This window comes from Ruegeria sp. ABV4_181 (assembly GCF_056158465.1).
Map to the genome: position 1 here is coordinate 1 of NZ_JBSWTI010000004.1, position 57,671 is coordinate 57,671.

The 57,671-nt window shown below is 58.6% G+C and carries 51 protein-coding genes (1 of these 51 running past the window's edge); 28 read left to right on the forward strand and 23 right to left on the reverse strand.

The features are described from left to right. From ACXAC3_RS18535 to ACXAC3_RS18550, 4 genes are all read right to left on the reverse strand, one after another. The coding region (locus ACXAC3_RS18535; RefSeq protein ID WP_475163532.1) for a hypothetical protein at window positions 1–1,539 on the reverse strand (1,539 nt) is incomplete at its 3' end. A 9-nt stretch (window positions 1,540–1,548) separates the two neighbouring features. After that, window positions 1,549–2,259: a polysaccharide biosynthesis/export family protein gene (locus tag ACXAC3_RS18540; RefSeq protein WP_475163534.1), complete on the reverse strand. Its 711-nt coding sequence runs from the start codon at window positions 2,257–2,259 to the stop codon at window positions 1,549–1,551. Between the two features lie 2 nt (window positions 2,260–2,261). Further along, window positions 2,262–4,712, reverse strand: a complete 2,451-nt coding sequence (locus tag ACXAC3_RS18545) for a tetratricopeptide repeat protein (protein WP_475163535.1) — start codon at window positions 4,710–4,712, stop codon at window positions 2,262–2,264. Between the two features lie 54 nt (window positions 4,713–4,766). Further along, window positions 4,767–5,450 (reverse strand): sugar transferase, encoded by a 684-nt coding sequence (locus ACXAC3_RS18550; protein WP_475163537.1) that lies wholly within the window; start codon window positions 5,448–5,450, stop codon window positions 4,767–4,769. Window positions 5,451–6,049: 599 nt separating this feature from the next. Here ACXAC3_RS18550 and ACXAC3_RS18555 point away from each other — a divergent pair. From ACXAC3_RS18555 to ACXAC3_RS18570, 4 genes are read left to right on the forward strand one after another with little or no spacing between them, the layout of a single operon-like run. Continuing rightward, the gene (locus ACXAC3_RS18555; RefSeq protein ID WP_475163538.1) at window positions 6,050–6,973 is read left to right on the forward strand and encodes an ExeA family protein; all 924 of its coding nucleotides are present in this window, start codon (window positions 6,050–6,052) and stop codon (window positions 6,971–6,973) included. A gap of 1 nt (window position 6,974) precedes the next feature. After that, window positions 6,975–8,516 (forward strand): GumC family protein, encoded by a 1,542-nt coding sequence (locus ACXAC3_RS18560; protein WP_475163540.1) that lies wholly within the window; start codon window positions 6,975–6,977, stop codon window positions 8,514–8,516. Between the two features lie 31 nt (window positions 8,517–8,547). Continuing rightward, a complete protein-coding gene (locus tag ACXAC3_RS18565) occupies window positions 8,548–9,387 on the forward strand; it encodes a CpsD/CapB family tyrosine-protein kinase (RefSeq protein ID WP_475163542.1) in 840 nt (279 codons plus the stop codon). Beyond that, complete coding sequence (locus ACXAC3_RS18570) at window positions 9,374–10,252, forward strand: glycosyltransferase family 2 protein (protein WP_475163544.1); 879 nt, start codon at window positions 9,374–9,376, stop codon at window positions 10,250–10,252. The genes ACXAC3_RS18565 and ACXAC3_RS18570 overlap by 14 nt, the downstream gene beginning before the upstream one ends. Before the next feature lie 111 nt (window positions 10,253–10,363). Here the strand turns inward: ACXAC3_RS18570 and ACXAC3_RS18575 are convergent, their stop codons facing one another. After that, window positions 10,364–10,900, reverse strand: coding sequence for a VPLPA-CTERM sorting domain-containing protein (locus ACXAC3_RS18575; RefSeq protein WP_475163546.1), 537 nt, complete (start codon window positions 10,898–10,900; stop codon window positions 10,364–10,366). Window positions 10,901–11,463: 563 nt separating this feature from the next. On the opposite strand from ACXAC3_RS18575, the gene ACXAC3_RS18580 reads away from it, so the two are divergent. The 5 genes from ACXAC3_RS18580 (at window position 11,464) to ACXAC3_RS18600 (ending at window position 18,455) form a co-directional block, all read left to right on the forward strand. Continuing rightward, window positions 11,464–12,471, forward strand: coding sequence for a UDP-glucuronic acid decarboxylase family protein (locus ACXAC3_RS18580; protein ID WP_475163548.1), 1,008 nt, complete (start codon window positions 11,464–11,466; stop codon window positions 12,469–12,471). Continuing rightward, complete coding sequence (locus ACXAC3_RS18585) at window positions 12,468–13,973, forward strand: hypothetical protein (protein ID WP_475163549.1); 1,506 nt, start codon at window positions 12,468–12,470, stop codon at window positions 13,971–13,973. Before ACXAC3_RS18580 ends, ACXAC3_RS18585 begins: the two co-directional genes overlap by 4 nt. Next, entirely contained in the window at window positions 13,973–14,992 is a 1,020-nt protein-coding gene (locus ACXAC3_RS18590) for a glycosyltransferase family 2 protein (protein WP_475163551.1), read from the forward strand. Before ACXAC3_RS18585 ends, ACXAC3_RS18590 begins: the two co-directional genes overlap by 1 nt. Next, window positions 14,976–15,917, forward strand: a complete 942-nt coding sequence (locus tag ACXAC3_RS18595) for a sulfotransferase family protein (RefSeq protein ID WP_475163553.1) — start codon at window positions 14,976–14,978, stop codon at window positions 15,915–15,917. The genes ACXAC3_RS18590 and ACXAC3_RS18595 overlap by 17 nt, the downstream gene beginning before the upstream one ends. Before the next feature lie 534 nt (window positions 15,918–16,451). Continuing rightward, window positions 16,452–18,455, forward strand: a complete 2,004-nt coding sequence (locus tag ACXAC3_RS18600; protein ID WP_475163555.1) for a glycosyltransferase family 39 protein — start codon at window positions 16,452–16,454, stop codon at window positions 18,453–18,455. Between the two features lie 60 nt (window positions 18,456–18,515). Here ACXAC3_RS18600 and ACXAC3_RS18605 read toward each other — a convergent pair whose 3' ends face one another. The 12 genes from ACXAC3_RS18605 to ACXAC3_RS18660 form a co-directional block, all read right to left on the reverse strand. Continuing rightward, the gene (locus tag ACXAC3_RS18605; protein WP_475163558.1) at window positions 18,516–19,790 is read right to left on the reverse strand and encodes a glycosyltransferase family 87 protein; all 1,275 of its coding nucleotides are present in this window, start codon (window positions 19,788–19,790) and stop codon (window positions 18,516–18,518) included. Between the two features lie 4 nt (window positions 19,791–19,794). Continuing rightward, window positions 19,795–20,790, reverse strand: a complete 996-nt coding sequence (locus tag ACXAC3_RS18610; protein ID WP_475163559.1) for an NAD-dependent epimerase/dehydratase family protein — start codon at window positions 20,788–20,790, stop codon at window positions 19,795–19,797. A gap of 25 nt (window positions 20,791–20,815) precedes the next feature. Beyond that, complete coding sequence (locus ACXAC3_RS18615) at window positions 20,816–21,184, reverse strand: EamA family transporter (protein WP_475163563.1); 369 nt, start codon at window positions 21,182–21,184, stop codon at window positions 20,816–20,818. A gap of 27 nt (window positions 21,185–21,211) precedes the next feature. After that, entirely contained in the window at window positions 21,212–22,174 is a 963-nt protein-coding gene (locus ACXAC3_RS18620) for a UbiA family prenyltransferase (protein ID WP_475163565.1), read from the reverse strand. Window positions 22,175–22,395: 221 nt separating this feature from the next. Next, on the reverse strand, window positions 22,396–23,910 hold the full coding sequence (locus ACXAC3_RS18625; RefSeq protein WP_475163568.1) for an NAD(P)/FAD-dependent oxidoreductase: 1,515 nt from the start codon (window positions 23,908–23,910) through the stop codon (window positions 22,396–22,398). Window positions 23,911–24,522: 612 nt separating this feature from the next. After that, complete coding sequence (locus ACXAC3_RS18630; protein ID WP_475163570.1) at window positions 24,523–26,085, reverse strand: carbamoyltransferase C-terminal domain-containing protein; 1,563 nt, start codon at window positions 26,083–26,085, stop codon at window positions 24,523–24,525. Between the two features lie 9 nt (window positions 26,086–26,094). Next, entirely contained in the window at window positions 26,095–26,424 is a 330-nt protein-coding gene (locus tag ACXAC3_RS18635; RefSeq protein ID WP_475163572.1) for an alginate O-acetyltransferase AlgX-related protein, read from the reverse strand. 11 nt (window positions 26,425–26,435) lie between these two features. Beyond that, window positions 26,436–27,620, reverse strand: a complete 1,185-nt coding sequence (locus ACXAC3_RS18640) for a hypothetical protein (protein ID WP_475163573.1) — start codon at window positions 27,618–27,620, stop codon at window positions 26,436–26,438. 87 nt (window positions 27,621–27,707) lie between these two features. Continuing rightward, window positions 27,708–29,549 (reverse strand): carbamoyltransferase family protein, encoded by a 1,842-nt coding sequence (locus ACXAC3_RS18645; protein WP_475163575.1) that lies wholly within the window; start codon window positions 29,547–29,549, stop codon window positions 27,708–27,710. A gap of 9 nt (window positions 29,550–29,558) precedes the next feature. Further along, complete coding sequence (locus tag ACXAC3_RS18650) at window positions 29,559–29,708, reverse strand: DUF5989 family protein (protein ID WP_475163577.1); 150 nt, start codon at window positions 29,706–29,708, stop codon at window positions 29,559–29,561. Between the two features lie 9 nt (window positions 29,709–29,717). Further along, complete coding sequence (locus ACXAC3_RS18655) at window positions 29,718–30,122, reverse strand: SxtJ family membrane protein (RefSeq protein WP_475163579.1); 405 nt, start codon at window positions 30,120–30,122, stop codon at window positions 29,718–29,720. 55 nt (window positions 30,123–30,177) lie between these two features. Continuing rightward, window positions 30,178–30,465 (reverse strand): hypothetical protein, encoded by a 288-nt coding sequence (locus tag ACXAC3_RS18660; RefSeq protein WP_475163581.1) that lies wholly within the window; start codon window positions 30,463–30,465, stop codon window positions 30,178–30,180. Between the two features lie 21 nt (window positions 30,466–30,486). Between ACXAC3_RS18660 and ACXAC3_RS18665 the strand changes: the two genes are divergently transcribed. The 6 genes from ACXAC3_RS18665 to ACXAC3_RS18690 all read left to right on the forward strand — a co-directional run bounded on the left by ACXAC3_RS18665 (window position 30,487) and on the right by ACXAC3_RS18690 (window position 37,402). After that, window positions 30,487–31,914 carry a PepSY-associated TM helix domain-containing protein gene (locus ACXAC3_RS18665; protein ID WP_475163582.1) on the forward strand — a complete coding sequence of 476 codons (1,428 nt, stop codon included), beginning with the start codon at window positions 30,487–30,489 and terminating at the stop codon, window positions 31,912–31,914. 407 nt (window positions 31,915–32,321) lie between these two features. Continuing rightward, entirely contained in the window at window positions 32,322–33,239 is a 918-nt protein-coding gene (locus ACXAC3_RS18670; RefSeq protein ID WP_475163584.1) for a glycosyltransferase family 2 protein, read from the forward strand. Window positions 33,240–33,252: 13 nt separating this feature from the next. Next, the gene (locus ACXAC3_RS18675) at window positions 33,253–34,215 is read left to right on the forward strand and encodes a lysylphosphatidylglycerol synthase transmembrane domain-containing protein (RefSeq protein ID WP_475163586.1); all 963 of its coding nucleotides are present in this window, start codon (window positions 33,253–33,255) and stop codon (window positions 34,213–34,215) included. Then, window positions 34,212–35,651 (forward strand): protoporphyrinogen/coproporphyrinogen oxidase, encoded by a 1,440-nt coding sequence (locus tag ACXAC3_RS18680; RefSeq protein WP_475163588.1) that lies wholly within the window; start codon window positions 34,212–34,214, stop codon window positions 35,649–35,651. The genes ACXAC3_RS18675 and ACXAC3_RS18680 overlap by 4 nt, the downstream gene beginning before the upstream one ends. Window positions 35,652–35,653: 2 nt before the next feature. Further along, on the forward strand, window positions 35,654–36,397 hold the full coding sequence (locus ACXAC3_RS18685) for a polysaccharide deacetylase family protein (RefSeq protein WP_475163589.1): 744 nt from the start codon (window positions 35,654–35,656) through the stop codon (window positions 36,395–36,397). Between the two features lie 33 nt (window positions 36,398–36,430). Next, window positions 36,431–37,402 carry an NAD-dependent epimerase/dehydratase family protein gene (locus tag ACXAC3_RS18690; protein WP_475163592.1) on the forward strand — a complete coding sequence of 324 codons (972 nt, stop codon included), beginning with the start codon at window positions 36,431–36,433 and terminating at the stop codon, window positions 37,400–37,402. Between the two features lie 39 nt (window positions 37,403–37,441). On the opposite strand, the gene ACXAC3_RS18695 is transcribed toward ACXAC3_RS18690, so the two are convergent. After that, window positions 37,442–38,701 carry a glycosyltransferase family 4 protein gene (locus ACXAC3_RS18695; protein WP_475163597.1) on the reverse strand — a complete coding sequence of 420 codons (1,260 nt, stop codon included), beginning with the start codon at window positions 38,699–38,701 and terminating at the stop codon, window positions 37,442–37,444. 282 nt (window positions 38,702–38,983) lie between these two features. Here ACXAC3_RS18695 and ACXAC3_RS18700 point away from each other — a divergent pair, with 282 nt between their 5' ends. Continuing rightward, window positions 38,984–40,084 (forward strand): glycosyltransferase family 4 protein, encoded by a 1,101-nt coding sequence (locus ACXAC3_RS18700; protein WP_475163601.1) that lies wholly within the window; start codon window positions 38,984–38,986, stop codon window positions 40,082–40,084. A 7-nt stretch (window positions 40,085–40,091) separates the two neighbouring features. Here the strand turns inward: ACXAC3_RS18700 and ACXAC3_RS18705 are convergent, their stop codons facing one another. Beyond that, on the reverse strand, window positions 40,092–41,012 hold the full coding sequence (locus tag ACXAC3_RS18705) for a glycosyltransferase family 2 protein (protein ID WP_475163602.1): 921 nt from the start codon (window positions 41,010–41,012) through the stop codon (window positions 40,092–40,094). Continuing rightward, a complete protein-coding gene (locus ACXAC3_RS18710) occupies window positions 41,012–42,064 on the reverse strand; it encodes a Gfo/Idh/MocA family protein (RefSeq protein ID WP_475163605.1) in 1,053 nt (350 codons plus the stop codon). The genes ACXAC3_RS18705 and ACXAC3_RS18710 overlap by 1 nt, the downstream gene beginning before the upstream one ends. A gap of 123 nt (window positions 42,065–42,187) precedes the next feature. On the opposite strand from ACXAC3_RS18710, the gene ACXAC3_RS18715 reads away from it, so the two are divergent. The 6 genes from ACXAC3_RS18715 to ACXAC3_RS18740 all read left to right on the forward strand — a co-directional run bounded on the left by ACXAC3_RS18715 (window position 42,188) and on the right by ACXAC3_RS18740 (window position 47,674). After that, window positions 42,188–42,376, forward strand: coding sequence for a hypothetical protein (locus ACXAC3_RS18715; RefSeq protein WP_475163606.1), 189 nt, complete (start codon window positions 42,188–42,190; stop codon window positions 42,374–42,376). A 46-nt stretch (window positions 42,377–42,422) separates the two neighbouring features. Beyond that, window positions 42,423–43,598, forward strand: a complete 1,176-nt coding sequence (locus ACXAC3_RS18720; RefSeq protein ID WP_475163608.1) for a glycosyltransferase family 4 protein — start codon at window positions 42,423–42,425, stop codon at window positions 43,596–43,598. A 220-nt stretch (window positions 43,599–43,818) separates the two neighbouring features. Continuing rightward, window positions 43,819–45,189, forward strand: a complete 1,371-nt coding sequence (locus tag ACXAC3_RS18725) for a nucleotide sugar dehydrogenase (RefSeq protein WP_475163612.1) — start codon at window positions 43,819–43,821, stop codon at window positions 45,187–45,189. Window positions 45,190–45,301: 112 nt separating this feature from the next. Then, window positions 45,302–46,738 (forward strand): UbiA family prenyltransferase, encoded by a 1,437-nt coding sequence (locus ACXAC3_RS18730; protein WP_475163617.1) that lies wholly within the window; start codon window positions 45,302–45,304, stop codon window positions 46,736–46,738. A gap of 71 nt (window positions 46,739–46,809) precedes the next feature. Then, on the forward strand, window positions 46,810–47,166 hold the full coding sequence (locus tag ACXAC3_RS18735) for a DMT family transporter (protein ID WP_475163620.1): 357 nt from the start codon (window positions 46,810–46,812) through the stop codon (window positions 47,164–47,166). Window positions 47,167–47,470: 304 nt separating this feature from the next. Further along, a complete protein-coding gene (locus ACXAC3_RS18740) occupies window positions 47,471–47,674 on the forward strand; it encodes a hypothetical protein (protein WP_475163623.1) in 204 nt (67 codons plus the stop codon). Window positions 47,675–47,783: 109 nt separating this feature from the next. On the opposite strand, the gene ACXAC3_RS18745 is transcribed toward ACXAC3_RS18740, so the two are convergent. Beyond that, window positions 47,784–48,791 carry a replication initiator protein A gene (locus ACXAC3_RS18745; protein ID WP_475163625.1) on the reverse strand — a complete coding sequence of 336 codons (1,008 nt, stop codon included), beginning with the start codon at window positions 48,789–48,791 and terminating at the stop codon, window positions 47,784–47,786. A 401-nt stretch (window positions 48,792–49,192) separates the two neighbouring features. Here ACXAC3_RS18745 and ACXAC3_RS18750 point away from each other — a divergent pair, with 401 nt between their 5' ends. The 5 genes from ACXAC3_RS18750 to ACXAC3_RS18770 all read left to right on the forward strand — a co-directional run bounded on the left by ACXAC3_RS18750 (window position 49,193) and on the right by ACXAC3_RS18770 (window position 55,127). Then, window positions 49,193–50,605 carry an AAA family ATPase gene (locus tag ACXAC3_RS18750; RefSeq protein ID WP_475163627.1) on the forward strand — a complete coding sequence of 471 codons (1,413 nt, stop codon included), beginning with the start codon at window positions 49,193–49,195 and terminating at the stop codon, window positions 50,603–50,605. 77 nt (window positions 50,606–50,682) lie between these two features. Continuing rightward, window positions 50,683–51,705, forward strand: coding sequence for a ParB/RepB/Spo0J family partition protein (locus ACXAC3_RS18755; protein ID WP_475163630.1), 1,023 nt, complete (start codon window positions 50,683–50,685; stop codon window positions 51,703–51,705). Between the two features lie 253 nt (window positions 51,706–51,958). Beyond that, complete coding sequence (locus ACXAC3_RS18760) at window positions 51,959–52,180, forward strand: hypothetical protein (RefSeq protein ID WP_475163631.1); 222 nt, start codon at window positions 51,959–51,961, stop codon at window positions 52,178–52,180. Beyond that, complete coding sequence (locus tag ACXAC3_RS18765) at window positions 52,177–53,652, forward strand: hypothetical protein (protein ID WP_475163633.1); 1,476 nt, start codon at window positions 52,177–52,179, stop codon at window positions 53,650–53,652. Before ACXAC3_RS18760 ends, ACXAC3_RS18765 begins: the two co-directional genes overlap by 4 nt. An 80-nt stretch (window positions 53,653–53,732) precedes the next feature. Then, a complete protein-coding gene (locus ACXAC3_RS18770; protein ID WP_475163636.1) occupies window positions 53,733–55,127 on the forward strand; it encodes an arylsulfotransferase family protein in 1,395 nt (464 codons plus the stop codon). A gap of 84 nt (window positions 55,128–55,211) precedes the next feature. Here the strand turns inward: ACXAC3_RS18770 and ACXAC3_RS18775 are convergent, their stop codons facing one another. Continuing rightward, window positions 55,212–56,675: a glycosyltransferase family 39 protein gene (locus tag ACXAC3_RS18775; RefSeq protein WP_475163638.1), complete on the reverse strand. Its 1,464-nt coding sequence runs from the start codon at window positions 56,673–56,675 to the stop codon at window positions 55,212–55,214. 523 nt (window positions 56,676–57,198) lie between these two features. Further along, window positions 57,199–57,624, reverse strand: coding sequence for a hypothetical protein (locus ACXAC3_RS18780; RefSeq protein WP_475163697.1), 426 nt, complete (start codon window positions 57,622–57,624; stop codon window positions 57,199–57,201). On the opposite strand from ACXAC3_RS18780, the gene ACXAC3_RS18785 reads away from it, so the two are divergent. Further along, window positions 57,535–57,671, forward strand: the 5' portion of a protein-coding gene (locus tag ACXAC3_RS18785; RefSeq protein WP_475163696.1) for an arylsulfotransferase family protein. 853 nt of this gene lie beyond the right edge of the window; only the first 137 of its 990 coding nucleotides appear in the window; it begins with the start codon at window positions 57,535–57,537; its stop codon lies beyond the right edge, outside the window. The two genes, ACXAC3_RS18780 and ACXAC3_RS18785, sit on opposite strands and share 90 nt — an antisense overlap.

Consider the following 57,671-nt stretch of genomic DNA (forward strand, 5'->3'; position numbering starts at 1 on the left):
GGGCTTCAGGAAGAACTGCCGCCCCAGCGTGATGAAAAGCGAATTCGAGCTGGCCTTGAAGCCGCTCTGCTCATCCATCTCGTACTGATAGCCCATGGTCATGGCCCAGTCGTTGGTAATCGCACGGGTATAAGACGCATTGATCGTTCCGCGCTGACGGGGATTGGCGGCGTTGGACCCTTCGTTTTCCTGGTCGATGAAGTTGACGGCGAATGAGAGGGCAGAAACCGGATTGACGAAGTAGTCATAGGTAATGAACCCCAGCGTCTGGCGGGTTTCCTGACTTTGGGTGCTGGTGCCGACCCGCCGCTGGATCGTTGCGCCGATCCGGGAGTTGACCCACTGCTGCGTATAGTTCAGCTGGCCGATCGGTGTTATTTCGTCAAATGGGCCGCGGGTTACGCCCACATTGAAATTCAGCGACGCGTTCGCCCGCTGGAAACGTCGCCCGGCCGTGGCATTCACCCGGCTGCCGTTTACCCCGAAGGACTGATTGATGCGAAAATTCGCAGCGCCGTCAGGAAGGTTTCTGGTCCAGTCGAAGCTCCAGACAAAGCTTTCGGTCACATCGTTCGTGTTGTTGATCCGCTGTGTTTCATCGACCTGAGAATAACCGACATTGGCGTTGACCGTGGTGATGGCGGATATGTCATAGGTCGCGCCGACGGATGCCGTGGTTGTCTGCCTGTCGGTCTGTACGTTGTCGTCGGCCACGAAATCCCGGTACTGAATACGTAGATTGCCCTGCAGGACAGGCGAAACCCTCACCAGGCCGACCGCCGTATAATCGCTGTATCTGTTGTCGAACAGAGACGGGTCGATCGTGTTCTGATATGTCCGCTCGCGGTAGGTATAATTGAAACGAAAACCCAGGGGATCGTTGATGCCTGTCTGAAAGTTCAGATTGGCGCGCTGGTTGACCTGATCGCCGGTGGTGCCGATGACATCCGCCGAGTCAATGATACCATCCAGATTGACATCGGTCAGGGACCGGTTGAAGGCCAGGTCACGCTCACGATATTCCAGCAACGCTCCGAGCTGGCTGTTGGTGCCGGCGCGTTGATACCGCAGCCGTGCAAGCGGATTGTCAAACTGGGTGTCCGTGCCGATGATCGGCTCATTGGCGATCCGGTACAGGCCGGAAAGATCAAGCGCCAGAGTCGAAAGCTGTGTCTGGTTCACGATTCCAAGGGCAAGGGTGTTTTCCCACCAGGTCGTGGACCCGAACGAAGGGTCGGTCAGGCGGAGGTTGTCGTCATGTCTGAGCGACGAGAAATAATCGAGCGTAACGTTCAGCCCCGGGCTGACCCCGCTTTGCTGAGCCCCCAGCCCCAGCCGTCTTGCCGGATTTCGCTGGGCCTGCTGCTGGATCAGCTGCTGGCTGGACGTGATCGTCTGAACCGACGTTGACTGTATTGTCGTTTGTTGCGTGGTTGTCTGAGGTGTGTCGACCTGCTGCCCCACGGCCGGGGCGTTCAGTGCTGTGCAAGCTACCCCGCTCGCCAGGGCGAAGGATAACGTGTTCCGGATTTTCCCCACCAATATCCCCTACTCGAACAAGCGGCGAGATGGTACGACGATAACGTCTCCCGGAAGAAGCACTGTGTTGCCCTGAATGCCACCGCCCGAGGTTTTGTAATTGTAGAGAAATCTCTTCATCACGCCTGTGTTTTTGTCTACCCGACGCAATTCGATGCGTTTCTGGGCTGCGAATCTGTTCAGACCGCCGGCCTGTGCCAGTGCCTGAAGAATGGTTGTCCCCTCTGAAGCGAGCAGTTTGCCAGGAGCGCCAACTTCGCCCATTACGAAGACGTCAATTGTGGGCCCGACCGTTGCCGCTCCTGGTGCGACGGGGCCCGCAAGCGATGCGATGGAAACGAACACGGTCGGCGTCGTGTTGAAATTGCCGGACAATGCCGTCGCCAAAGAGGATTGCAGCCCGTTGATGGATTGGCCAGACGCTCTGATCGAACCCGCAAGAGGGAAGTTGATGGATCCATCCGGCAGCACCAGAACGGTCCTGTTGAGGCCCGGATCTTCCAGAACTTCGACACGCAGGGCATCGCCCGGCTGTATCTGATAGGAACTTTGCGCGAAAGCACCCGTTGTCAGCATCAAGGCTGTGACCAGGGCGACCAATGAACCAATAACTGTCCGCATATCCAAATCTTTCTTTTCTCTATTTATGCCTTCATTCAAAAAACGAGACAATCCACAGGATACCAAGTAGTTGCACCATGCGGCAGAAATGCAGCGCATTTCTACTGCCCCGTGTTCAGTTGCGCGTTGAGTCGCTCTATTTCCGCCTCCAGGGACGGCGTGACATCCAGATGCGGCATCAATGTCCCGGCGATCCGATAGGTACGCAAAGCGTCTTCCGGTCGCTCGGCTGCCGCATAGGCCCGCCCCAGATGATACAGAACCAAAGGATGGTCGGGCATGGCTTCGGCGGCTGATTCAAGATAGATCAGCGCCTCCCGATAGTTGCCCAGCCGATAAGCGACCCACCCATAGGTATCCTGAAACATGGGAATACGCGTGCCGCGCAGCCGCCGCGCCAGATGTTGAGCGCGCCGCAGGCTTTCGTCGTCATTGCGGTGGGTCGTCAGCAGGCTTGCGAGATTGTTGGCCACAACCAGAGACCGGTCGCTGAGTGGGAACAGCATTTCATAGACGCTGATTGCCGCGTCCAGTTCCCCGGCCCGTTCGTATTCTTCAGCCTGAACCATCAACAGATCCGGGTCTTCGGGCAGGGTTGCCAGAGCCTCGGTCAGAACGGCCCGGGCCGCTGCCGGGCCATTCCGTTCGGCCTCCAGCGCAAAAAGCGCGAGCCATACCCGGGGCGCATCCGGACGTTCCGTGAGGATTGTCCGATAGATGCGCTCGGCCGTGTCATATTCCTCTGCGCCGGTCAGGATACGCGCCTTTACAAAACGCAGGACCACCGAATTGGGGTCGTCCTGCAGCAGTTCGTCCAGACGTCTGGTCGCGCCCGCCACGTCGTCCTGCGCCAGCATCAGGCGGATCAGGGCGATATCGGCCGGCAATCCAAACTCCGGATCATTCGCCAGCTCACCCAGAAAAGAGATCAGCTCATCGGTCTGCTGCCGGGCTGCCAGCATTTGCGCCCGAAGCTCCTTTGACTGGCGCACCGCGCCGGCGTCATCCTGCGCGTCAATGGTGTGCAGAACGGCCTCAAGGCGGGCCCAGTCCTGCAGGTTCAGATACACGTGCCCCAGTGCCGTCAGCAATTCCGCATTGTCAGGGTCCTGACGCAGGGCATCGACCAGGACGCGTTCGGCGATCTGCGCATCATCGCCTTCCAGCAGGAAGCGGGAATAATTCAGCGCTTCTTCCGGCGCGTTTTGGGACACCTCGGTCGCAAGCGCCAGCATTTCACCGACAAGTTCCCGGTCGCCGTTGCGCTCATGCGCCCTGGCCATCAACGTCATCAAATGCGAGTCGCGGGGTGTTTCATGAAGCGCCTCGCGCAGCAGGATGATCGCGTCCCCGGTCCGGTCGTCGTCGATCAGCCACGAAGCCTTCAGCTTCACGGCCTCCACCTGTGCGGGATCCTCGTTCAGCACTTGCTCGACCAGGACCCGTGCCGGCGCGGGCTGGCCGACCATGAACAGCATCCGCGCATATTCCACCTCGCTGGCCCGGATCTGGGTGGTCCGCTCGGCCCCGTCCAGCAATTCCCGCATCTCGGAAAGTGCCACATCCGTGTCGCCGGACTGGAATTTCAGCGCCGCGCGCATCGTCCTGAACCGGGGGGTGTTCACCCCGCCCGCAGCGATGATCGCATCCATTTCCGCAATCGCCGCCTCTGCACCGCGATTTTCGTTGATGAACGCAATAAGCCTTTGCACCGAAGGGGAATCCTGCTCCAGCAGTTCCGCCTTATCGCGCAGGATGGCCTCGGCCGCGTCCAGATTGCCATGGTCGACATGATGCTCGACAAGCATCTGCTCGACGCTCGGGTCGCCGGGGAAAATCTGCATCATTTGCGTAAGCTGCGCAGCGATGGCCTCGGGGTTTTGCAACTCCTGCAGCGCACGGAGCCGGATGGCATACAGCTCACCCAGTTTCGCATTCAGGGCCAGGGCTGCGTCGGTTTCGTCCAGAACGGCCGCCCAGTCCTGCGCGCGGATCAAGTCATCGATGATGATCTGTCGGGCAGTCATCAGGCTGGGATCGGCGTCCAGCAATTCATGGGCGGAGTGGATGGCGAAATCCACCTGGCCCGCATCCCCGGTCCGGATGGCCTCGGTATAGGCCAGCGTGTTGTTGAGGGACTGGATGCCGATATCGTCGGGGGCAAGTTCGATGGCCGCCTGGGCATAGCGTTCCAGATCTTCCCAGTTTCCAAGCTGCAGCGCCATCTCGGCCATCGCGCGATGGCCTTCCAAATTGTCCGGATATTGTTCGATCAGCATCAGATACTGGTTGTAGGCGATCTGAACATTGCCGCGGTCGCGTTCCAGCCGGGCAAAGGTCAGGCGGGCCTCTTTGTGCTGGTCGTTCAGCTTGAAGACATTCCTGAATTCAATCAGGGCCCGCTCGACATCGCCCTTTTCCAGATGGGCCATCCCCGCCCGGAAATGCGCCTCGGCCCGTTCTTCGGCCGAGTCACATGCGCTCAGCAACAGGATCGCGGAAAAAAGCGCGACGGCCAGCCGTTTGCCGAGAGAGGGGCCTGTTCCGCTCAATGCCGCACCCCCGGAAGAATGACGAACAGCGCGCGACGTCCGGACATCCCGGTCTCAGCAGCCTGTGCCGCGCAGAACGACGAAAATGGTCCGGATCAGAATTGAGGCATCCAGTCTGAACGACATGCTTTTCCAGTACTCAGTATCGTGAAACGCGCGTTCGGCGAATGAAGACTGGTTGCGTTTGGACACCTGCCACGGCCCCGAAATACCGGGACGCATGGAATTGTAGAATTCGCCGGGATAAAGCTTTTTCTGGTTCACCATCATCGGGCGGGGGCCGACCATGGACATCTCGCCCACAAACACGTTCCAGAACTGCGGCAGCTCATCCATGGAGGATTTGCGCAGAAACGACCCGAACTTGATGATGCGCGGATCATTGCGGAGCTTCTGATTGCGGTTCCATTCTTCCCGCGCCTCGGGATTGGCCGCCAGATGTTCTTTAAGGACCGTCTCTGCATCATGCACCATGGTGCGCAGCTTGAGCATCCTGAAGGTTTTGCCGCTCTTGCCGACCCGATCCTGCCGGTAGAACGGGGTCACGCCCTGACAGGCCAGAAACACGGCCAGACAGAAAACCATCGGCACGACAAACGGCGCTGCAAGCAGAACAAAGGTGATATCAAAAACGCGTTTCCCGACGCCCCTGTAAAATCCCGGGTAGTTCACCGAGGCGGGCACAACAGGAATATTAGAGTAGCCGGTGTCGGCCACGTCCTTCGAATGAATTGTCACTATTTAAACCCCCAACACGCACAAAAACCCAAGAACCACCTACCAAACTTAGAAACTGACTACGCTCAACCTCAGTCTATATGTAATAAATTCTATATTTTTATGTCTTTTGCAGCCTTGCAATTTCACACACGCTGGCAGGCTGCTCTGCCTGCAATTCTTAACAAATTCCGGTCGGCTTGCAAAACATTAATCCTGACGGGCCTGTCCGCCTCGGTTGAAAAGGAAGGGCATACCGTGCTGTCAGGGCCTGGAATGCACGTTGATCCGGTGGGGGATCCGAAGATTTTGTTGCGAAATTCGATACAGTGGTAAGCTTTGGGCTGATTTGGTTCTTGAAAGGGGTTTGTTGGAAGGCGTCAGGATTTTTCTCTGGGGTGTCGGTTTTTAACCTGCCTGCTGCTTTTCCGGGCAGTTCTCTCAGGCATTTAACGGAAACAATCACTGATAATCACCCCAATTGAAAGGACAGCAAAGTCAAATCATTACGTGTGAAGTTTAATGCTGATCGCTACATTGGATTTGTGGCAATGTAGCACCCAAGTACTTTTAGATTATGTGATATGTACGTAGGTTAGGGATTTCTGGTGGTTCAGAGTATGAGTTTGGGTAATCTCCGGGGGGCCAGTACGAGGTTCGACAAGGCGGAAGGCAACCGTGGTGCAATGGCGTCCAGTGACGGGTTTTATCTAGAATTCTTCGGTCTTGACCGGCGGCCTTTCACGCTGCTTCCGGACCCCGGCTTCATCTATTGGTCCCCGCTGCACAGGCGCGGCTATTCCGTCCTGCAATTCGGCATCATGAGCTGCGCGCCGATCACGGTGCTGACGGGCGAGATCGGTGCCGGAAAGACAACCCTGGTTCAACAGCTTCTGAGCGAAATGGAGCAATCGATCACGGTTGGATTGATCTCGAATGCGCAGGGCGGGCGGGGCGAGCTGTTGCAGTGGGTTCTGCACGCCCTGGGCCTGACGATCGAAAAGGATGCAACCTATGTGCAGATGTTCCAGGCGCTGCAGGATTTCCTGATCTCGGAATATGCTGCGGGGCGGCGCGTGGTTCTGATTTTTGACGAAGCGCAGAATCTGACGGTCGAAGGACTGGAAGAAATCCGCATGCTGACCAACATCAACGCAAACACGGACGAGCTGCTTCAGCTTGTTCTGGTCGGACAGCCCGAGTTGCGGGATATGGTTCTGGATCCCAAGATGCGGCAACTGACGCAAAGGGTGGCAACAAGTTTTCATCTGGAACGGATGGATGAGGCCTCGGTTGAACATTATATTAATCACAGAATGAAGATCGCCGGCGGCTCGGGCGAGGAATTCACGGAAGACGCCTGCAAGCTGATCTTTCGGCAGACCCGCGGCGTTCCGCGGCTGGTGAACCAGTTCTGCGATTTTGCCCTGCTCTATGCATGGACAAATGAATCGGACAAAGTCAGCGAAGATATCGTCAGCCAGGTGATCAAAGACGGTGTATTCTTTGGTGGCAATTCCCTTGAGAAGGAGCTGACAGTCTGAGATGGGTCCGGTTCGTTTCTATATCTCCATTTTTCTGCGGCGGTTCCCGTATTTCCTTGTCGTCGCCCTGATCGTGTCGGCCACGTCGATAATCATCGCCCGGGCTCTGCCGCCGACATATGTTTCGCTCATGCGGCTGATTGTTGAATTGCCTCAGATCCCGGGCAGCCTGGCGGCCAGTACGGTCAACACATCGGCGGCGGAACAGCTGCGGATTGTCGAACAGCGCTTGCTGACACGGCCGGTCTTGCTGGATATCGCCAAGAATTTTGATGTCCTGCCTGACCAGGAAAATGCCAGCCCTGACAAAATAGTCGACACCCTGCGCCGAAATACGCAGATCCGGACCAATACGGGCCGGAACCAGCCCAGCCTCATGACAATCACCTTCGAGGCGCAGTCCGGTCAGGTCGCGGCCGGCGTATTGAACGAATATCTGACGGAGATTCAAAAGCTCGACGTGTCCTACCGCAAGGAACGGGCCTCGGACACGCTGGAGTTCTTCGAACAGGAAGTAGACCGTCTGAGCGGAGAGCTCGACAAACGCAGCGCAAGGATACTTGAGTTCCAGAACAGCAACTCGGATGCGCTGCCTGCCAGCCTGCAGTTCCGCATGGCGCAGCAGGGATCGTTGCAAAGCAATCTGCAACAAACCGACCAGCAGATTTTTTCCCTTAAGAGCCAGCGGGAAAAGCTTTTGGAGGTTTACAGCACCACGGGGCAGATTGTCGGTACCGGACAGCAGCCGCAGACACAGTCGCAGCAACAACTGAGCCAATTGCGCAATCAGTTGGACAATCAGCTGGTGATCTATTCTGAAAGCAATCCGCAAATCAAATTGCTCCGAGCCCGAATTGCACGGCTCGAAGATGTTGTGGCGGCAGAGCAGGCGACCAGTGCGGCGACAACCAATCCGCAAACGGGAAATTTGTCGCTTGATCTCCAGCTGGCTCAGCTGGATTCACAAATCGCCGCCCTGGAAGATCAACGCCGTGTGACCGAAGAACGTCTTGAGAAAGTGACGCTGACAATCGATCAGACACCGGCCAACGCCATCATGCTCGCGGAACTGCAGCGCGACTACAACAACATCCAGGGTCAGTACAACAATGCGGTTGGCCGCCTTGCAAGGGCATCGACCGGGGAACGGATCGAGGTGACGTCTCAGGGGCAGCGTATTTCGGTGATCGAATATCCCGTGGTGCCAAGCGCGCCGTCAAAGCCCAACCGTATGATGATCGCCGGAGGCGGAACGTTCTTTGGCATTGCACTGGGGATCGGTCTTGTCGTGCTCCTTGAGCTTTTGAACCGATCTGTGCGCCGCCCCGAGGATCTGGTCAAAAAGCTTGAGGTCTGGCCGATCTCGACCATACCTTATGTGCGCTCCCGAAAAGAGGTGATCATGCAGCGCGTGGCTTGGATTTCGGTCATCCTGGCTATTCTGATCGGTGTTCCCGTCGCGGTTTGGGCGGTGCATACTTATTATCTGCCTCTCGATCTGATTGCCGAGCGCGTGGCCAATAAATTGGAGACTTTCTGGTGATTTCTGTTCTACAAATCTCAGGGTGGTTTTAATGGATCGTCTTCAACAGGCGATTCAGAAAGCCCGTGCAGAACGGGAAAGCCGCCGTCGCCCTCCGCACCCCGCACCCGCTTCGCCGCAACCCCAAATGCGCCTGGCTTCGGCAGAGGCGCCGGAGGTCGATATTTGGCGCAGCCTGCCTGAGATCGAGATCGATCCGCGTCTTATCTCCAAGAACCGCCTGATATCGTATGAGGGCGGTTCCGCAGCCTCCCCTTATGACATGTTGCGTACCAAGATGTTGCAGCAGACATTGTCCAATGGCTGGCGGCGCGTGGCGCTGAGCTCACCCTATAGCGGATGCGGCAAGAGCACGGCCGCGGCCAATCTGGCATTTAGCCTTGGCAGACAGGCGGATCTTCGCACCATCGTTATCGATCTGGATATGCGGCGCAGAGGGCTGGCCGATATCCTGCAGCAGACCGGCAGTACCAGCATGTCGGACGTCCTGCAGGGAGAACTGCCGTTTCATCAGCACGCTTTGCGCTATGGCAACAACGTTATTTTCGGGCTCAATTTTTCGCAGACGCGGAAGCCGGCCGAGATTTTGCAAAGCCGGCAATCCATAGAAGTGCTGGAGCAAATCGAGGATGAGTTCAAACCGGACATCATTCTGTTTGATACGCCGCCTTTGTTGGTGAGTGACGACAGTCACGGGTTTCTCAAGAACGTTGATTGTGCGCTGCTATTGGCTGCGGCCGAGGAAACCAGCCTCGATCATATTGATGTGGCTGAGCGGCAATTGGCGGACCTCACGCAGGTTATGGGCATTGTGTTGAATAAGTGCCGCTATATCAGCGGAGCCTTTGGTAATGAGCATGGCTATTACTGAACAGCCTCCGGCCGATGCAGTTATCATTCCACATTACAATGACATCCCCAGGCTAGAGCGCTGTTTGAGCGCGCTCAGTGAAAATGACATCGCCAATACGGAAGTCGTTGTGGTGGACAACGCTTCGCCGGTCTCGCTGGACGGGGTGAGCCGCGCGTTCCCCGGTTTCCGCTTTGTCGTCGAAACCCAAAAGGGCGCGGCGCATGCCCGCAACAGGGGCGTGGCTGAAACCACGGCGCAACGGTTGTTCTTCATTGATGCCGATTGTGTGCCAGACCCGGACTGGCTGACGGTGGGTCGCGAAATCGCCGACCGGGCCGATCTGATTGGCGGGCGTGTGGACGTCTTTGACGAAACTCCGCCGCCGCGCAGTGGTGCCGAGGCGTTCGAGGCCGTCTTTGCGTTCAATTTCCGCAGATATATCGAAGTTCAGGGGTTTTCCGGGGCGGGCAATCTTCTGACCCGGCGCGATATATTTGATGCGATCGGCGGGTTTGTGAACGGCGTTTCGGAAGACCGGGAATGGACCATGCGCGCGGTGGCCCGGGGCTATAGCCTGATCTACGAGGACCGGCTCCGGGTCAGCCATCCATCCCGGCAGGACTGGCCCGCGCTCAAGGCGAAATGGCGCCGGACGACCCAGGAAGCCTATCAACTGAACGGCACGGACCCGGCCGCGCGCCTGCGTTGGGCCGTGCGGGGGCTGGCGATGCCCGCGAGCGCCGTGGTGCACACACCCAAAGTGCTGGCCAGCAAAAAGCTGGCGTCACCGGGCGAGACCTTGCGGGCGACGGCAACTCTGATCCGCCTCAGATGCATGCGCATGATATGGATGCTGCGCCAGGCGATCGGAAAACCCATCTGATCCAAACGCAAAACAAAAGGACCGGAAAACGGCCCTTTTACCATAACAACTCTTACTGGTTTTATTTATCCGCCCCGGCCGGGGCCGAAAGACAAATCCGGAATTGCGCTTTTACGCGGGTCTGAATTTGCGGCGGCGCACCATGAACAGACCGCCAAGGGCTGTCAGAAGCAGCACACCGCCCGCGGGCAGCGGAACCGCGGCCACGTCAAAGTCAAACGAGACGTTTGATGCGGAGGCCGACCAGGAAAACACAAGGTTCTGGCTCAGAATATTGGGATTCACGCTTCCGAAAATTGTTTTGAGTGTTGTCGTCACGCCGCCCAGAACAGATGTCGAGGCCAGAACATTGGAGGGGTTATTCGCATCAACCCATTTCACGGTCAGGCCAAGCGGGAAAGCGTTGGTCAGCAGGCGGATGCCAATGGTTGCCTCTGCGGATGCCGCCAGCGGATCAACAGGCGACGTGAAATTGACCGAGTAGAACCCTGCGCCACCTGCGCCCGTGTTCACGGCGCCGTAAAAGAGATTATCGGAAGTGATGTCGTAGCTGCCTCCGGCGGAAACATGTGTCAGAGCACTGGCCGAGCCGGCCATAAACACAGCGGCAACAAGCCCCGCGAACATCATTTTCAAAGATCTAAACACCAGAGGACCCACCTTACATCTTTACACATGGAGTCCATGCACACCCCGAGCACGGCACCTACTGAATAGATTAATAACCTATTTCCATTTGTTTGCTAAGGCTTTTTGGGAATTGTGTCATTTTTAAGGCAGTTAAGCGTGATCCGTGACACAATGCGGGTCTAGACTTTGGTTTGCTTCCTGAATGTGAACAAAGAGAAACCCGGCAGGGTTACCACCCCAACGAGATTTCGGCACCCCCCTGAGTGGTCATGCGCATTCCGGCCCCATGCAAACAGGAAACAATCCCGTCAAACGGGCTTTACTGCTTACGTTCAAATTCCCGCCGGTGGCTTGCGAACCTCGTTTGTCGGGAAAAAGGCGCGAAACCCGCAGCGCGCCATATTTCTCCTTAGACGAACCCGAAGTTTCGTGTAGCTTTGGGCTGTTGTTGTACCAAGTACAGGCACTTATTTTCGATCGGAATTTGCATTTTGGCCGTTTGTTAGAGTGCCTGCCTATGAGCAGGGAGATTATGCGAATGGGTGTTGTGCCAGAGATGGCGTTTATTGCCGAGACCGCCGATGAACGCGTCTGATTTTGATCCCAATGATATGAGCCTCAACGCCAAGCGGGTCCTGGTTACAGGGGGGGCCGGATTCCTGGGCTCGCACCTGTGCGCGGCGCTGTTGGAGCAGGGGCACGAGGTTCTGTGCGTCGATAATTTCTTTACCGGGCGGCGCGGCAACCTGCGCCACTTTCTGAACAATCCCCGGTTCGAGGTCATGCGCCATGACGTGACCTTTCCGCTCTATGTCGAGGTGGACGAGATCTACAATCTGGCCTGCCCGGCCTCGCCCTTCCACTATCAGCACGATCCGGTGCAGACGACCAAGACAGCGGTGCACGGGGCGATCAATATGCTGGGGCTGGCCAAACGCCTTGGCGCGCGGATTCTGCAGGCCTCGACCTCCGAGATCTACGGCGATCCGCAAATCCATCCGCAGACCGAAGAGTATGTGGGCCATGTCAATCCGATCGGACCGCGCTCGTGCTATGATGAGGGCAAGCGCTGTGCCGAGACGCTGTTCTTCGACTACTACCGTCAGCATAACCTGCCGATCAAAGTGGCGCGGATTTTCAACACCTACGGGCCGAACATGCATCCCGATGACGGGCGCGTGGTGTCCAACTTCATCATGCAGGCGCTGGCCGATGAACCGATTACGATCTACGGCGATGGCAGCCAGACCCGGTCCTTCTGTTTCGTGTCCGATCTGATCGACGGGCTGATCAAGCTGATGGAATCCCCCGAGGATGTGACCGGACCCATCAATCTGGGCAACCCGGTGGAACTGAGCATCCGGGAACTGGCCGAGGCCGTGATCCGCCTGACCGGCTCGAAATCCGAACTGGTGTTTCATCCGCTTCCGCAGGACGATCCGATCCAGCGCCAACCGGATATCACCAGCGCCCGTGAACAGCTGAATTGGGCGCCGCAGGTGGCGCTGGAAGACGGGCTGAAGGCAACGATCGGCTACTTTCAAAGGATTTCACCGATTTCGGCGCAATATGCGGCCGCACCGAAATGAGTCACGAGGACACAACAAAAGCACCGCGTTGGCTGGCCTCGCTTTTGTTACTGGGTGCAACCGTGGCCGCGTGTCTGCTTGTGCTGACGATCAATCGCGGCCCGCTCGTCTATTTCGACACGGGCAGCTATTTCCGGCAGGGCAATGTGGCCTTGTCGCTGATACTGCCTGAACCCGCACGGTCGGACGAGGGGGGTGCGCAAACCTCTGGCGCGGCCGAAAAAGCGGATGACGATCAGACCGCGGGCGGGTCGCGCTCGATTGTCTATGCATTGCTGGTCGCTGCGTTTTGGCGGGCTGATGCCCTTGGGGGCGTTGCCTTTGTGCAAACGGCGCTGCTGCTGCTGGCGGTCTGGCTTGCCATGCGAATACTTCAGCGCAGCGCACCGTCAGGGCGTCCGGTTCTGCAACTGGTCACTATTCCTCTGCTTGTGGCGGCCACGACCTCGCTGCCGTTCTATGTCGCTTACATGATGCCGGATATCTTCACATCGGTAATGCTGATCCTGATTGCCGCGGTGGTTGCATCCGGTCGCAACATGCAGATGGCCGAGACGCTGGCCATATTGGCGCTTGGTGCCTTCTCGGTTGTGCTGCATCCGTCACATCTGGGCATCGCCGTTCTGATGGTTCCTCTGGTCGTGCTGGCCGCATTGCTGCGTGTCGGGCTGGGCCGCTGGATCGCAGCGGGATTTGCGGTGTTTCTGGTGATCATTGCGCTTGCCGAACGCAAGGCATTCGAGGTTGCCGTCGAAACCGTCACTGAAAAAGAAGTGGTCTATACACCGCATATCACGGCACGGTTGATCGTGGACGGCCCCGGAATGGCGTATCTGGATGATGTTTGTCCAACACCCGACCTGGCCACATGCGCCCTGCACGAAGCCCTGTCCTGGTCCGACGATCCCTACCGCTTTACCGCCTCGCATATCATTTTCGAGCGGTCCGAGAACCTTGGATCGTTCCGGTTGATGACACCCGAAGACCAGCGCGCCGTGGCCTTTGAGCAGCGCCAGTTCTTCCTGCGGGTTCTGGCCGCCCGGCCTTTTGGTACGGTTTTCGCGCTGGCGCAGAATGCGGCGGAACAGCTTGCCTCGAACAGCGTGGTAATGACGATCCCCTTTGACGCCAGCCTTCAGAACACAAAATCCCTGTCCGGATTGCCCGATGAGCGGCTTGCGTTTCTGGACAGAACCTTGCTGACCCGCGAGCAGCCCTGGCTTCCGGCGGCAAATATCATTCATCCGGCGATCTACGCGATATCCGCCCTGGTGGTGATCTGGCTGCTTGTCCGCCCGAAACAGGTTGCCCCGCCTTTCAAGGTGTTTGCGCTGTTTCTGCTGCTTGGGGTTGCCGTCAATGCCCTGGTTTGCGGAGGCGTGTCACAGCCGGCCCCACGATATGGCGCGCGGGTGATGTGGCTCTTGCCTTTTGCGGCCACCCTTCTTCTTCTTGTCAGGCGCTCCGGGGCGCTGCAATCCGCCAGCACAGAGGACCGATGATGCCGAACGACCCTTCCATCAGTGTGGTGATGCCGGCCTACAAGGCCGAGCACCTGCTGCCACGCGTCTTGCCGCCGCTGATCGAAATGCTGAAAACCGGTCAGGTGCAGGAGGTTCTGGTGGTGGACGACCAGTCCCCCGACGGCACGGCTGCGCTTGCGCGCGAGATGGGGGCGACGGTTCTGACCACGCCGGTCAATGGCGGACCCGGTGCGGCGCGCAACCTGGCCGCAGAACATGCCGCGGGCGATATCCTGTGGTTTGTGGATTCCGACGTCATCGCCTGGCCCGATGGCCCGGACCATATCCGCCGCGCCATGGCCGAAGACAATGTCGGGGCGGTGTTCGGATCCTATGACGACGCGCCGGACGGGCAATCGTGGTTTTCACGCTACAAGAACCTTCTGCACCGTTATCACCATCAGCGCGCCCGGCGCGAGGCGCGCACCTTCTGGGCCGGCTGCGGCGCAATCCGGCGCGATGTGTTTCTTGAGGTCGGCGGGTTCGACGTGAAAACCTATGAGGTTCCGTCGATCGAGGATATCGAACTGGGCTACCGGATCGCCAATACCGGCCGCCGCATCCTTGTGGAACCACAGTTGCAGGGCAAACATCTGAAGGTCTGGACCATACGCAACAGCCTGAGCACGGACATCTATTGCCGCGCCCTGCCCTGGGCCCGGCTGATGATTTCGCGCGAGGGGCTGACGGACGATCTAAATACCTCGACGGCCGAACGTGCGCGGGCCGCAATCGCCGGGCTGCTGCTGTTGTCAATTCTGGCCCTGCCGTTCTGGCCGGGGGCATGGCCCCTGCCCTTGCTGCTGCTGGCTGCCGCCTTTGTCGCCAATTTCGACCTGGTGCGCACGATGGCGGGGCATGGCGGGGCGTGGTTTGCCTTCAAATGCCTGCTCTATCATCAGGTCTACTATGTCTATTCGGCCACCATCTATGTCTGGTGCCTGTTCGAATACCATGTGCTGGGGCAGAAGCAGAAACTCCATGTCAGCCGGAACTGAAACTGCGGACCAGACTGCCGGCGCGGCAAGGATGCCGGATTTCCTGATCCTCGGGGCCGCGCGGGCCGGTACGACCGCGCTTTACACTTATCTGCGGCAAAACCCGAGTATCTTCATGCCCTCGTCCAAAGAGCCTAATTTCTTTGCCTTCGAGGGTGAGGCCATGAATTTTTCAGGCCCGGGCGCAGATTACGTGAACAACTCGGTCACGCAGATCGACGACTATCACACCCTGTTTGCCGATGCGCCGGCGGGCTCTGTCTGCGGTGAGGCGTCGCCGCTTTATCTCTACGCCCCCAATGCGCCGGAGCGTATTCACCGCCGTATCCCGCAGGTGCGAATGGTGGTCATTCTGCGCAATCCGATTGATCAGGCGCTGTCTCACTACCTCTATGCGGTGAAACAACGGATCGAGCCGCTGGAAGATTTCTCAGCGGCACTGGATGCCGAGGACGAACGGCTTGCCGCAGGCTGGCAGCCCCTGTTCGGATATTCGCGCTTTCCGCTTTATGCGCAGCAATTGTCGCGCTATTTCAACCTGTTCGACCGCAACCAGTTCCTGATCCGCACCTACGAGGAATTTCAGAACGACCCGGAAGACGTCATCGACAGCATCACCGCATTCATCGGCGCCGACACAAGTTTCCAGCCCGATCTGTCCTCGCGTGTGAACGCAGGCGGTGTGCCGCGCAGCCGTCTGTTTCAGGACTTTCTGATGAAACCCAACCCGATCACCGGCATGATCGCGCGTGTCATGTCGCAGGAACTGCGCTGGAAGATCAGGGACCGCCTGTCCCAGTTCAACCTCAAACGCGAGGTCGAGATGCCGGACCGCGCACGCGCGATCCTGCGCGAAAGGCTCCTGCCTGAAATCGGGGATCTGGAACACCTTCTGGATCGCGACCTGAGCGCCTGGCGGGGCTGATCTATGGTTTACGGTCCCAATTTGCCGCCGGATACCGTGCTACAGGCGCAAAACCGAATATTCATCGGCAACAGTTCTGCGAAAAGCCGGGGAATGTCTTTGCATAATTCAGGAGTCATTTTCCATCTCGCAGGCCCGGGCCGACAATACTTTGAAATTGAGCGATATGCTTTAGGATAGGGCCGAGTGTTTAGTGTTGCTTCCGTGGCAGGTGTTGATTTCTGCCGGAAGTGGTTTTGGGTGGTGATTTTTTATGAACAATTTTGACAGAGCAACTGTGTCGCCCGAACCGGTCCCGCGGCCCCATTCACCGGCATGGTGGGCCCCTGCCGTCGTGATGTGCGGGTTGCCGGCCAGAGATGGCATTGTTCTGCATCTGAACCGCCGAAACGCCGGTTCACCAATTTCCTGGTGACACATATGAATGTCTTCACAGCTTCAGGAACCGGACCTTTTCGGCGATGGCGGATCGCAATAGCCTTCTTTGCCGTTCTGTTGGCGATTTTATTGTTTGCCCTCTCCCTGCAGGACACCATGACCAGCCTCCGTGATCTGGCGCGCTGGTGGGTGCTGATCGTGGCATCGGCGCTGATGGTTTTTGTCGTCTTTGCGCTATTTGACCTGATGCTGAGCGGGTTTTTGGTGGTGGTGCTGTTTGTGGGGGGCGCATCGCAGCTTTATGTGACCCAGCCCCTTTGGTATCCCGAACTTTATTTGCCGCCGAGATCCACGATCGAAGCAGCAATGTTCGGCATGATATCCCTTCAGGCCGCGATCTCGGTTTTTGTGCTTATCCGGCAAGTGGGGCGAGCGTCACTCCGCCGGGTTCTGGATGCCCTGGACGTCAAAAGAGCGGTGCTGCTTCTTGTGTTGAGCGGCGCGTTTACAGTGCCGATCCTCAACTATCTTCGCCTGAATGAAATCGACGCATATTTCGTGCAGCTCGCGGCCGGAACTGGCCTTGTGCTCACTAATTTCATGACAATGGCCGCAATATTGGCCACCTTGCCCAGGGGTCTGAAACTGCCCTCGGGCTGGCGATGGACATGCGGTCTGGCCATCGGATTTCTGATTGCGACACTCGTGCTGGAATGGTTCGCATTTGAGCGCGTCTTGCATGTTCAGGACGAGCTTGCCTACGTATTCCAGGCGCGGACCTATGCCGGCGGCGCCCTGTATGTTCCCCCCCTTCCGGAAGCCGCTCAGGGCGCTTTTGGCCACTATCTGCTCGACATACATGACGAGCGGTGGATATCCATCTTCACCCCCGGCTGGCCTGCGATACTGGCATTGGGCGTTCTGGCCGGAACCCCGTGGCTGGTGAATCCGATCCTGGGTGCCGCATCCATATTTCTTGTCCATGGTGTTGTCCGAAGACTGGCGAATGTCGGGCTGGCAGATATCAGCGCCCTGCTGTTGGCAACGTCGCCCTGGTTTATTGCGATGTCCGCATCGCTGATGGCGCACACGCTCACGCTGTTTCTGCTTTTGCTCGCCTGGTTTTTGGTCCTGAAAGCCGAAGAGGCGGCGCTGAAAAAGGCTGCCTTGCTTGTATTTGGCGCAGGGCTGGCCATGGGCTGGATGTTTCTGTCAAGAAACCTCGATGGCCTGCTGCTGGGGATCATGACGGGTCTGTTTCTTTTGTGGCGCGGCGGCGTTTTACGCCACCCCGTTACAGTCATCAGCTTTTGCGCAGGATGTGTGGCCACCGGCGGCCTGATCTTCGTTTACAACTACTACTTCACCGGAGATCCGCTTCTGACAACATTGTCGGATTATTATCAGCGCACCTGGGGAGAAGGTGTAAACGCCTTCGGCTTTGGGCAGAACATTGGCCCCCCCGAGGGATGGGGCCATATGGAACTATATTCGAACGAACACTCTGTGTTCGAAGGTCTGGTGAATACGCTCACCAACATAAGTGCCCTGCATACGGACTTCATGGGATGGGGCGTCGGCTCGCTCATATTCTTTTGGGCGCTGCTGGTCTATGGCCGCACCGATGCAACGGACCGCATGATGCTGGCGGTCATTTTTGTGATTGCCGGTGTCCATGCGTTTTACTGGTTCGCGTCCAGTTTCTACATAGGTCCCAGATATTGGTACATGACAATAATTCCCCTGGTGTTTCTAAGTTCCAAGGGGTTTCTGGAAATCGGCAATCGGCTGGAGGCCGCAGGTCTTTCAGCTGCGAAAGACAGGTTAAATGTCGTGCTCCTGGTGCTTTGCCTGTTCTCGACTTTGGTTTTCCTGAGCTATCGCGGCGTCACAAGATATCACGACCACAGGGCCTATAACGACCATTACCGCGCGTTCAAATTGCCTGTAGCAGAGAGTTCCGCACAGCCGATAGTGCTGATCAAACCCGCAAAACAGATCGCTTCGGCCTATTTCTTCAATGACCCCTGGTTCCCGTCCGGCAAACCAATCTACGCTGCGGATCTTGGGGTCCAAAGCAATCAGGCGGTGATGGATGCGTTTCCGGATCGGCCCGTACTTTATTACAATGAAAGTGAACGCGAGTTCCTTCAGAAATAACCGCTGCGTTGGTCCCGAACCTGCGCCGAGCCGTTCCTGCAGGAGATGTGCGTGACGGTCTTACCAGGCTTCGTCGCGACAGGACGCGACCCAGGCCTGCGTGAACAGGATTATCGCGGCCACCAGGAACAGCATCGGCAAGCTGCGGGTACCGGCGATGAGCAAGGGAAACCAGGTCTCATCTGAAACCGGCAGTTTCAGTAACTGCCGCAGGATCAAAAAGTTCTGAATGGGCGCAACAAGCACGGCTGCGACGATCATGGCCCATGAAATCGGCGGAAACGCGCGTCGGAATGCGATGATGTGTGCGATCGGAATGAAAAGCATCATCAGATAATGCCCCCAGACCACCGGCGAATAGACAAGCGAAGCGATCATGCACACCACGAAGATATGATTGCGCACCGCCCGGGTGTCTCCTTCGGCCCTTCGAAGGCGGATGGCCCCCAGTGCCAGAACGGCGATGACGGCAAGCCGCAGCGCAATACCCAAAAGCCGCAGGGATGGCGGCAGCGGGTCATCGGATGCGTAATAGCTCGGTGGCAGCAACAGCGGCTCAACCCAGGCGAACATGTTACTGTTGAAAACCGGCTGCGGCACCTTGGTGCTTTCTTCGCGCATCAGGTCCAGAAACGCCTGATGTGGTGACCAGCCCAGAAGCAGCAGCGACATTGCAAAAACGGTTGCCCCCAAAACCAGGGCACTGATCCGAAACCGCGACGGGGCAAAAAGAAACAGCAGCACCGCGCCCGGCCCGAAGGCCGGTTTGATGCAGACGATCAACCCCATCAATACAGCCGTGGTAATGTAGTATTCCCGCTCAAAGGCAAGCAATCCCAGCACAAAAAGCAGGAACAGGAACGGTGTCGTCTGACCGCCAATCTGGAAAACTGTCCAAAATGGCTGAAAGAACATCGCAAATACCCAAAACAGCGCGAAATACAGGGCTTGAGCCCGGTCATCCTGCCCGGCAAATGCCCGGTAATGCCGGTACAGAAGCCCCAGCCCGGCAAAAATTGATCCGGCCGAGAAGACCTTGAAGGCAATCGCGGCATTGACGGGGCCCATCTGCGCCAGCGGCCAGTAGAAATAACTGGTGAACGGCAGGCTGAAAAACGTCATGTTGCCGAAAGGCGGTTCGCCGGCAATCGTTGCGAACGGGTCATAGAGGCTGCCGAACTCTCCGGCCTTTGCCTTGCGACCGGCATCATAGAAATTGGCGAAATCAAGCCCCAGACCGCGATGCACAAGAATACCGTGCAGGGTTGCCGCAAGGATCACCGCGACCGCCACCCATCCTGTGATGCGTATTGCCCGGGGTGAAATCGAGCCCAAGGTCTTAATCCTTCCCTGCATTCGTTGAATATGCCCGGTAAGCTGCCAGCAGCAATTCGTTGTCGGAACTGGTCGGATGCCAGTGCAAATCGCGTTTGACGGCTGTGGTATCCAGGGCAACTTCCAGATCGGCGATCTCGTATTGTTCCGGGTCCATCGGAGCAATCTTGATCACGTTGAGCAACCGCAGGACACCTTTGACAAGCCACCCCGGCGTACGGATGAGCCGTGAAGACGAGCCGGCTTCTTTCAGAAACCGATCCAGCAGGTCATAGGAACTGGGTGAATCGTCAGAGCCCAGATTATACACCCCGTTCGGACAACCGCGCCGGGCCGCCAGCAGTGACGCCGCCGCGCAATCGTGCACGGCGACGAACTGAAAGCAATTGCGCCCCGAGCCGATCAGCGGGATCGGCCGGCCTGAATCCACGGCTCTGAAAAGCAGTTCGAAAATGCCCAGCCTTCCGGATCCCAGGATCAGCCGCGGGCGAAAAACCGTGGCCGAAACGTCTCCGGCGGCTACCGCATTGGCGATGATGTCTTCGGCCGCCACCTTCGAACGGCCATAAGGTCCGAACGGAAGCTTCGGATGGTCCTCGGTTCTGGGCTGTTCCAGCACCGGCCCATAAACCATGTCGGTGCTCCAGAAGACCAGGTTTCGATTGGCGTTGCGCTTCATCCAGGCCAGAATTTCGGCGGTCCCGTCCACCGCGCATTTGCGAAAGAACGCGTCCCGCCCAAAGCGCGGTTTGTTGGGCGTGATCAGCTGCGTCGCCATATGATGAACGACGTCATCGGCGCCGAGGGTGATCGGATCCAGCGATCCGGGTTCGGACACATCTGCCGGATGCACGTCCACACGCGGGTGATCAATTGGAGGATTTGCGGCAAGAGAGCCGGGCAGATCCACCACCACAACCTCATCCGTCCCCTCTTCTATTATCCGGGCGACGGTTTCGCGTCCGACAAAGCCGTTCCCGCCGATAACAACATGTCTCATGCGCGCAATTCCAAATTTTGCAGCATCAGCTATAGGCCATGATAATCGTGCCCAGAATGATGGTTCCGATACCCACCAGCCGCACGGCGTTCACGTCTTCGCCCAGAAAGAAATAGCCCCAGCCCGCGACGATCACATAAGCGAGGCTGATGAACGGAAAGGCAAAGCTGGCATCAAAGCGTGACAGGGACAGAAGGTGGGTGCCCATCGAAATCGTCATCGTGATCAGCCCGAAGATGATCAGCGGGTTGGTGATTGCGTCCGCTGCCATCGCCGTGATCCGCGATACAGAGAACTCGGCCTGCCCAACCCTGTTCATCCCGGCCTTCATCAGAATCTGCGATGCCGCGTTCAGGCACACCGTAACAATGATGAAGATGAAAAACTTGGACATGATCTGATCTCCGACCTCAGAAATACGCTATTTGATACGAACATCGCGAATGACACTGTGATCCATCAGATACTGAAGGGGTGGCAGCTCGATGAAAAACAACACACCGACGAGCAGGCAAAGGAAGATGACATAGGCCATGAACCGCGGTTCCTGATAGAGCTTCTCGGGGCTCACGGCGGTACTGTCCAGCGCATTAGCGATGCGCTGGTACCAGACAAAAAGCAGCGCAAAGAACGGGAAGGTGACAAGGAATTCGATCTTGTACTTGATCAGGAATATGCCAAGGAAAAAGCTTGAAGTCAGCGCATAGAAGAACGCCGACAGAAACAGGCTTTCCTCAGTATAATGTATGAAAGAACGGCGATAGAGGCCCGCGCGTTCGGGATCGTCAATCATCCGGTATTCCGCATACCGCTTAATCGCCATCAGATAGGCGCCGCCCATCCAGTAGGCGATCAGCATGCTTGAGGGCGGCAGGATGATTGTGGTTATCGCAGCCCACCCAAGAACCAGCCGAATTGGGTTGTTGAAGGACTCGGTCAGGACATCCACATAAGCCCTGTCTTTCGATCTTATCGGCTCGACATTGTAAATCAGCCCCATCACCAAAAGCAGAAGCGCGGCGTAAAAGAAGACCGAGTTGAGCAGCGTCGCCAGCCCCAGGCCAGCGGCGGCCAGCAATACATATTGCACGGTCACAAATTGAGGGCGCAGCCGCCCCTGGGCGGATGGCCGGGCAGATTTGGTTGGATGAAACCGGTCAAATCGCCCGTCAAGGTATTCATTGATCGTGTAATTGGCCGAAGCGATCAGGCATGTGGCAATCAACCCGATCAGCAGGTTTGTCAGATCGGAAACGTTGGCATCCTTGTCGATAGCAAAGGCCAGCGCCGCGCCGGGCAGCATGAACATGTTCTTGCCCCAGTGATCCGGCCGGGCAATTGAAACATAGTCACGCAAAGTGCCTTTTTGTGCTATCGAACTCATCACTTCCTACTCTCCGCAAAATACCCGGCAGAGGTCAAATCGCGCATCATGTGACCTGGGTGAAACCAGCTGACAGGGTACATACCCGCGATTTGACAGTCGGGAGTTTTGGAAAAGCGAACCTCGCCCAAAAGATGTGCGGCTTCCATGCGGACGAAAAGGCCCTGTTTCGCTTGCGACTCTGACACCGGAAGCCAAGCGTGACAGGGCACGCTTGCATCTCACTCGACCACAGCTCCTCTTTTGATCCGCTTGTTTGACGCGCTCTTTTTCTTTGGCTTGGTCTCGAACTCTTCGTGATAGGAGCGTTCGACATTCACGTCCCAGACGTCGTTTTTCTCACCCATGATGTTGCGCGCCGCATACATCGCCGACAGCATCGAATGGTCCTGATTGTTGTAACGATGCAGGCCGTTGCGGCCCACAGTCTGGAAATTTTCAAGCGTCTTCAGCCACGCGCTGACCGTGTCAAGCGCGTCCTTGTATTCCGTATCATAGACCGGATAGGCCTTGGGCTGCCGGATCACGGCGAAATCGACGACGTCGCTGGCCTTGGCCAACCCAAGCTGCTCCAGTTCTTCGCCGGCAAGTTTCCTGAGCTCTTCGTCTGAGGAAGACCACAGCCCGTCGCCCTTCTGGCAGAAATACTCCATCCCGATCGACGCGGTATTCTGGTCGGGCAACATCTCTGCGGACCAGGCGCGGAAATTCTGAATGCGGCCGACCTTTACCTTCGGGCTGTGGATGTAAATCCAGTTGTCCGGGAACGGATCGGCGTGATCGAGGATCAGGGTCACGATCAGGAAGTCGCGATACTTCAGACGGTCTGCGGCCTCGACGACCTCGGGTGGCGGCGGCGGATCGAAGGCGTGGATCAGATCGCGCACCGCCATCGAGTTGACGAACTCTTCGCCCTCGACCCGTTCGATGCGCTTTTCGCCGTCTTCATTCCAATGGCGCACATCGATCGAGGTGACGCGATTGCCCTCCCGGTTCACCCGCACAACCTCGGAACGGGTTTCGACCGTGCCGCCCTTTTCCTCGATCAGATCGCGGGTCTTTTCCCACATCATGCCGGGCCCCAGGCGGGGATACTGAAACTCTTCGATCAGGCTGGCCGTGTCATTGGCGCCGGAAATCGCATTCCAGACCGCTTTGGGCAAGGACAGGTTCTTGATCCGCTGCGCGGCCCAGTCGGCCTGAATTTCCGAAGGCGGAATGCCCCAGACCTTTTGGGTGTAGCTGCGGAAGAAGTGCATATAAAGCCGCCCGCCAAAGCGGTTGATCACCCACTCTTCAAATGTGTCTTCCTGCGGCTTGGGCCGGATCTTCCATTTGATGAAGCTGCCGACGATCTTGTAGGTCTCGTACGGCCCGATGTTACCGAGCGCGTTGAAGATGCGCAGCGGGTAGTCGTAGAACTTGTTGCGGTAGAAGATGCGGCTCAGGCGTTGCACGGTGATGAAATCATCGCCCATCACCTCATGCCACATGTCTTCGACTTCGCCCACTTTGGTAAAGAACCGGTGCCCGCCGATATCGAAGCGGTACCCCTTGTGGGTCTCGGTGCGAGAGATGCCTCCAACCATGTCCGAGGCCTCATAGACCTGCGGAACGTGTGTATCACTCAATTTCTGAAGTTCATAAGCGGCGGTTAAACCAGCCGGTCCACCACCAATGACGACGACTGGAACAGTATCTTTGGTCAAATCACTCACACCCACACTAAATTTCACACAAAATCTCTCAGGTCAGGCTACAAGAAATTACCCGAGATTTACAACAAATTCCCAACAATCATTCAGCATGAAGCTCAAATCCTGTAAATGGCCTGCCGCTGTGTCCGAAAGATGAATATGGCGCCGGCGAAGCAACGGGGGAAAAGGTGCCAATGCCGGAAACGGCGCCCTGCTTCACGCAAACCCGGACCGGCGCGGCGCGCGACGGCCCCCAAATTCCACGCGCGCAGGCGAGGCCGACATCGCATATCTGTTTGAATTAAATCCGTATTCCCGCAGGAAGCCCAGGCTTGCAGCCACCCGGGCAAGGCGGCCAGCAACTGATGGCTTTGACGGATTTCCGTGCCGCCCCGCGCTCTGCCCTCTTTTGATCCCATGAATACCTCCGGGTTCATTGCAGCCGGATGCAATCACAGGCCTGCCACTCATTCCGCCGTATTCATCAACAATGCGGGCAAACTTCCGGCATTGTAAGCGTGCTGTGACCCTGTCGGGCAGAATCTCGGGCCAGAAAAGCGGCCCCACCGACCCGTTGCGCCCGATACCAACCAGGCCACAATTCAAGGATGCGGGTCGGACGCATTCCGCCCTCATGCAACCGGGGAAAGCTCAGAAACGATAAAACGAGATTCCGGCGACAAAACCATCCAGCCCGACAGACCGCGCGAAATTGTATAAATCGCTGGTTTTGTTAATGAAACCAGAGCGTTTGAAGTTCAGGGACGTGTTGCACAATACACCGACCCCGGACACCGCCTTAAACGCCGCGAGCAATTCATAAAGCATGGCGTTCTGGGTTCTGGTCACCGTCTGCACGCGGGCCGACCCGTCGATATAGCTTACGGCTTTCAGCCTGGGGTCGGTTACCTGCTGAAAGTGAAGCATGTGTGGGGAAGGGCCGCTCCAATCGAAATGCATCGAAACATCTTCTTCCATGCAAACCGGCGATACTGGCGCAAGGCACGCGCGACCTTTGATATTGTTCAGCCGGTCACGTGTTTCGGTGTGGAACGGCGCCGCCAGGATCGAGCGGTTCCCAAGCGCTCGCGGCCCAATTTCACAATTCCCCATGACCCAGCCGATAACCATTCCGTCACGCAGGGCCGTTGCAACCTGGTCCAGGTTCAACTCGGATCTCCTGACATCCTGCATGTCGATCCAATTGTCGTTGAAAGGCTGGCCGGCATACACGGACCAGTCCAGCTTGGCCCGCCCCGTAAAGTGGCGCATGGCATCGACAGCGGTGCCGATCGCGCACCCTGAATCATTGGTGCATGGCGGGATAAACACATCGCGAAATAAGCCGCAGTCCCGCCAAAGCGTGTTCCAGCGATAATTCAGCCCGCATTCCCCGGCAATCAGCAACGGGTAGCGTTTGGGCAGGTTTCTTTTTGCAAAGTCATGAAAGCGGGAAAAGATTGCGTTGGAATATCTTGCCGCAAGGTTCTGAAACCTTTGGGATTCAACGCCAATATTGTAAAAAGGTGAGGTTTTGAAGGCGCTCTTTTTCAGGTCGCTGTGTCTGACGTCCGCGTCTAACAGCGTCTCGATGAGATCCTGCGCCGCGTCATCCACCGCGCTTGCGTCCCCGTAGGCGCTCGCCGATTGCAGCTTGCCGGGGTAGTCCTTTCTGAGATTGCCGGCCGTGCCCGAAAAACTGGAATCCGCAAGCGCGTAAAGAAACGAAAACCGGCGTCCAGGCGCGGTTAGAACCCGCCCCCTGTGATGTATCTTAAGATCACGGTCGATTTCATAGAAATCGCCCAACTCATCTTCCCAGACCAACACATAGCAGGGTTCCCTCTGTTCGAATGGCGACATCGCATAGGCCGCCCAGATGAGCGACCGTTCATGCGAGGAGGAATAGTAGTCCAGCCTCTTCCCGAAGAAATTCTTCGTCCCGACAATTTCAGAGCTTTCGTCGATGCCGATAGTTCCGGCGCCGGAGATGGCAGTGTGGTTTTCGCCCCGTGTTGACCAGCCGCTAAGCGCCAGAACGTCAGGGAGTTCATTGAACCAAAGCCCGGCGTCGATCAGCGTATTCGGATCGATCGGCGAATTTCGGGGCAAGCTGTCCTTCTCTGCTTCATAGGAAAACATCAGTTGCTGATTTGCCGCGTCGATTCCGGCAACTGATCCGTCATGCCCCGATTTGAAGGAAAGAATTTTCATACCAGCACTCTAATCCAACCAGCCTTCTGTCGTCAGGTGATCGACAACCGTGCGCGCGACGATCTGGTGCCCTTCCGGGGTCCAATGTGCATCGTCCAGAAAGTAGACCAGGGTTCCTTCGGCGGCAGCCTGCTGCAATGCGGGCGTCAAATCCAGGTATTCCATGCCGTTCGCACCTGCCCAGACCTCAAGCGTGGCGGCCAGTTCCAACGGCTCCCAATCCGGAACAACGCTGTCATCCGGGAATGTCAGCAGATCCCGATAGACGTCGATTTTCATCGGGACATGCGCAACCAGAAGCCGCCCGCCATTTTCCCGGACAAGGGCATCCCCCTGCAACAAAAGCTCCTTTAGATAAGGCAGTCGCGCCTCGGCTCTTTCCGGGGGGAAAAGTCAAAATACATCGCCGTTTCCGACGACCACGCCGCGTCAGGGAAATTGCCCGAGCGGGTGCGCGCATAGTTTTCCTGCTGCAAGGTGCGTATCGCCAGCGAACTCCACGAGGCCAGACTGGCGGACAAATTGCCAAAGAACGACCTTTGGCTGAACCGGGCCGGACCGGCAAGAGACGCGCTCCGTGAAACAAACTCGTCATGGCTGATTGGAAAGAACGGCAGATCGTTGCCTTCGAAAAGGAACCAGACCACGACCTTTGGTCTGTAGTCATCCAGATAGCGCAGCATCGCGCTCAGCCCGTGATAAAGCGAGTAGTCGCTTTGGGCGAGGCTTATCGCCGTATATCCGGAGCCCTGCATGACCTGTTCGGTGACGGTCGCATCCTGGCCGACTTTGTATCCTTCGATAAAGCTGTCGCCGACCAGCAGCAGATCGGGGTTTGCGATCGGTGCGCTGTTGCGAAAACCATTCTGATCATAGGTGTAGTCAGCCTCGTACAGGCGGTCCGTGCGCGCGCCCAGCGTCAGAACGGAATCCCCCGGCCGCACCTCGCTGTACTGGTCATTTTCGGGGCGGTGAAAAAAGCCGCCGGGTTCGTGGACCCGATTGTGAGGCCCTAAAAGGCCAACCCCTTTGGGTATGAAAACCTGCCGGTAGTCGATGACGCCGATCAGGGCGGGCAGTTCGATCAACAGGGCAACAAACCCAAATGTCCCCACACACAACGCAACGTTCTGAGCTATGTCCCGGCGGCGGTCATTTCGGGTTGTGAAAACATATGTCAGCAGCGCTGCAATGCTGAGCAGGACATTGAGGTAAAAGCTCTGTGGCGGGTACACCAGAAAGAAATTGTCAAAACTTTCGGCAGGCTGGCGTGTTGCGACCCAGACATAAAGAACAAACCCAAGCAGGATCAGACCGAACCACAAACGCCTCTGCCCAAGCTTCAGGACGAACAGCCCCGCAGATCCAAGCAGGATCTGAATCCCGATGATCGTGTAGGTGAACAGCTCTGATTCAATCTTTCCGTCCGACGCAACCAGCGCCTGCACCGACCATTTGTTGAAGGCCAGGCTGACGACCAGCAGGAAAACCCCAAGCAGTTTCCCATAGCCGGATTTGGGTCGTGTGAACGTCATTTTTGTCTCATGCAACTGGTAAAACCCCGCAATCAGGCAGGCAACATATTAAAGGCGTCAGCAACAACGCGATGAGAAATGCCTGCGCTAGTCAAGCTCAAACGCTTCTTTGTAATCCTGTTTCAGCGCCTGATCCTGATCGGGTTTTCGCAGGACGCACCGGCCGATCACCAGCATATCCAGATCCGTGCCCATGAAACAGCGAAACGCGTCCTCCGGCGTGCAGACGATCGGTTCCCCCCGGACGTTGAAGGATGTGTTGACCAGAACCGGACAACCGGTGCGCTGTTTGAATTCAGTGATCAGCGCATGATACAAGGGGTTGGTTTCGGCATGAACGGTCTGCACACGGGCGGAATAATCGACATGGGTCACCGCCGGAATCTCCGAGCGGACGACGTTGAGTTTCTCGATGCCGAAAAGCTGCTTTTCCTCTGCGGTCATCGCACGGCGCAGTTTTTCCTGAACGTCCGCCACCAGCAGCATATAGGGGCTGTCATAGTCCAGTTCGAACCAGTCGCTTACATCTTCGCGCAGGACTGACGGGGCGAACGGGCGAAAGCTTTCGCGGTACTTCACCTTGAGGTTCAGCGTCTTTTGCATCGACGGGGACCGCGGATCGCCGATAATGGACCGCCCCCCAAGGGCGCGGGGACCAAACTCCATCCGGCCCTGAAACCAGCCAAGCGCCTTTCCATCGACCAGGGCCGCCGCCGCCTCGGCGATCACGGCCTCGGTCTCGAATGTCTGGTATTTTGCCCCGATGGCGGTCAGGCGCTGTTCAATATCATCCTGCGCAAATTCCGGGCCCAGATAGGACCCTTGCATCTTGTCGGACGCGCTGTCGCTTTGACGCTCGTTTTGCAGTTCCGTGTGCCAGGCCGCCAGGGCGGCCCCAACCGCGCCGCCGGCATCCCCGGCGGCAGGCTGCACCCAGATATTCCTGAACGCGCCGTCCCGCAGGATATGACCGTTGGCAACGCAATTGAGCGCCACCCCCCCGGCCATACACAGATTGTCGATGCCGTATTCCTGCGCGGCCGAGCGGGTCAGCCGCAGAACGATCTCTTCGGTGACAGCCTGAACCGAGGCCGCGATGTCCATGTGGAACTGGGTCAGCGGGTCTTTGTCCGGTTGGCGCACGGGCTCGCCAAACAGGTCCGCGAAACGCTGGTTGGTCATCGTCAGACCAACGGCGTAGTTGAAATACTGCATATCCAGCCTGAACGACCCGTCCTCCTTCAGGTCGATCAGATTCTCCAGAATGACATCCTTGAAACGGGGCGTGCCATAGGGGGCCAGCCCCATGACCTTGTATTCACCGCTATTGACCCTGAAGCCCGTGTAATACGTGAACGCGGAATAAAGCAGGCCGATCGAATGGGGAAAATGGATTTCCTTTTCGATCTTCAGTTCCCTGCCGCGCCCGATCGCCAGTGTTGTTGTCGCCCATTCGCCGACCCCGTCCAGTGTCAGAACCACCGCTTCTTCGAAAGGAGAGGGAAAGAACGCGCTGGCGGCGTGGCTAAAATGGTGCTCGCTGAACATCAGCCGGTCGCCGGGACGATACTCGGGATCGTGCCGCCGCAGTTCCCGGCCAAGCAAGTCTTTCTGAAACAGCTTCTCACGCAGCCAAACCGGCATGGCCATCCGAAAGGATTTCAGCCCGCGCGGCGCGTAAGAGACATATGTTTCCAGCAGGCGCTCGAACTTGAGAAAGGGCTTGTCGTAAAAGGCGATGTGATCGACATCGCCAATTTTAAGGCCGGCCTCGCCCAGAACATATTCGATGGCGTGAAACGGATACCCCGCGTCGTGCTTCTTGCGCGTAAAGCGTTCTTCCTGTGCTGCGGCAACCAGAGAGCCGTCGACGACAATGGCCGCGGCGCTGTCGTGATAGAACGCGGAAAGTCCGAGAATTGCAGTCACGGGCCGAACCTAGAACAGTGTATAGATGAACGGGGCGATGGCCGAACCCTGGCTGAGCACAATCAGCCCGCCGAAAATCACCATCATGATGAGGATCGGAAGCAGCCAGAATTTCTTTCGAAATTTGAGAAATTGCCACATCTCTACCAGAAACGACATCCGATACTCCTAGAATTGATTTTTCATTGAGCCCACGTTTTCCGTGCGCTCAATCCAATATGTATTGGTATCTTTGTTTAGCTTTTGCCTTAATAGGTCTTTCCCCAAAGCTCTCATGATCAGCCCGGTTGGCGTCACGGTCAGAAAGTAGACCAGCGCCATGACGATGGGGGCGACAATCGCACCCAGAAGCAGGCCGAACCTTGTCCACAACCGGTTTGCGCCGGACAGCAGCGACGGGCGCAGCAGGGCGACCAGCAGAAATGCGGCCGCGATGGCCAGCGACCAATACCGCAGACCCCCGCCATGAATCAGCGGCCATAGCCCGACGATTGCGAAGACGAAGGCAAAGACAAATCCGAAATTGCGGTCGCTACCGCCCTTAACTTTGTGGCGAGCCTCAATATCGATCATGATAGGGTAATCTCGTCCAGGGAACTCTAAGAACTGTTACGTTACCTTGCACTTCTCACCAGAAAAAATCTATTTTTTTAGTCCGCCGCCCTGAACCGCCTCTCAATTGTTCGACAATCGCCCGTAAAGCGATGGATTGTCGCCGACCGGAAATCCGCAGATATGCACCGGATTTCCGGCAGAAATCCGGCTCTTGTTTTGTTGGCCCGATATATGCGGTGTTCTTGCGTTTTACGCCCAAGTCGCCTTTAAATGCGGGGCGTCCCTTAGCTAGTATCCATTTCAAATGAACCGTGAACTTCGCAGACGTATATTCGTTCTCCACAATTGGCTGGGTCTGCACCTGTCGATCTTTTTTACGTTCATGTTTTTAACGGGTTCTCTGCTTGTCGTGGGCAATGAGCTTGAATCCATCGGGCGCCCTGAAATCTGGACCACAGCGGCCCAGGAAGACCGGACCGCCAGCTTCGGCATGATTTACGACGGCATCAAGAACACTTTCCCCGACAGCAAGATCGTCGTGATGGAAAAACGCCCCGCTCCGTGGTTTGTCGATCAGACCCTTGGCCGTACAGGCTGGGGTGAGCGGGTGAATTTCTGGACAGACCCGAACAGCGGCGCGGTTGTTGAAGTGACCGCCGATATGGGCTTCAAGAAAATCGTGCGCGAGTTGCACGACAATTTTCTGAGCGGCCAACTCATAATATATCTCGCGATATGCGCGACGTCTGTCGTGCTTATGTATCAGGTTGTCAGCGGTCTCATTACCTACCGGCGGTTCTGGAAAGGGTTTTTTCGAGGGCCAAAAGGGTCGATCGGTTCCAGATCCTGGTCCGGCGCGGCCCATCGGCTGGTCGCTGTCTGGGCCACGCCCCTGCTTCTGATCACCGCCGTGACCGGGTTCATCTTCTTTCTGATTGCACTGGGGGTTGAGGGCAGCAGACCGGCCCCCCAACCACCTGTTGAGCGTGACACCATACTGCCCAATGATTTTTCCATGGCCACACTGGACCTGGCCGAGGAACGCGCCCGTGCCGCTCTGCCGGGTTTCCAGCCGACCGTCCTGAGGGTTCCGGTACGCAAATCCGAAGGATTCAGATTCTTCGGACACGTTCCGGGCGTCGCGGATATTCGGGGCATGAGTACAGTGGTCGTTGACCCCGAAACGCTTGAGGTCCTGGGAGCTTTCACCCCTGACGACAACACCGGCATGGCGCGCTGGATCCATGTCGCCGAAATGCTGCATTACGGGTTTTGGGGCGGTGCGTTCTCAAGAGCGATATGGTTCCTTCTGGGTTTGGCAGCAACGGGCGTCGCCCTTACAGGAGCGATGATCTTTGCCGCCCGCCTGACCCCGGATGCGCCGCGTTCTGGCCCCCTGAAACGCATCTGGCGTGGGCTGGGGCTGTTTCGATGGGCCTACTTCCTGGTGCTTCTGGGTATTCTTGCGGCCAGCTATGTGCGCTTTGGCCCCGACTCCTATCGCGCAACCCGGGTTTATACGACCGACATCGTTGAAGCGGGGGCCCACCTGCTGCTGCGTGACCCTCTCAGGCGGAACACGCCGATCGAAATCGAACTGCGCATTGATGAGCCGGAACTGCGCGCTGCAAGGGTTGAGTTCAATGGTGACGTCATTCTGACAGCCAATTTGCAGCAGGATGGTGAAAACACCCCGATACAGGTGGCGTTCGATCCGGCAAGCACGGCCAACGACCTCACGGCCCGGCTGGAGAAAACGGACGGAAGTGAAAAGACCTACACGTTCCGTCTGGGGCGCCTCATCTGGTAGGAGAGCCTGGCACGCGGCCGCGCTGCAGATCCGGGCTTTGCAACGGTATCGGTATCAAACCGGCGCTTTGACCCCGATAAGTGCGAATCCGGAAACATTCGCGCGGCGGCACGCAGGGGCCAAAACGCCCGAACTTCCTGAAAAACCTGCCGTTACACCGGCGCCCGTTTGCAAAGACCGTTGAAAGCATTGAAATACAAGGTGAGATTACGGACCCTCGGCGAGGTGTAAAACCTGACGCCAGAAAGATCGAATTTGGTCAAAATTATTGTCTATATTCAGCCAGTCTGTGTTTGAATACTATAAGCGGAAGAGTGAATTGAGCCTGTCGCGCTTTGAATATCGCGCATGCCATGCGGACGAGGCGGGCAGAATACATATTAAGTACGTAAAGGGTTTCCATTTTCATGAACAAGGTTGCCGAGCAGATCACCCCGGACAACACCACAACCGGTGCGCCGGACACATCGGGCATGAGCCTGAGCGTGGTCATCCCTGCCTATAACGAAGAAAACGCCGTCCGCCACACCGTCGAGGATGTGCGGACCCATCTCGAACCGCTGAATATTCCCTACGAGATCATCGTGGTGGACGACGCCAGCCAGGACAACACGCGCGCCGAGGCCGAGGCCAGCGGCGCCACCGTCACCTTCAACGACGTCAACTCCGGCTATGGTGCCAGCCTCAAGCGCGGGGTGCGGATGGCGCAGTATGAATATGTGGCCATTCTGGATGCCGACAGCACCTATCCCGCGCGCTATCTGCCGGGCATGCTGGCGATGTGCCGCGATCAGGACATGGTGGTGGGCGACCGGGGCGCGGCGATGAAAAACGTGCCGCTGTTGCGGAAACCGGCCAAGAAATTCCTGTTCGCCTTCGCCTCGTTCCTGGCCGAGCGCAAGATCAACGACCTCAACTCCGGCCTGCGGGTGTTTCGCAAATCCGAGCTGATCCCGTTCCTGCCGCTCTTGCCGCAGAATTTCTCGTTCACCACCACGATCACGCTGTGCATGACGTCGAATGGCAAGCGGATGATCTATACGCCGATCGAATACGGCAAGCGGGTGGGCAAATCGAAAATCCGGCCGATCGACTTTCTGAACTTCATCATTCTAATCCTGCGCATCAGCACGCTGTTCAATCCGCTGCGGGTGTTCATCCCGCTGGGGCTGGCGTTTTTCACGCTGGGAACAGTGAAGTTCATTGTCGACATGTTCTACTGGAACCTCAGCGAAACGGCGGTGTTTTCCTTCCTGGCGGCGATCATGATCTGGTCGCTGGGGCTGATTGCCGACATGATCTCGCGGCTGCACCTCAGACCCTGACAGGAGCGGCAGCATGCTTTCCGATCCAAGTCAAAGGCGCTGGCTGATCCGGGTTGCCGGGTCTGTTGTGGTTCTGGCGATCCTGTTCTGGCTGCTGCCTGCAGATGCGATCGTGGCGGCGCTGAAGGCGATCCCGATCTGGGTTTTCCTGTGCGTGCTGATCCTGTTCCTGCTGGCCCATGTGGTGGCGGCGCTGAAATGGTGGCTGCTGCTGGGGCGCGGGTTTCCGGCCCTGCTGGCGATCCGGGCGCATTATGCCGGTCTGGCCGCCAATCTGTGCCTGCCCGGAGCGATTGGTGGTGACACCGTGCGCGCCGGTCTGGCGCAGGCGGCTATGAAGGACGGGGCGCGGGTTGTCGCCGGCGCGACCGTTGACCGGCTGATCGACATGGTGGCCCTGCTGACCCTGTCCTGTCTGGGTCTGGTCCTGACATGGGAAAGTGCCGAGGGCGGGCATATGATCTGGCCTGTCGCGCTGATCCTGCTGGGGGCACTGGCGGGGATGGTGGCGCTGCCGCGCCTGCTGCCCCTGCCCTGGCGCTATGTCCCGTCCCTGCCCGGCAAGGGCTTTGCCCATCGTCTGGCCGATGCGCTGGCCGGGCTGGGCCGCAGGCCCGTCACGCTGGCGGTGGCCTTCATCGCCTCGGTCCTGATCCAGCTGTTGCTGGTCCTGCTGGCTTGGTGGCTGGCCATCGCGGCAGGCGTCGATGTGGCGGCCGGGCCGTGGATATTCGCCTGGCCGCTGGCCAAGATCATCGCGGTTCTGCCGGTATCGCTGAACGGGCTGGGCCTGCGCGAGGCGACGCTGGCCGGATTTCTGGCCCCCTTTGGCGCCAGTGCGCCTGCGGTCGTGGCCGCCGGGCTGGTCTGGCAGGTTGTGTTGTTTACAGCGGGCGGGTTTGGCGCGCTGGTGCTGACAATGTCCGGGATGCGGTTCAGCGCCCCGGCAAGTTCCCAAAAGGAAGAGTGCAAGTGACGGATGTTTCCCGACCGACAGGCGACGAAAAGCCTGAAATCATCATACTCGGTGCCGGCCCCGCCGGTCTGGCAGCGGCCCATGCCCTGGCCGGACAGGCCAGGGTAACCGTGGTTGAGAGGGCCCCGGTGGCAGGCGGCAACTCGGCCTCGTTCCCGGTGGAAGGCGTGATCTGCGACTATGGCTCGCACCGGTTTCACCCGGCGGCCGAGCCCGAGGTTCTGCAGGACGTGAAAACCCTGCTGGGCGACGATCTGCTGCTGCGCCCGCGCCATGGGCGCATCCGGCTGGGCGGCAAGTGGATTCACTTCCCGCTGAAACTGACCGATGCGCTGATGCGCCTGCCCAAACCTTTTGCCGCGTCTCTGATCGGGGATATGGCACTGAAACCCTTCCGTAAGAAAAGCGCAGGCCCCGAGACATTCTCGACTGTGCTGTATGACGGGCTGGGGCCGACGATTTCGGACAATTTCTATTTCCCCTATGTGCGCAAGCTCTGGGGTCTGGATCCCGACAAGCTGGCCGTCAAACTGGCCGAACGGCGGGTTGGCAGCGGCTCGGTCGGCAAGATCCTGATGAAGATGCTGCGCCTGCTGCCGGGGCTGCGCAGTGAAACCGCCGGGCGGTTCTTTTATCCCCGAAGGGGCTTTGGGCAGATTTCCGATGCGATGCTGGACAGCGCCCGCGCCAATGGTGTCACGTTCCTGTTCGACACCGAAATCACCGGGATCGACCGGCAGGGCGACCGCATCACGGGGTTGACGATCCGCGACGGCGAAGACGAACGGCACATGACCGGCGATCTGATCCTGTCGACCATTCCGCTGACCGGGCTGACGCGCCTGATCGACGCCCCGCCGCCCGAGGTGGTCGAGGCCGCCCGCGCCATCCGGTTCCGGGGCATGATCCTGCTCTATCTGGTGCTGGAGACCGACCAATTCACCGAGTTCGACGCGCATTATTTCCCCGAATTGTCGATCCCGATCAGCCGCATGTCGGAACCCAAGAACTATAACGCCAGCGGCGCGCCAAAGGGCGTCACCGTGCTGTGTGCCGAACTGCCCTGTGATCCGGACGAGACATGGTGGTCGATGTCCGACGAAGAACTGGGGCAGGAATTCACCAAATGGCTGGGCCAGCTGGGTCTGCCGGTCAATGTTCCGGTGCGCCGCTGCGAAACCCGGCGGCTGAGCCATGCCTATCCGGTTTACGATGTGGGCTACGAGGCGCGGTTCGATACCGTCGACAACTGGCTCTCGGGTCTGGACGGGTTGCTGGTCTTCGGACGGCAGGGCCTGTTCGCCCATGACAATACGCACCACGCCTTTGCCATGGCCTATGGCGCCGCGGATTGCATCGACGGCAAGGGGCAGGTCGACCGCGCGAAATGGAACAAGTATCGCGAGGTCTTTGCCACGCATGTGGTGGAAGACTGACCATGCCCGCCTGGCAGGCCGATATCCTGATGTATCACTCGATCTCGGACGCGCCGGGGCCGACCTCGATTGCGCCCGACATCTTTGCCGCTCAGATGCAGGCGCTGGCCGCCTCAAACCTGCCGGTGGTGACCCCGGATGCCCTGGCCAACCCGCCCGCCCCCCGCGTGGTCATCATCAGTTTCGACGACGGGTTTGCCGATTTTGCCGATACCGCCTGGCCCATCCTGCGCGATCACGGGTTCTGCCCGATCGTCTATCTGCCCTCGGGCCAGATAGGCGGCAGCGACAGCTGGGCCGGGGGCAACATCCCGGCCCGCCCCCTGATGGATTGGGACAGGATCGTCTCTCTGGCGGGTGAAGGCGTCCGCTTTGGCGCGCACAGTATCACCCATCCCGACCTCACCACACTGAACCCGGAATCGCTGGAAGAGGAAGTAACCGGGTCCGGTCAGGATATTGCCGCCCGGCTCGGCCAGCCCATCCGGCATTTCGCACCGCCTTACGGTGCGTCGAACCCGGGCGTGCGGGCGCGTATCGCGCAGCATTACGACACTGCGGTCGGTACCCGGCTGGGCGTGGCCGGACCGGGAGACGACACCCACGACCTGCCGCGGCTTGAAATGTTCTATTTCACCGATATCGCCCGCTGGCAGGCGCATCTTGCCGGGCGGGGCAAAACCTATCTGGCGGCGCGCAAGGCAATGCGCGGCGCCCGTGCGATGATGCGGGGAAAATCGTGGTAAAATTGGTTCTTACACAGTGACTGGTACAAACAAATGCATATTCTGATTACCGGCGGCGCCGGGTTCATAGGCTCCCATTTAACGGAACGGCTGATCGGGGATGGCCATATCGTCACTGTTCTTGATGATCTGTCGACCGGGTTGATATCCAACCTTGGCGCTGTCGCGGACCACCCGGATTTCACCTTTGTCAAAGGCAGCATCCTTGACCGTCAGCTGGTCGCCGAACTGGTCGGCCCGGCGGATGTGGTATTCCATCTGGCAGCGGCCGTTGGGGTCAAGCTGATCATGGACGAACCCAGCCGATCGATCCTGACCAATGTGGCAGGGACCGAGAATGTGCTGGATGCCGCGCTGTTGGACAAGACGCACACCTTCATCGCCTCAAGTTCCGAGGTCTATGGCAAAAGCACGAATTTCCCGTTTCAGGAAGAGGGCGATCTGACCATCGGCGCCACCCGCAACCTGCGCTGGTCCTATGCCTGCGCCAAGACGCTGGACGAGTTTCTGGCGCTGGCCCATGCGCGGGAATCCGGTCTGCCGGTCACGGTTCTGCGGTTCTTCAACACTACCGGCCCGCGGCAAACCGGGCGCTATGGCATGGTGCTGCCTAATTTCGTGAAAGCCGCGCTGGAAGGCGCGCCGCTGATGGTGCACGGCACCGGCGAGCAGTCACGCTGTTTCGGCCATGTGGCGGATGTGGTCGAAGCCATGTGCCGGCTGATGACCCTTCCGGACGCGCGTGGCGACGTCTTCAATGTCGGCACCGATCAGGAGGTCACGATCCGCGCACTGGCCGAGCAGGTTATCCGGACGACCGGCTCTGCCTCGGAAATCCAATGCGTGCCGTATGATACGGTCTATCCCGAAGGGTTCGAGGACATGCAGCGCCGCCTGCCCGATGTCTCAAAGCTGGAACGTGTCACCGGGTTCCGCCCGATGCGCCCGTTGCAGCAGATTATCGACGACATTGTCGCCGAGATGAAGCACCCGGTTTCTGCATGAGCGTCTGTCTTCCGGCGCAGCCAGGACCCTGAAACGTCGTCACGCAGACGAGGTCCCCGCCGCGCCGCTTTCAAACGCCCCCGCCTCCAGCGCCGTGGCCAGCCTGCGGTCGCCTTTGTCATGCGCCGCACGGGCCAGCGCGGCCCCATATGCCTCCAGCACCGCGGTCTCGTGCCAGATTTCCTGAAACGCCGTGCGCGCGGCGGCGCCCTGCCCTGCGCGCCGGTCGGGCTGATGTTGCAAATCGCGCATCGCCGCAATCAGATCGTCTTCGGTCTCAAACAGCGATCCGCCCCCGGCCCTTTCCACGATTTCGGGGAAGGGTCCCAGCCGGCGGGCGATCACCGGCGTCCCCAGCCGGAAGCTTTCGATCAGGATGATGCCGAAGGTTTCGTAACACACGGATGGCACGATCAGCCCGATGGCCCCACGGTAATAGGCGTTGAGCTCTTCCAGCGTTTTGCGGCCCAGGAATTTGATCCGGTCATTGCCTGCGGCCTGTTTCTTCAGCTCATCCGCGTAATCGCCATCGCCGAGGATCAGCAGATCGGCATCCGGATAACGGTCAAAGGCCGGGAACACGTCCTGCAACCCTTTGATCTTTTCCAGCCGTCCGACAAACAGGAAATAAGGCCGCTCATGCGCGGCCGGTTCCGGCAGGGCCGTCTGATCGAGATCGGGCAGGAAATAGGGCAGCACCTGCATCTCCTGACGCAGGCCGAATTCGCGATGCTTGGCGCGGCTGAATTCACTTTTGGCGATGATCAGATCCATATGATCCAGCGCCCGGTCCAGCGCCCCCGTATAACGCCAGAGCTGCGGTGGACGCCTGTAGCTCAGCACGCAGCGCAAGCATTGGCGGTCATCGCACAGCTCGCGCCCGTGCCGCCACAGAACATGGGTGGGGCAGACCAGCCAGTGCTCATGCGCCTCATAAACCTTCAGCCCTTCGCCCATCGGCAGCAGGCCGGGCCCGCCGATCAGCGAGGTGTTGTTGTGCCAGAGGATGTCCGGTTGCCGCTCGGCCAGTATCTCGCGGATGCGGGCGGCATGTACGACGGGTCGGCCCAGCTGTTGGGTCAGCAGGTTCGACATCATGCCATTGCGGCTGCGCAGCCCGATCCGCCGCACCCCGTCCGGTGCGCCTTCGGGCTGGGGCTTGCCGCCGAGGATCAGATAGCTGTCTTCGTCATGCACCACCGTCACGTCATGCCCCCGCGCCACCAGCGCCCGGGCCATGCGCTGAATGCCCACGGCGTCACCCCCAAAGGAATAAGGCGGATAAAATGTGGTGAACATCAAAATGCGCAAAGACTGCATGCGGATCGTACCGGGCTACTAATGACTGTCCGGCATGAAATACGATCTCTGCAACAATCGAAAGACCGAAGCCTCACGGCCCCCCGGTTCATACCCGGTGTTGCGGACATGCTGCAGATGCCGGCAGGCTGCGGGGGCCCGTCATCATGACATGGGCAAATACCAAGCGCGTGTTATGATCGCGCGATTGTTGAGAAATTTGGCCCAAACCCACATAAGATGCAGAACGCCCCGCCTTCAAACCCCCTTCATGTCGTCGAGATGGGCACCCAGTTCGGCATGGGCGGCATCACCCGGCACATCCTGGGCCTGAGCGATTGGCTGCAGGCCCGAAATCATCGCGTCACCCTGGCCGGCACCGCCGATATCTGGGCCGGACCGGAGCAGCAACCGGATTTCCTGGATCTGCCCACCCGCTATGTCGCGGGTGACGGTGGCAGCATCGCCAATCGTTTGCGCCATACCGCCGGCGCCGTCTGGCGGTTGCGGCGCTGGCTGGCGGCCAATCCCGCCGATCTGATTCATTGCCATGAATCCGCCCCCGCTCTGGTCGCCAATCTGGCCCGCACCGGGCGGCGCATTCCCGTCGCTGTCACCTATCACGGGTCCGAACCCGAACGGATTGCCGCCTTTGGCCGGATTGCCGCGAAATGCGATCTGGTGATCACACCCAGCCACCGATCGGCCGAAGACCTGGCCACGATCGGCAATGTGCCGCAGGACAAGCTGAAGGTCATTGGGCTGGGCGTCACACCCCCACCCCAAGACAGTACAGAAGACATTGCCAGCCTGCGCGCCGAGCTGCTTGGGGATGGCGACAGGGTGATTGTCACGCTGGCCCGCCTGCTGCCGCAAAAAGGGATCGACATCCTGATCGACTGCGTCGCGCGAATGAAAGAGACCCATCCGGGTTACCGTTTCATCGTTGCAGGTGACGGACCGGACGAAGCACAGCTACATGCGCTGGCGCAGGAAAAGGGCCTCGGCAAGCACCTGCGTTTCATTGGCCGCACCGACAAACCGATCCGGCATCTGCGCGCGGCAGAACTGTTCCTGCTGACCTCGCGCTGGGAGGCCCTGCCCTTCACCATCGCCGAGGCGTTTCAGGCCGGAACCCCCGCCGTTGCCACCGCCTGTTCCGGCGTGGTCGAACTGATTGATGACAGTGTCGGCGCGGTGGTCCCCATCGGTGATATCGACGCGATCTGCGCAGCCGTCGCAGATGTCCTGTCAGATGAAGGACGCCGGCAAACACTGGCGGAAAACGCCCTGAAACGCAGCCGTGAAGACCGGTTCGACCCGGATTGGGTGCACCGGCAATTCGAAAAGACCTATTACGATCTGGCAGGCCGCCAAAAGTAACCGCAGATCAGGGGCGTTTGGTGATATAGCCCCAGACCTCGCCCAGCGTCCAAGCCGTCGACAGCAGCATGACATAGGGCAGTGCCTTGAGATAGCGCATTCCCCGCCCCTTGCTGGCCTGCAGCTTGTAGTGGCGCACCCAGAGCAGCGGCGGGATCAGCGGACCGGCCAGGATCAGCATCAGGCGCTTTGCGTTGCTTTGATTGCGCACCCGGATTTCACCGAACAGGCGGCCCCAGTCGAACCGTTCGGGCAGCAATTCCCGGAAGGTCGCCTTGGGCCGGTGGTGGTGCACAACCACTTCGTTCGACAGCCATAGGTCCTCGCCCTGTTCGATCAGGTGCCAGTGGACGATCGGTTCGTGATAGCGGTCCTTCCACAGATGCTGGGTCTCATCCAGCGCCTTGCGGCTATAGGTCAAGTTCACGTCTGAAACCCAGTCGGCCGGGCCGGTCTCGAACGGTCGTCCGTAGCGGCCGAAATCGGTGACGTAAAAGGCCCAGTTCAGCGGGCTGACCGGCTCCATGCATTCAATCGCGCCGCCAATCACGTTCTTGCCGGTCTCCGCATAAAGCCGCACGATAGTACGCGCCCAGTCGGATTGTGGCAGGCCGCGGTCTTCGAGAATGCCGATGATGTCGCCCGTAGCCGCAGCCAGCCCGGCCGAGCGGCGGCGGTCATAAAGCTCGTGCTTGCCCGCCTCGGACGTGATCGGGCGGATAGGGTCGATGACGCCAAGATCCAGAAACCGCACCTCGGGGTAATCCTCGGCATATTGCGCAACATCCGCGACGCTGGCGTCATAGGGAATGATCACATCCAGCGGCGGCGGGTCGTCGAAACTGCGCACCGCTTCAAGGAAATCCCGCACATAGCTGCCGCCTTGCACGATGGTCAGAACGATGGAAAGGGTCGGATCACTGCTCATCAGATTGTCATGTCCCCAAGATTGTCCAGAATGACCGGCTGGCCGCTGCGCGTGCTTTCCGGCACGGCCGCCGCGATCTCGACCGCGCGCAGACCTGCATGGCCATCGGCGCAATTCAGACCGGTTTCACCCCGGGTCAGGCGGATGAAATCGGCCAGCTCCGCGCCAAAGGACAGAAGGGCCGTCGATTTCCAGGATTTCAGTTTCTCGCGCACCATGATTTCCGGGTAAAATTTGCGCACCCGTTTGGGCGCCCCACCCGGCTTGTCCATGGTGATCACCATATTCTGCATCGGCGCATAGGCCCCGCGCACCATGCCGCGCGAGCCGTAGACCTCGATCACGCTCTGATAGCCTTTCCAGTCATTCCAGCAGGCCTGATAGATCGCCGGAATGCCATCGGGGTTTTTGAAGATCGCCACCGCGTTATCCTCGGACTCCGGCACGTTCCAAACCGTGTTGGTGGCCACGCCGTAAACGCTGGTGATCTCGCCCAGAATGAAGCGCGCCATGTCGGTCATGTGGATGCCCACATCCCACAGGGCACCGCCGCCCGAGAATTCAGCCTGATATTCCCAGTCATGGGTGAAATGGCCCAACCCGTCATGGCCGCCATAGACGCGGACATGGTCGATCTCTCCGATCTCGCCGGATGTCGCGACCTCTTTGACATGCGCGAAGGACGGGTAGTAGCGCATGTTGAACCCGGCCCCCAGGGCCTTGCCCGCCTGTTTCGCGGCCTCCACGATCCGCCTTGCGCCTTCGACCGTCGGGGCCAGCGGCTTTTCGGTCAGCACATGCAACCCTTCGTCAAAGGCGCGCAGGCACAGCGGTTCGCGCACATGCGCGGGGGTTGAGATCACCACCGCATCCATCGGGGTGGCAAAGAACCGGTCGAGATCGGTAAAGGCCGGCGCGCCGTCCGCCACGGCCACGGCGCGGTGAAACTCCAGATCCAGGGCCGCCGCCAATTCGGCGTCAGGAGACTCGTGAATGTTCTGAACCCGCATCTGGCCGATCTTTCCGGCCGCCCCAATCACGCCGATCTTCATTCAATTCCTCATTAACAATCGCGGGTGCGCAACAGGGCTACATCCGGCATCTCTAACAACAATTCACCTGCAAGCGGAGTAGCATAGGCTCTGCCGCCACGCTAGGTTTCTGAAAGATAACGCTTGCCGAAACGGCGGCTGCCTGCGCAACACGAGATGCATCCCGACCGCTATATGCCTGAGCTGTTCTCGGCCAAGGGGCACTGCCGGATTGATCATGCACATGCCCGTCCGGGCTATGCCCCCAGCCACGGCCTGCAGGCCGGACTGGCCGCCACCCGTGCCTATTTACAAGCCCGCTATGGAAAATAATGGGACTGTATATAAAGTTACCCCATCATTTCAGGGGTAAAGAGATTTGATCCATATCGCCGTTGACGCCACGCCTTGGGAAAACGAACGCGGCTTTGGCCGGTTCACCCGCAATCTGATCGCCGCACTGGCCGCCCGCGATACCGGGTTCCGCTATACGCTGTTGTTCGATCAGGAACCGACGCGGCCTGTGCCCGAGGGTGTCAAAACCCTCGTTGCAGGGTCTGAAATGTCGATGTCCGAGGCCTCGTCGGGGGCCAAGGCGCGCGGCGGGGCGGATCTGCTGACAATGGCCAAAGCGGCCCGGCGCATCGACTGCGACGTGTTCTTTTACCCGGCGGTCTACTCTTATTTCCCGCTGCCCGCGCGGCGCCCGACAGTGGTGTGTTATCACGACACGATCCCCGAGCGGTTTCCCGATCTGATCTTTCCCAAACGCCTGAATTTCCGGCTGTGGCAGGCGAAATGCTGGCTGGCCAAGATGCAGGCAACCCGGGTGATGACGATTTCGGATGCCTCGGCAAACGACCTGATGCGCATCCTGCGCATCCCCCGCGACCGGATCGACACGATCACCGAAGGGGCCGAAGGCGTCTTTCGGCCTCTTCACGAAAATCAGGCTCTAATTCAGGCCCGGCAGGCTTATGGCATCCCGGCCGACGCGCCACTTCTGGTCTATCTGGGCGGGTTCAACCGGCACAAGAATGTGCTGCGCCTGATCGAAGCCATGCCTCAGATTCTGGCAAAAGTGCCGGATGCGCGTCTGGCCATCGTCGGGCGTACGACAGGCGCGCGGTTCTGGGACAATATCGAAGACCTCAAGGCCAGCGCCGCCGCTGACGCAGCCCGGTCCGAAAGCATCCTGTTCACCGGCGAAATCGACGACCCGGACCTGGCCGCCCTGCTCAATACGGCCGACGCGCTGGTCTTTCCCTCGCTCTGGGAAGGGTTTGGACTGCCGGCGCTTGAGGCGATGTCCTGCGGCACGCCCGTTCTGTCCTCGGATCGCGGCAGCCTGCCTGAGGTGGTAGGCGATGGAGGGCTTTATTTCGATCCACTGTCCAGCCAGGCGCTGGCGGATCAGACCATCCGTCTGCTGACCGAACCCGGTCTGCAAAAGGCGCTGACGCAAAGGGCGCTGGCGCAGGCTTCGAAATTCAGCTGGGACAAAGGCGCGGACCTGGCCGAAACGTCGTTTCGGCGGGCTTTGGGCGCAAATTAGCAAAAATTCGGCCCGATCATCTTTTTAGCGATTTTCTCCACAATTCTGCGGACATCCGCAAATTGCACCCATTTGGGAAACATCGCACTGCAGCCTCGAACAGTGCTGACAAAATTGTTGGATTCGGACCCAATCCGCCCTATCCGTGGAAAGGGCCGGATTTTCCGGCCGCGGCACCGCGCGTTGTTTTCAGTGTGACTTTGTACCATCAGGATTGATTATGAACTACGAAATTTCACACCATCAGACCCTCAAACAGCTTATCGCGCAACGCGACGCGCGGGTCGCTGTTGTGGGGCTGGGTTATGTTGGTCTGCCACTGGCGCTGACCGCCTATGACGAAGGGTTCGACACCATCGGCGTTGACCTCAACTCCGACCGGGTGGCGCGGATCAATCAGGGTGATCAGGTCATCTCTTACCTTGCACCGGACCGGATCGCGCAGGCGGTGGACAGCGGCAGATTCCGTGCGACAGAGGACGCCGCCGCGCTGGCCGAGGCCGATATCGTGCTGATCTGCGTGCCGACCCCGCTGACCGATGCACAAGATCCGGACATGCGCTTTGTAACCGCCGCGTCCGAAACCATCGCACAGCACCTGCGCCCCGGTCAGATGGTGGTACTGGAAAGCAGCGTCTGGCCCGGCGCCACGACAACCCTTGTTCAGCCCATTCTCGAAGCCGGCGGTCTGCGCGCCGGCTTTGATTTCTTCCTGGCCTTTTCGCCCGAGCGCGAAGACCCCGGCAATGATAAGTTCGACACGCACAGTATCCCCAAGGTGGTGGGTGCCGACGATGCTCTGTCCCGGCAACTGGTCGAGGATTTCTATCGCGCCATCGTCACCCGCGCGGTACCGGTCAGCTCGGCGGCCACGGCCGAGGCGGTGAAACTGGTCGAGAACAGCTTTCGCACCGTCAATATCGCGCTGGTCAACGAACTGAAAACCGCGCTTGAGGCGATGGATGTCGATGTCTGGGAGGTGATCGAGGCGGCCGCCACCAAGCCCTTTGGCTTCATGCCCTTCTATCCCGGTCCCGGCATTGGCGGGGCCTGCATCCCGGTGTCACCCGCCTATCTGGCCTGGCGCGCAGCAGATGCGGGGTCTGACACCCCGATCATCAATCTGGCCCGCTCCAGCAACGACGCCGTGCCGTCGATGCTGGCCGCGCGGATGGCGGCGGAACTGACCGCGCGCAACGGCTCGGCCATGGCGGACACCGGGCAGCCGCTGACCGGTCAGCGCATTTTGCTGATGGGCATTGCCTATAAGCGCGACGTCGAAGACACCCGCCGCAGCCCGGCCCTGGTGCTGCTGGATGAGCTGGAAAAGCTGGGCGCCGAGGTGGACTACCACGACCCGTATTTCCCCCGCCTGCCCGAAGGCGGCGAATTCCCGCAACTGGCCGGGCGCACGTCCGAACCACTGACGGCGGAAAACCTGAAACGCTATGCCGCGGTGGCCGTCATCACCGATCACAGCGCGCCGGATTACGATCTGGTCGCGCGCGAGGCGGCATTGATTTTCGACACACGCAATATCTTTGAAAAGCGCGGGATCCAGGTGGCGGACGGGCGACTGATGAAGATGTGAGCCATGCCACCCCTCTTCTCAGAACGGTGTCTCCCACTTTTACACGCCATGGCATAGCATCAACGGCAGGTTCGCTTCCAAGTGCGTGAAAATTGAAAGAAGAACACCTGTAATGAGTGACAAACCGGGAAAAATCTTTGTCGACCTAGACGGAACGTTGGTCAGAACGGACCTTTTTGTCGAAGCGATCCTGCAGTTTCTGAGACGAAATCCCTTCAACATCTTTCCCTTCTTCATGTGGCTGTTGCGGGGCATCCCCTTTGCGAAGGAACAGATTGCCAAACAGGTCGGGATCAGGGCCGAGGCGCTGCCGTTCGAAGCTCCGCTGCTTGACTATCTGAAACTGCAAAAGGAACACGGCAGGCATCTGGTCCTGGCGACGGCTTCTCATCGCATATACGCCGAGAAAGTCGCCGCGCATCTGGGGATATTCAACTCTGTCCTGGCCACCGACACCGACCGAAACCTGAAAGGCTCCAACAAACTGGCTGCGATCCGCGACGAAAGCGGTAGCGACGCGTTTACTTATGCCGGCGACAGCACGGCGGACAGCCCGATCTGGGCCGCCGCCGGGTCGGGCATATTCGTCAACGCTCCGGCGCCCGAAGTGGCAACCGCGCAAGCCGCCGGAACCGCTGAGAAGGTCATCCGCTCGCGCCCGCCCCAGTGGCGCGCCTTCCTCAGATCAATGCGCCCGCATCAATATGCCAAGAATGCGCTGATCTTCGTGCCACTCTTCACGTCTCAGGAGGCCCTGCCGTTTTCAGGGCTTCTTGCGGCCCTGCTGGCTTTCGTCTGTTTCAGCCTCTGTGCATCGGGCGTGTACTTCCTGAACGATCTGGTAGACCTGCCTGCGGACCGCGAGCACGCAAGCAAGCGGTTTCGCCCTTTGCCCGCAGGGGACCTGTCATTGCATGCAGGTGTCGTGGGAGCTGTCGCACTGCCCATGGCGGCCTTTATCCCGTCCCTGATCTTTCTGCCGGCCGCTTTCACGATGGTGCTGATCGCATATCTCGTCATCACCATGAGCTATTCTTTTTGGCTGAAGCAGATTGCAACCGCGGATGTCATGGTACTGGCATCGCTTTACACTCTGCGTGTCATTGCCGGGGCTACGGCCACGGGTATCGTTCTGTCCTCGTGGCTTCTGGCCTTTTCAATGTTCGTCTTTGTCAGCCTCGGGTATCTCAAACGCTATATCGAAGTGGCCGCCGCGCCGGCAAATGATACCAATGTGCGGGGCCGCGACTATTCGCATGCTGACAGCGAGACCATGTTCAGCCTCGGCGTGTCCAACATCACGGCGGCCGTGGTCATTCTGGCGCTTTATATCAACAGCCCCGACGTGCGGAGCCTGTACAACTCACCGGATATCCTTTGGCTATTGTGCCTTCTGCTGCTCTACTGGGGAAACCGGATCTGGGTCGGAGCCCGGCGCGGCTACATTTCCGACGATCCGGTTCTGTTCGCATTGCGGGACCGGATAAGCCGTTTGATAGGCGCAGGCTTCATACTGACGACCATAGCCGCCAAATACCTGACCCTTTGATGAAGCCATGAAGCTGCTGCCAATATCACAACACAGGTGTTCCCCGCAGACCTGAAACGAAGGAGAGAAATATGTCATTCTACTGGTCCGCCCTGCTGTTCGCCGTGTGTGCGAATATTTGCACCAATGTGTCGTTCAAACTGGCGGTGCAGCAGTTTACGGGCGCGTTTGACATGCGCGCCTTCATGCTTTCGCCATGGGCATGGGCCGGGCTGGTGAGCGGCCTGCTGCTTCTGAGCAGCTTCACCGTGGCCATCCGCGGTATCGAGCTGAGCATCGCGTATCCGGCGGTCACGGGCCTGGCGATGGTCGGCATTCTGATCGTGGGCTATTTCCTGTTTTCCGAAACGCTCAGCTTTCAGAAAATTGCAGGAATCGGGCTGGTCATCGCTGGTGTGATCCTTCTTTCCCAGGTCAAACCAACCTGAAAAACGCCCCGGCAGGCGGCTCTTTGCACGTTTGCCACAGGGCTTGCCGTCCTTTATTGCTTTCGTGCGAAAATTGAAGAACACTGCGTTCAGGCTTTCTCAGGCTTCAAAACAAATGCAGTGTCGAACGAGTAGTGGGGCTAAAGCCCCGTCAGGTAAAAATAATCAAATTTTAACCTAAGGTGATCCAAAGTTTTGCCATGATTCCGCTACGGAATTGGTATTAGGCATCTAGCCATGGCATAGACTATCGCCTACCTTAGGTTGTATTCAGACCACGGCCAAAACCGGAGGACCGGAGAATATGATGGGAATTATCGGAGCAGCAATCCTGGTCGGCCTGAGCGCTGGCGGGATCACTTTGTATTCCGGTTCTTCCATCCTGACGGCACTGGGGGCTTATGTCCTGTTCGGCTGGATGTTCATTTTGGCGGCCATCACCGTTACCGTCGCGGTGAAAGTGATAAAGATACGGGCCGGGAAACAAAATCACGCCTATTCCAACTGAGTGTCTGAAACGTTCCGGGTTTTGCCTGAGACCATTTCACCAAAATGCGTGTCCGACCGAAGGGAAAGGCTACGCATTCCGATCATGATCTGATCAACCGCAATGCGCTTTAATCCCGTCCGGCGACCCTCTTGGCCACATATCCAAGAAACGCCCGCTGCGGGTTTCTGATCTGTGGGCGGCCCGACGCCGCCCAATAGGCCAGCCAGTCCGCCTCCAGCGCATAGACGTCCCGCCCCGGCGCCATCGCCCTGGCCTCTTCCAGAGCGTCCGGCGGCAGGACCGGCTTGTCCGGCCCCTCGACCACCTGACCGCGGCGCGAGAACCGGATCAGGTCGCCCGCCTCTTCGGTCATCTCGTAATCGGGAAGGTGATCGGCTGCGATCATGTCGCGGATCATTTTCCGGAACACCCGCCGGGGTGAGGCCGAGCCCGATTTCTTCAGCAGCACCTCGACCGAAATCCGCCATTCCGGCTGACGCCCGCAATGTTTGCGTGCCAGCTCATAGATCCGCCGCTCCAGCGGCTTGCGCAGACGGAAATAGTCCCGGCTGAGGGTCAGCACCGATTTGGCCAGCACCGCACGGAACAGCCAGTCCGACAGTTTCACGCTGACGCTGACCATCCGGCCTGCCCGGGTGCGGCGCACAATCTCCCAGCTTTCGATCAGGCCGAATCCGGTGGTGGTCTCTTTCTCACCGGTGACGATGTTGGTGGTGATCCTTGTACCGGCCAGCCTCTCGAACGCTTCGCGCAGGCGCTTGTAGCCGTCGCCGCTGGTCTCACGGTTGGTGGCCACCATCAGATCATGCGCCGTCAGATGCAGCACCTGGCTGACGGTCCGGCCCGCGTTGATCGCCGCCATCAGCTGACTGATGCAGAAGATCAGGATGTCCTTGTCGTGGATCGTCGCCAGACCACGCACCGACGGCGTCACCGTGATCTCGACCCCGTTATGTTCGTAATTCAGAATCCGCCGGTCCGGTCGGGTCGACAGCGAAAACATCGGATGCTCCATCGACCCAAGATCATTCTTGGGCAGCGCATCAAAAATATCGCAGACAAAAAAATCGCCGGTTGGATGCCGGTCAGGCAACAACGCCCCTGCCCCGCTCATACTGCCCTGCCCATATATCCTGCCCGAATCTTCGTTCGTGGTTTTATTGACGCCCACCGTAAAGTTATCCACAGGAGGCGTAAAGCCGCCGGAACGTGGGTTCAGAGTCAGTCCAACGTGGGTTCAGAGTCACCGTTTCGTGGGATCAGATTCACTCTGGAGATCAGAAATCGCAAAAACCTGTTTTTTTTCTTGAGCTTAGTAGGAACGATTGAATGCCGTAACTAATAAGATAACAGGATTCTAACTGAACAATTTTTTGCAGCGCGCCAAAATACCACCTCTCAACCGGCCCCTACCCTTTATTTTTGCTTAGAAAATCCGGCTTTGTGCTCATAATGCTTTCATATGCTGCCTTTTGTGGTATATTGAGGAAAACACAGCACACGGGCAGCATTTCAATGCGAGCAGGCACATCAGAGGGGCTCCCTCCGTATTTCAATATAGACCCGGATCTGGCTTATGAAGAGCTGGGCGATCCCACCGGCACACATGATTTCTCAGAAATTGCGGATGCCTGTGCCCGGGGTCGCGCGGACCTGGCGAGCCGGGGTCTGGAAGAGAACGGTCAGAAAAAGCTGCGGCTGTTTTCGACCTGGGAAATCACCAAATATCTGATCCCCGTGGCCCCTGCCCATTTTCGCCGGGTCCTGAAAAGCAACCCGGATTTGCCACAAGGCCAGTCGGAAACCGAAGGCGGCGCCAAATGGTTTACGCTGGACGAGGTTCTGCGCCTGCGTCTGCATTTCGCCTCGGAAGGGTCCAAGGCTAAGGAGTACCGCCCCTATCGCCCCAAGGGGCTGCCGGCCAAGATCGTCTCGGTGGCGAATTTCAAGGGCGGCGTTGGCAAGACATCGACCTGCGCCCATCTGGCCATGTCGGCGGCATTGGACGGCTACAAGGTTCTGGTCATCGATCTGGACAGTCAGGGGTCGATGACCTCGATCTTCGGCGGCAAGGTGACGGATGAATGGCAGACCGTGTTCCCTCTGCTTGCCCGCCACTATGCCACGCATCTGCGCCGCGACAATCAGGGGCGGCTGGACCGGGGCGAGGCCCCTCACCCGATCGATGATACGCTTTCCGAAGCGCTGAAGGTGCGCAGCGGCGACCTGATCCAGACAACCCATTGGCCGAATATCGACCTGATCGGTGCCCAGCTGAACCTGTACTGGGCCGAGTTCCAGATCCCGGTCTGGCGCATGCAGGGGCGCAGCTGGAAGCTGTGGGATGCGCTGACGGACACGCTGGAAGAGGATGGCATGCTGGATCAGTATGACATCATCTTCATCGATACACCGCCCGCATTGGGATATCTGACAATCAACGGGCTGGCGGCTTCGGACATTCTGCTGGTGCCCATGGGCGCGTCGTTCCTGGAGTTCAATTCCACCGGCCGGTTCTTCGACATGCTGCATTCCACCTTCCAGTCGATCGAAGAGGGCGAGAACATGGCCGCCCGCGCGCTGGGACGCCCCGAGATGACCTTTCAGTGGGATGCGGTGCGCACGGTCATCACCCGCTATGACGGCAGCCAGCAGGCGGAACTTGCCGGGCTGATGCAGGCTTATCTGGGCCGTACCCTGTCGCCGCACTGGCAGGGATACACCGCGCTGATCGGGCAGGCCGGCGAACAGGTCAACGGCATCTACGAGGCGGATTACCGCGATTTCAACCGCGAAACCTATGTGCGCGGGCGGGAAACCTTTGATGCCACCTATGCCTCGTTCAAGCGCCTGCTGATCGGGGTTTGGCGGGGCGAAGAGCTGACCCAGCAGAACGAAGAGGCAGCGGCGCCGGAACTGACGGTCTGAGTGCGATGTTTCGCACGCGAAACACAACCGTTGCGCCCGTGAACAGAGTCTGATCCGCGCCGGAAAAGGAGAAAGTGATGGCAAAACGCAAACGACTGACCCCTGCCCGGCCGGATTACCTGGCGGATGGCGCCTCTGCCTCTGGGGTGAAATCCATGTTCCCGGCAGAGACGCTCCGGTCCGCGCCCCCGGTTGCGCAGGTGGCCGGCGCCACTGCTGCGCAGGCCGCGCTTGAAGAACTGTCCGGGGAACTGCGCGCGGCCCGTGCCGAGGGGCGGCTGGTGCAGGACCTGCCGCTGGAGGTCATCGATGAGACCTATCTGGTGCGCGACCGGATCGCGGCCGATGATGCGGAAATGGAGGCGCTGAGGGAAAGCCTGAAAGCGCGCGGCCAGCAAACCCCGATCGAGGTCGTGGAACTGGAGAACGGCCGTTATGGTCTGATCTCGGGGTGGCGGCGTATGACCGCGCTGCGGGCGCTGGCGCAGGAAACCGGCGAGGCGCGCTTTGCAACCGTCCGCGCGTTTCTCAGGCAGCCGCAGAGCGCCTCGGACGCCTATGTGGCGATGGTCGAAGAAAACGAGATCCGCGTCGGGCTGAGCTATTACGAGCGCGCCCGGATCGTGGCGCGGGCGGCCGAGCAGGGCGTGTATCCGGATGAGGCCTCTGCCCTGCGTGGGCTGTTCGCGTCAGCCAGCCGGGCCAAGCGGTCAAAGATCGGCTCGTTCATCGCGATCTATCACACGCTGGACGATCATCTGCGCTTTGCCTCCGCCATCCCCGAGCGGCTGGGCCTGTCGCTTGCAAAGTTGGTGAAAGACGACCCGAAGGCGGCCCGGAAACTGGCCGGGAAACTGGCGCAAAACCCGGCCAGCGCCCCGGAACAGGAAAGCCAGGTTCTGACACATGCACTTATGGGGCTGAAGAAGAACGATCCGGCATCCTCAAAGACAGAGCCTGCCGGGACACAGTTGGAATCGATCGGTGGCATTCAGCTGAAACAGAGTCGAAACGGTGCACAGATCACATTGTCCGGAAAGGGCGTTTCGGATGCGTTCCTGGCGGAATTACGCGGCTGGCTGACAGATCGGGCCGGATAATGTTTCGCGCGCGAAACAGCGCGGAACTGCCCATGCACAGTGATTTGGCCGATGCCACCTGCCGCCCCGGGCCGGACCTTGGCAGAAACAGTCCACCTGGTATTACGGCACTGTGCTGGCCGTTATAAATATACGGCATCTCTGATCTATTTTTTTTGAGTTAATTGAGATGTGATGCTACATCTTGCGAAGGTTTTCAGACTGTCGTGCCATTGAAGGATCGTTGCAGCCGACTTTTACCAGTGAGGTGTTCATGCGTATTTGGATTAAAGCCGCCCTTTTGTTGCTTTTGGCAACACCAGCCCATGCCTATATCGGCCCGGGAGCTGGGCTAGGAGCTATTTTCACCCTGATTGCGATTCTTCTTGGGGGGCTTCTCCTCATTGTTGGTTTCGTGTGGTTCCCCATCAAACGGGCCCTTCGGAAAAAACGGAACGGCGCGCTGAAAGGCGACGAGGCTGACGCTCAGCGATGATGATCGCTTTTGTCGTTTCGTTGCTGGCCGTTGCCGGTTTCGGATACGGGCTTTGGTACCTGAACATCCTAGCCGTTACGAAAAGCCTTGCTGATGATGCGATGCAGGGCATCTCGGCCATGCTTGACAGCGAACTGGATGACGATGCCAAGGAGGTTCTGGTCCGGCGGTCCGGCTGGTCCCTCATCGTGCACGGATGGCGGGTGTTCTGGCGATTTGGGGCCGCGCTTCTTGCGGCGGCGCTTCCTGTCCTGATAGCCGAGGCATTAGGCCTTGCCAGCAGCGCACAAATCGTTTCGCTGATGCTGCGGCCTGACTACATCATCGGTGTTTCGGTGGCGGCCATTCTCGTCGGGCGGTTTCTGTTCCGGAAAGGGGATGACACGCCGCAGCAAACCAGCGCGCCCGGAACCTACGGGTCCGCCGACCGGTTCGCGCATATGCTGGCCTTTTCGGGCCCGCGATTTCACCGGACAACCGCCAGGGTCGATGATTTTGCTTTCAGAAAACGTGTCGGGGATTTCGATGTCGGGCCGCCGGTATTCATTACATCGCTGGCACGCGGCGGCACGACGTCTTTGCTGAATGCCCTGTCCGAAGTCGAGGGGCTGGCGACACATCGCTACAGGGATATGCCGTTCATCTCGGCGCCCTATCTGTGGAACGGCATGGGCAACATACTGAACCGCAAGGTCACACAGGTTGAACGGGCGCATGGGGACGGGTTACAGATCGGCCTCGACAGCCCGGAGGCGTTTGACGAGATCTTCTGGCATCTGTTCTGGCCGGAAAAATATGACGGAGGCCGCATAGATCTTTGGCATCAGTCGGATTTCCGGGAAGATGCGCAGGCGTTTTTTTACTCGCATTTCAGGAAGATATGCCATTTGCACGCGGCCGGGGCACCGGCAGACAAACAGGTTTCGCGGCGCTACCTGTCGAAGAACAACGCCAATATTGCCCGGCTTCGGCTTTTGCCGGACTACTTTCGGGGATGTGAAATCGTTGTTCCATTAAGAAGCCCAGGCGCGCATGCCTGGTCGCTTCTGCGCCAGCACAGGAACTTTCTGAAGCGTCAGAGCGAGGATGAGTTTGTCCTTCGCTACATGCGCGATATCGGCCATCTGGAGTTTGGTCTGCTGCATCAGCCGATGGCATTTCCGCACCTGTCCTTGGACAGCTATGCGCTTGACGATCCCAACTACTGGCTGGCCTATTGGATCGCGGCTTTCCGGGATGTCGCGGAACATTGCGACAGCTGCCATATCGTGGCGCAGGACGACCTGCGCGCCCGCCCGAACGAGGCGCTTCCCGCGCTTGCCGAGCGGCTGGATATCAGCACGGGCGACATGAATTTCAGGCCGTATTTTCGCGCCGAACCCGATGTCAGCATCGAAGAGGGGTTTTCGGACGAACTGATAAGGGAAGCGACCGCGATCTACCGGGATTTGGCGACCCGAGCCGTGAGATGACTTATGTTTCAAACAGTTTTGTCGCGGCTCGTGAATATATGCGGTGTACCGGAATCTGTGTTTCATGATGGAAGTCTGTAGTGGAAAAGTTACTTTTTAAGAAAATTGAGTTGTGGGTTCTGGGGCTGGTTTTGGTCGCGGCCTTTCTGGGAATGGTGCTGTTTGGTGCCATCGTTCTTGATGAGGAGCGCCAAAAGGACGAAATAGATGGCGCCAATTTTGGCCCCCTCGGCAAGGCGGTGCTGGCGTTGGCCGAAGCCCCCGAAAACGCGCGTCAGGCGCTGAAAAAGGTGGGGCGGCCGGATCCGACCATGATGATCTGGCCCAAATTGCCGGCTGATATGGATATGGCCGCCGGCTGGACCTGGCTTCAGCCTGCGGGATCAGGCGGGTTGGACGGGTATTTGCTGCTCAGCCGGTATGACGGCGATCTCACGCAGCACGTGGTTGAAATGGTGTCGCTTGCAACCGGCGAGGTTCTTCAGACCTGGGCCCCCGAGCCCGAAGCCCTGCTGTCTCAGGTCGCCCGGTTTCCGGAGGAGTTCAAGGAGCGGGCCCCGTATGATCAATGGAACAACGCCTATTTCCGCTATATCCATCCCTATCTGACCGAGAAGGGTGAAATGCTGCTGAAAGATCATGATTCACCCCTGTTCATGCTGTCGGCCTGTGGTGATGTCCAATGGGTGCAGGAGGGGCATCTGTTTCATCACTCAACGACATCCGATGGCGAAGGCGGCTTCTGGATTCCGAGCAATATCTGGAATGATCGCCCCGAAGATATGGGGCCGAAGTTTCGCCGCAACTCTGTTGCCCGGGTGAATGCGGATGGTGAGGTCATTTTCGAAGAAGCGCTGGATGTGGTTTTTGAAAACAGCGGTTTGGGCCACCTTCTCTTTATGGCGGGTGGATATGACAATGATCCCATGCACCTGAATGATATCGAACTGGCCCAGAGCGACGGACCGTATTGGCGCAAGGGTGATTTGTTTCTGAGTTTTCGCCACCAGTCTCTCGTTGCGCTCTACCGTCCCTCAACCGGGAAGATCGTATGGTCGAAAGCGGGCCCCTGGCTGTCGCAGCATGACGTAGACATCCTCGACGACCACAGGATTGCGATTTTTAACAACAATACTTTCAACCGGGGGCTTGGCCCGCGGGTGGATGGTATCAGCGAGACCGTGATTTATGACTTTGCCACCGATTCAGTGGAAAGCCCGTTTCGCGAGGCGCTGGAAAGCGTTGATGCATTGACGGCGACAGAGGGTTTGCAGGATTTCACAACGTCCGGGCATCTGGTTTTTGAAGAAACGAACCGGGGACGCGTTTTCGTCATCAGTGAAGCGGGCGAGCTCGTGGCCACCTTTGTGAACCAGGCAGAAAACGGTGAGTTCTATCGGCTGGGGTGGTCGCGCTATGTGCCGCAGTCCCACGGTGAGAAGGCGCTGCAGGCAATCGCAGCCGGTGGTTGCTGAGGCCCGCATTGCGCAATGTACCGCAAGTGTCGCTGAAAGCCGTGCGCTTACGTCAAAGGCAAGTGTTGGGAAATGGTGCCCGGTTCACTTGCGCCGGTAGATAAGAACCCTTCCATCCCCAAGGGTGCCCGGGAATTCATGAATAAGTTCCAGCGGCCCTTCGATATCGACCCCCAGATTGGGAATGGCGCGAAACATCCGGCCCGGAAACAAGACAACCAAAGTCACGGATCCGGGTTGGTTCATCGCCTTGGCGTAGCTTTCGCTGTCACCGATCGTTGGCCAGTCGGCGTTGAAATGGGTTTCAAAGACCGGGCCGCCGGGATTGATGGCATAGACCCGCTCGGAGGGGGTGCGTGTGCCCTCTACGAACTCAAAGGCTCCGGCCAGGTCTTGCTTTGGGGCAACGTAGTTTCGTTGCACGAGATATGCGGACACAATCACCATTGCCGCAACACAAACAGCGAACAGAGGCTGCGTAAGGCCGGGCCGCCTGACGCCCTGTGCAATCAGCCCGGCCCCGTATCGACAGCCTGAAACGGCAAGGATGATGACCAGGCCGATATCGACGAAAAAGAACCGGGGCCAGATCCTCATATCAAGCGACATGAGAATGATCAGAACCACGCCAATATGCATCAGGATGGACAGGGAAAACAAAGGTTGTCTGGAGTGCACATCTGCTGCGCCAAACCCGATGGCGACCAGCCCGCACAGAGCAACGGCCAGAGAGAGCGTTCCGGTGTTTCCTATCGCCGTTCTCAGACCTTCCAGCACTGTCCAGACCGGGTTCTGATAGACCTGCATCGGATCAATGGCGGATGACGCCGAAACCTGACCTACGGTGCTTGCGATACTTGGCAGGATCGGCAGATAGGCCAGAAAGATCAGAACGGCCCCGATCGCGGCCCCGATCAGCGGCTGCAGCACCCATTGGCGGGTCAGGGGGGCACGGCCAATGCCCGTGGCCAGTGACATCAGCCAGATAAGGCCGAGGGCAACAAAGAAAAACGCGCCGGTCAGATGCGTGAAGACAGCGGCCGCTGCGGTCAGCCCGAAGGCAATCCAGACACCTATGGTGGGGCGGCGTATCCCGCGCAGAAAGAACACAAGCCCGAGCGTGCTCCAGAACGCAAGTTCGGTATATCCCCGGGCGTTCTGCGAGAACCAGACCTGATGGTAGGAAAGAGCCACAAGAAGGGCCGAAACATGCGCGACCCTGATGCCGGCCACGTCTTTTGCCAGCCACCAGATCGCGCCCACGAGCCCGACGCCAAACAGCACGGCCGGGGCGCGATATACCCACGCTTCACCTCCGAATACCTGGGAAAACAGCTTTGCCTTTATGCTGAAGAAATAGTGATGGTTCATTGAATATTCGCGCATCATCTCGTTCCAGGGAAGGCGGACATGCGTGTCGACGGTCCAAATTTCGTCGTACCATAACGGGGCATTCAGGCCGGTAGCCCTCAGCACTGTCGCCAGAAGAAGGATGAACAGAAGAATTGCCAGATCGGTGCGGGCAAGGGTGGGCGATGCCTGGTTCATCTCAGCTTCTCCGGTCACAGTAGTGCCGATGCCGGGCACCAATTGAAAACTCGACTTTGCGCGGGGCGGGCTCAGATGCCTGGTGTCGAGATTGCAATTATCCCTTTTCCCGGCGCGCGCGTCGAAGCGATTGTAACGGTACGGGAATATTTCCATAAGAATTGTCGCCAAATTGCGAACGATTTCGGCAAATATCTCTAATTGGTGAAGCGACCGGGGCAGGGCTCTCTGACCCCGCAGGCCTGCTTTGGATCAGAAATTTCAGGGGCATAGGGGCCATGAAAAATGGTTCCGGTTGGTTGAATGTCCGAATGTAAGGCAACATTTTATGATGTGATCGGCACTGACAAGGAATGATCGACTTCATGGGGGTGTAAATTTCGGGATCCGACCGTCAGAGGCGGCTGTCCTCCGGGCGAGGATTTGCCCTGGGTTTGCGACCGTTGCACCGGCGAGACCAGTTGCAATTGGCCCCATCATTGGCCACGCTGCGTGCCAGTCGCGTGGCTTCAGGACGTAACAGTTAATGAGATTTTCCAAGTTCACCAGGTGGGCCAAGAAAGCCGATTTGCCACTTCTCCTGTCCGTAACGTGCGGCATGGCCTTGGCATTCCTGGTCGGCGTTGCCTTTGGCCATTTTCGGATTCCGCCCCAGCCGCAGCTGGAACTTGGGCTTCGGACGCTGAACACCGTCCGGAAAGAAGGTGCCGCAATGCTTGGCATCCGCCCTGTTCAGCATATGGGAGAGATGACCTTTCCCGCGGATCACGAGCCCAGGTTCGATCCGAACGCGATGCAGCCGGGTGTCACCTTTGTCGTAAGTGTGTTTGATAACCGCCTGACTGCGCGCCTGTATGGAATGGACGGGGCAATTCTGCACGAATGGCCCGTCGATTTCTTTGAGCTTGAACAGGAAAATGCCGCGCACAGATTTCATGCGCTCATACATGGTGCAGTGCTTCTTCCCAACGGAGACATGCTTGCCAATCTGGACGG

Excerpts from the sequence above, each read along its gene's own strand:
- ACXAC3_RS18540 (WP_475163534.1), bottom strand. The coding sequence starts at position 2,259 with ATGCGCTGCATTTCTGCCGCATGGTGCAACTACTTGGTATCCTGTGGA.
- ACXAC3_RS18555 (WP_475163538.1), top strand. The coding sequence starts at position 6,050 with ATGAGTTTGGGTAATCTCCGGGGGGCCAGTACGAGGTTCGACAAGGCG.
- ACXAC3_RS18560 (WP_475163540.1), top strand. The coding sequence starts at position 6,975 with ATGGGTCCGGTTCGTTTCTATATCTCCATTTTTCTGCGGCGGTTCCCG.
- ACXAC3_RS18565 (WP_475163542.1), top strand. The coding sequence starts at position 8,548 with ATGGATCGTCTTCAACAGGCGATTCAGAAAGCCCGTGCAGAACGGGAA.
- ACXAC3_RS18570 (WP_475163544.1), top strand. The coding sequence starts at position 9,374 with ATGGCTATTACTGAACAGCCTCCGGCCGATGCAGTTATCATTCCACAT.
- ACXAC3_RS18580 (WP_475163548.1), top strand. The coding sequence starts at position 11,464 with ATGAACGCGTCTGATTTTGATCCCAATGATATGAGCCTCAACGCCAAG.
- ACXAC3_RS18585 (WP_475163549.1), top strand. The coding sequence starts at position 12,468 with ATGAGTCACGAGGACACAACAAAAGCACCGCGTTGGCTGGCCTCGCTT.
- ACXAC3_RS18590 (WP_475163551.1), top strand. The coding sequence starts at position 13,973 with ATGCCGAACGACCCTTCCATCAGTGTGGTGATGCCGGCCTACAAGGCC.
- ACXAC3_RS18595 (WP_475163553.1), top strand. The coding sequence starts at position 14,976 with ATGTCAGCCGGAACTGAAACTGCGGACCAGACTGCCGGCGCGGCAAGG.
- ACXAC3_RS18600 (WP_475163555.1), top strand. The coding sequence starts at position 16,452 with ATGACCAGCCTCCGTGATCTGGCGCGCTGGTGGGTGCTGATCGTGGCA.
- ACXAC3_RS18610 (WP_475163559.1), bottom strand. The coding sequence starts at position 20,790 with ATGAGACATGTTGTTATCGGCGGGAACGGCTTTGTCGGACGCGAAACC.
- ACXAC3_RS18615 (WP_475163563.1), bottom strand. The coding sequence starts at position 21,184 with ATGTCCAAGTTTTTCATCTTCATCATTGTTACGGTGTGCCTGAACGCG.
- ACXAC3_RS18620 (WP_475163565.1), bottom strand. The coding sequence starts at position 22,174 with ATGAGTTCGATAGCACAAAAAGGCACTTTGCGTGACTATGTTTCAATT.
- ACXAC3_RS18630 (WP_475163570.1), bottom strand. The coding sequence starts at position 26,085 with ATGAAAATTCTTTCCTTCAAATCGGGGCATGACGGATCAGTTGCCGGA.
- ACXAC3_RS18640 (WP_475163573.1), bottom strand. The coding sequence starts at position 27,620 with ATGACGTTCACACGACCCAAATCCGGCTATGGGAAACTGCTTGGGGTT.
- ACXAC3_RS18650 (WP_475163577.1), bottom strand. The coding sequence starts at position 29,708 with ATGTCGTTTCTGGTAGAGATGTGGCAATTTCTCAAATTTCGAAAGAAA.
- ACXAC3_RS18655 (WP_475163579.1), bottom strand. The coding sequence starts at position 30,122 with ATGATCGATATTGAGGCTCGCCACAAAGTTAAGGGCGGTAGCGACCGC.
- ACXAC3_RS18665 (WP_475163582.1), top strand. The coding sequence starts at position 30,487 with ATGTTTTTAACGGGTTCTCTGCTTGTCGTGGGCAATGAGCTTGAATCC.
- ACXAC3_RS18670 (WP_475163584.1), top strand. The coding sequence starts at position 32,322 with ATGAACAAGGTTGCCGAGCAGATCACCCCGGACAACACCACAACCGGT.
- ACXAC3_RS18675 (WP_475163586.1), top strand. The coding sequence starts at position 33,253 with ATGCTTTCCGATCCAAGTCAAAGGCGCTGGCTGATCCGGGTTGCCGGG.
- ACXAC3_RS18685 (WP_475163589.1), top strand. The coding sequence starts at position 35,654 with ATGCCCGCCTGGCAGGCCGATATCCTGATGTATCACTCGATCTCGGAC.
- ACXAC3_RS18690 (WP_475163592.1), top strand. The coding sequence starts at position 36,431 with ATGCATATTCTGATTACCGGCGGCGCCGGGTTCATAGGCTCCCATTTA.
- ACXAC3_RS18695 (WP_475163597.1), bottom strand. The coding sequence starts at position 38,701 with ATGTTCACCACATTTTATCCGCCTTATTCCTTTGGGGGTGACGCCGTG.
- ACXAC3_RS18700 (WP_475163601.1), top strand. The coding sequence starts at position 38,984 with ATGGGCACCCAGTTCGGCATGGGCGGCATCACCCGGCACATCCTGGGC.
- ACXAC3_RS18705 (WP_475163602.1), bottom strand. The coding sequence starts at position 41,012 with ATGAGCAGTGATCCGACCCTTTCCATCGTTCTGACCATCGTGCAAGGC.
- ACXAC3_RS18710 (WP_475163605.1), bottom strand. The coding sequence starts at position 42,064 with ATGAAGATCGGCGTGATTGGGGCGGCCGGAAAGATCGGCCAGATGCGG.
- ACXAC3_RS18725 (WP_475163612.1), top strand. The coding sequence starts at position 43,819 with ATGAACTACGAAATTTCACACCATCAGACCCTCAAACAGCTTATCGCG.
- ACXAC3_RS18730 (WP_475163617.1), top strand. The coding sequence starts at position 45,302 with ATGAGTGACAAACCGGGAAAAATCTTTGTCGACCTAGACGGAACGTTG.
- ACXAC3_RS18735 (WP_475163620.1), top strand. The coding sequence starts at position 46,810 with ATGTCATTCTACTGGTCCGCCCTGCTGTTCGCCGTGTGTGCGAATATT.
- ACXAC3_RS18740 (WP_475163623.1), top strand. The coding sequence starts at position 47,471 with ATGATGGGAATTATCGGAGCAGCAATCCTGGTCGGCCTGAGCGCTGGC.
- ACXAC3_RS18745 (WP_475163625.1), bottom strand. The coding sequence starts at position 48,791 with ATGAGCGGGGCAGGGGCGTTGTTGCCTGACCGGCATCCAACCGGCGAT.
- ACXAC3_RS18750 (WP_475163627.1), top strand. The coding sequence starts at position 49,193 with ATGCGAGCAGGCACATCAGAGGGGCTCCCTCCGTATTTCAATATAGAC.
- ACXAC3_RS18755 (WP_475163630.1), top strand. The coding sequence starts at position 50,683 with ATGGCAAAACGCAAACGACTGACCCCTGCCCGGCCGGATTACCTGGCG.
- ACXAC3_RS18760 (WP_475163631.1), top strand. The coding sequence starts at position 51,959 with ATGCGTATTTGGATTAAAGCCGCCCTTTTGTTGCTTTTGGCAACACCA.
- ACXAC3_RS18765 (WP_475163633.1), top strand. The coding sequence starts at position 52,177 with ATGATGATCGCTTTTGTCGTTTCGTTGCTGGCCGTTGCCGGTTTCGGA.
- ACXAC3_RS18775 (WP_475163638.1), bottom strand. The coding sequence starts at position 56,675 with ATGAACCAGGCATCGCCCACCCTTGCCCGCACCGATCTGGCAATTCTT.
- ACXAC3_RS18780 (WP_475163697.1), bottom strand. The coding sequence starts at position 57,624 with ATGTATGAGCGCATGAAATCTGTGCGCGGCATTTTCCTGTTCAAGCTC.